This window comes from Prevotella sp. RM4, from assembly GCF_000701965.1.
GTDB classification, from domain to species: Bacteria; Bacteroidota; Bacteroidia; order Bacteroidales; family Bacteroidaceae; genus Prevotella; species Prevotella ruminicola.
This window is the reverse complement of record NZ_JNKG01000008.1, coordinates 288,356-346,026: the sequence shown is the minus strand read 5'-3', so window position 1 is coordinate 346,026 and position 57,671 is coordinate 288,356. Positions and strand designations below refer to the sequence as shown.

Here is a 57,671-nt window from a genome sequence, read left to right as displayed (position 1 = left end):
ATAAGAATAGTCATATTACAGGAGAGCCTTCAGGAAATTCACCATTTTCTGAAGGTTTTCTTCTACATACATGGCTGGACCACCATGACTACCTTCGGGAACGAAGGTGGCTTCGGTCTTTACACCAGCAGCCTTCAACGTCTCGAAGAAAGCCTTTCCCTGGCAGCAGGGCACAACGTTATCCTTCTCACCGTGGAAGATGATGATAGGAGGATCGTTCTTATCCACATAGGTATTGGCACTCAGACTGAGATACTTATCTGGTTCCTTGGCCAACTTAGAATTCAACAGCACGTCCTCAGGACTATTCTCGCCCATCTTCATCGACTCACCACAGTCCATAGCAGTCAGGTCGATAGGTCCCGACCAGTCGCAAGCAGCATTAACAGCACTGCTCTCGTTCAGATAGTTACCTACGTTACCCTCCAGGTCGATATCAACTGTACCCACCTTTGTCTGCTTGGTACCGCTGGTGGTCGCAGCTGTAGAAGCCAGATGACCACCTGATGAGAAGCCGCTGGTAGCGATAAACTTGGTATCAAACTTATACTTCTTAGCCTCACCACGTACAAAACGGATGACGGCACGAATATCGTGAATCTGAGCAGGCCACTTGGCATCCATGCTCGAACGGTGGTTGGGACAAACCACTGCAAAACCGGCATCCAACAGACTCTTCACGATGGTACCCAAATCAGCCATACCCTTACTGCTGTTACTGAACCAGGCACTGCCATAGATATGAATCACCACAGGATAGGATGCCTGCTCCTTCTTAGGGAGATAGATATCACAGGTGTGATAAGCCTGGTCGTCGCCAGCATAGTTCACATCCTTCCATTCCTGCGAGGTTTCCAGCTTCACCTGAGGTGCCTGAAAACCTCCGAATCCGCCTGCTGGCTGAGCTATGGCCACAGCCGAGAGGCAACACATACATACTGATAATATAGTCTTCTTCATTTGATTAATGTTTTAGAATAAACGCGAATATCACTCGTTTTAGTATCTTTGCCTAACAAAAATTTATCTATAAAGGCCAGCACCTCGGGCCATTGGCACTCAGGCAACTGACAGTGGCCGTGACCACCTACGATGCTCCAACCCATACGATCGGCAATACCGAAACGCTCCCATACCTTCTTGGCTGCCTTGGCTGATACCAACATGGCATCATCGGCCAACCACTTGTAATCGGGATTGCCCAACAGCAACAGGGCGCGTGGGCACACCAATGCACACAGCTCGTGCTGGTCGTAAGGCAGCTGATACACACTGTCGCCATGGAAGTTAGTGAGCTGACTCTCCAAGAACCAGTGATAGTCGGTCTTATCCAGATTCTCTACGCTGTCCTGCAGATGCGAGTAGCGCCAGGCAGCAGCACCGCCACCACCAGGCTCCTGAGCGATGGTGAGTGCCACACGCTCATCAAAGGCACCGCAATAGAGTGCCATCTTACCAGCATACGAGCAGCCCGTAACGCCGATATGCTTGGTGTCAATCTTGGTAATCTCAGGACCTAACAGTTCCAGTCCATCTATCAAACGACTGAAGCCCCAAGCCCATTCGCTGTAGGCTCCGTTGTCCTTCAAGTCGGGATAGAGACGGTCGAAGTTGTGCTCACCACGCTCATGGTGCTTGCCCCACTGTCCGTAGTCGTTCACCTGCTTCTCGTGGAAGTTCATGGTGGCAATGGGACGGTCCTCGAACAACTGGCGTGGCAGCGCAATCATGCTCGAGCCAATCATCAGGGGATAAGGCGCCTTGCCCGTTTTGGGATATCTGATTTCAGAGGTCAGAGTGAGTGTCTGTCCATTCACGGTCACATCCACAATGAGGGTGTCGCCACTCATGCGGGCCTTGATATTCTCTTTCTTCACAGCCGGCTTCTCGCCAATGCCGTAATGCTGTATCAGGGCAGCTATCTCACTGCGGCGACGCGCCCAGTCGCTGAAACCATTCATGCCTTTCAGTGGGTCGGGCAGGTCCTTGATGACCGGCAACTGACTGGCCTCGGGCATGGCAGGCTTAGCAAAAGCAGCACCTGTGTTTTCTACTTGATAACGCAAAGGAAGTTGGCCACCCTGCTGCGCCTGAGCGCAGAGGGCAGCACAACACAGTACAATAGTTGATATAAGTCTCATAGTTCTTTTCTCTTGATTTACATACCGAAGCCGCCGCCAAAGCCACCGCCTCCATTAAAGCCGCCACCGCCAAAGCCGCCCATAGCGGGGAACTCAGGATCGGGCTGCTTCTTAATTTCGAGCAACAGTTTTACTAAGGCTCTGCGACGCAAGCTCCATGTAGGATAATCGTTGGCGTCCAGCTTATTCATCTTAAAGCCAGGCATCTGCATACCACCCTGCTGCTGACTTAGATCCTGAGCGCTCACGGTGATCATACAGGGCTTGGCATTGCCATCGGCAATCAAACGGTCGGTAATGGCATCGGCACCACCTACCTTAAACCAGCTTTCTACCGATTCACCCTCAACAGGAATCAACTGAATAAAGGCAGGCATCACGCCCATACGCATATTGCCAGAGATATAGAAAGCGGTATTACGCTCCAAGTCGTAGCTGACACGACCGTGGTCTATCTCACCTTGCGAGGCGAAGTTGAATGGCGACTTAGGATTGTCGGCCACACTGTACTTAAAGCCGGCATCGGGCGAGATATACATGTTGCTGGGGTCAGTAACCTGCATGCTGTCAACCACAAAGCAATACTTAAAGGTCTCAAACAGATACTCGTTCAGCCTCACGCTCCACACGCCGTCGCTGTCGCGCTCCATAGCCACATTCTCGGGCAGCATCTCGCACTCCAACTCTACCTTCTTAGCTTCAGGAGCCTTGAAACGGAAGATGATACCATCCTCTGTGTACTCTGGCGAAATGATAGGACGTGGGAAGAGTCGTGCCATCACACCAGCGGTAAACTGCTGTTCCTTACCGGTCTTAGCAGGAGCTGGCTCACCGTTAGCCATGGCTGCTTCGGCAGCTTTCTTATTGAAGAGCAGTGGCAAGGTCTTGGTCAGGAAATACTTGGCGTTCATCCAGGTATGACCGAACTTATCGTTGGTAAACTCCTTCACACTGCGGATACCCTTGGTGTCGAGGAACTCCATATAGTCGCGGGCATTGCCATACAGGAAGTCGTCGGTACCAACGCCCAACCAGAACAGGCGAATCTTCTTATTTGTATCCTCAGCATTATCGTAAACACCAGCAATATCGGTTGATGTAAACGAACTGTAGCTGCACAGATACGAGAACTTATCCAGGTTGCTCAAGCCATTGAACAAAGCCTGGTTTCCACCACGCGAGAAACCACCGATGGCACGATGATCCTTATTGTTGATGGTACGGTAGTTTTTCTCGATATAAGGCATCAGGTCGTTGATCAGGTCCTTACTGAACACGTCGCCACCAAAACGGGTTTGTGGAGCACCGTTAGCAGCAGGCGCTGCCAACAGTTTGGTGGGATTACCATAAGGCAGCACGATAATCATCTCCTTGGCAGCCTTCTGTGCCAGCAGATTGTCGAGGATATAGTTCACACGACCCACCTTATAATAAACCTCTTCGGTATCAGTAGTACCACTAATCAGATAGAATACAGGGTATTTCTTATCACGACTCATCATGTAGTTGGGTGGCAGATACACGATGGCGGTATTGGTGCCGCCCAGACTCTTAGAGTAATAATGGATATACTCCATGGTGCCATGGGGCACATTCTTGATGTCGTGGGGCAATCCGTCTTTCGATTTGATCTCCAACAGACTGTTCTTAAAGCCCTCGTTGGGGAAGTACTGTGGGTTGTCGGGGTCCATAATGCTCACACCGTCAACCACGAAGCAATAGGGATACATGTCGGGGGCAGCCGGACCCAGCGTTACGGTCCATAAGCCTGTCTTGGCATCTTTCTGCATGGCTTTACGCCCTGCAAACTGCACATCAACCAGCACCTCTTTGGCCTGGTCGTTCTTATACTGGAATGTTACCGTACCATCAGCATTGGTGATGGTGCCGGCCTTTGCCTGCATAGCGCAGGCCATGAGTAGAGTTAATAATAGTTTTTTGCTCATAAGTTTAAAGTTTATGTAATTATTCTATAGAATATCCAACTCTGACAAACACAGGGATATAGGCCTTAGTTACTGGCGTTTCAACATACTGTCCGCCATCGTAGTATTTTCCTGTATGATAGTCGGTCCAACCGCCAGGATGCTTGGGCAGATAGGTGCGCCATGTGGTCACACCTGGCTCGGTAACCGGACTGATGAGCAGTGCCGGACCAAACATGTATTCATACTTTTGCTTCAGAGCCTCGGCATCATGTGCGAAGTCGAACACCAATGGGCGCATCAGTGTACTACCCTGTTCAGAGACAGCCTTGGCGCAACGCTTGATATAAGGCAGAAGCTGATAGCGCTCTTTCAGACAGTTAGCAATGATTGTCTGCGCCTCCTGACCATAGTTCCAGGGTTCGGTATTACTCATATAACCATGCACACGCATCAGTGGCAGATAAACAGCGGTCTCTATCCAGCGCAGCATACGCTCGATATAGGCACTGTCGGTATATTGATTCTGCGGACGGAAGAAGCCGCCGGCATCGTAGGTCCACCAGGGGATACCAGCAGCCTGCATGCCAAGACCTGCTGTAATCTGGCGGCGGAAAGTCTCCCAATCGTTACCCACATCACCACTCCACATGGCCGAGCCATAGCGCTGGATACCAGCAAAACCGCAACGGGTGAGTATCATCGGTTCCTTACCAGCAGCCACAAGACCTTCATACACCGTCTTGTTCACCAGTAGCGGATAGACATTACGCACCTGTTCACCATTCCATCGACCGTTGTTCACCTTACGGCCCAACAGGTCGTCGTTCTCAGGTTCGGTAGCATCCTGCCACCAGGCATCGATACCCAAAGGCAACAGGCGCTCTTTGAAGTTCTTCCAATAGGCAGCGGCAGCCTCAGGATTAAAAAAGTCAATCCAATCAGTTTCAGGGATATAATAGTTGGCGGCTAGCATCTGCTGACCCACTTCAGAGTTCTTGTCGATCTTCGACCACACACTCAGCATCAGTTTCATGCCCATCTGGTGCAGACTGTCGGTCAGCGCCTTGGGATCGGGATAGAACGCCTCATCGAAACGCATCGAGTTCCAACCGTATTTGCCCCAATACTGCCAGTCCTGAACCAGCATACTCACGGGCAGGTTCTCGCTACGGAAGCGGTTGGCGGTCTGCAGAATCTCATCCGACGAGTGGAAACGCTCGCGACAGTGGATATACCCCAAAGCCCACTCTGGCATCTGAGGGCACTCACCGGTCAGCTCGCGATAGGTCGCAATAATCTCATCAGGCGAACCCACAAACACCGTATAGTCCACACCATCGGCTACTGGCGAACTAAACACGGTCTCGTCTTTCACCTTATTATAATATACGACAGGCTGATCAATCTTGGTCAGTTCAGCCGACAGCTGGTGACGACCTTTGGTCAGATGTACTATCTTAGAGGCCGTAGGTGGCAGCCATACGTTCTGCATCTCTATCACCTGCTCGCCATCTATGGTCAGGTTATGGCGGCGCGCCATCTTCTGCCCTACATCGAGCAGCAGCGCATAATCGCCGGTTTCATCAATATCAATCGTGGCCTCGAAGATGTGGCGCTCGCGAACCTCACGCTTGCCACCTTCGGTAGAGGTGACATCCACCACCTCACGCTCACCGGCTCCTGCACGCTTCGTTAGTTTCACACTGTGGCTGCATGGGTTAAAGTCGGTCAGGCCGTAGTTATTCCACAGCACGCCATAGCCCTTACTCGAAATCAGCATGGGGATGCTGATCTGGGTGTTTACCTGCGTGAGTCGGCGCGACAGTCCACGCACATTGCTGTAGCCATCCTGGAACTGTCCCAGACCGAAGAGATATTCATCCTTAGGCGAGTCGAAAGTCAGCGTAGCCTCGCTACCCGCCAACTGATGGTCAGTAGCTTTAAATACAGCTTTACCTGTTTTATCTTTCACCGTCAAGGTGCGACCATCCACCTCGGCAGTAATATCAGCTTGTTTCAGTTCATCGTGACTCACATACAACCAGTCGGGCAAATCACTCTTCGTAGCCGGATTGGCGTATCTCACTCTCACGGCATTCTTAGCCACATAAGTGACAGAAAGGTTCTGCGCAGTGGCCGACACTGCCACTACACAGAACAGAATAGTTGATATTAGTTTCTTCATTATCGTTATTTATTTTTTTAACTGCCACCAATCCAGACGAACATCACCTGATGCTTTGTCGAAACATATATAAAGATCATGCACACCAGCAGCATTCTTCACTTTGCCACCGAATGAGCGATATTTCTCAACGCCACCGGTCTTACCGATGGTGACGGTACCTACCACAGGACCGTCGGCACTATCTAATCGCAGACAGATGGTGCAACCACCAGTAGCGGCTGCGGTGATATTAAACTGCTTGGCACCCTTACCGAAGTCAACACCACGCAGTTTGATATACTCGCCATCATTAATATCAAAGATATACATATTCTTCTTTCCCGTTGAGGTAGGCATATCTGCTACCACACCGGTATTCTCGATACCCATCTTGGCACTCTTCAGTCCGAAGCCCCAAGCCATGGTCTCAGCCTCTACACGCTGGTAGGGGTTCAGCCAGTGCAACTGCTTCATGGGCTGCTGGTCCAACCAATAAGGAATCTCCTGGATGGTGCCATCGCCATTATAGGTAATCTCCTGAGCCGACACACTGCGACGCTCATGGTGCACAAAAGTCTCCAAGTGCATCAGGTCGTAGTTCTGACCGAACACATACGAATGTCCCTTGAAATCGCAGATACCGGGATGGTTACCACGGTCGCGCTGGGTGGGTTTCATAATATACCCCTTCCACTCCCAAGGTCCGGTGGGACTGTCACTCATGGCATAGCCCAAAGCCTCAGGACAACAAGTAGAAGCAAAGCCCAGATAGTATTTTCCGTTCCGCTTATAGAACCAAGGTCCCTCCTGATAGTTAGGAATATGTGGCAACTTGGTGACACTGCTCGTCACAGATGTCATATCCTCACCCAACTTAGCCCAGAAGGTATGTGGGTTTCCCCAGTACATATAAGCCTGACCATCGTCGTCGGTATAAACTGATGGGTCGATATCATACCAGTTACTCTGATCCCAAACCAATGGCTTGCCGAGTGGGTCTTTAAATGGTCCGTAAGGCGAATCGGCCACCAGTACACCGATACCATGACCATGCAGAGGGGCATACAGGTAATACTTACCATTACGCTCTACGGTCTGGATAGCCCAGCCACCGTTCTCGCGACTGCGCCAAGCGAAGTCTTTCAACGAAGCCACTGCACCATGCTCGGTCCAGTTCACCATATCGGTAGTGCTCCACAACAGCCAGTCGTACATAAAGAAACCAGCAGAGCTCTTCTCGTTTACATCGGGGATATCCTCTGGCGATGCATCATGCGAGGTATAGAGGAACAGGGTATCACCTACTACCAGTGGCGATGGGTCGGCAGTATATTTGGTTTGGAACAAAGGCATGTTCACCTGCTCCAGTCCACGCATCTCCCACCAGTCGAAGTTAAACAATTTTGGTCCCTTACGACCTTTGAACACCAGATAAACGTCGGCTGTAGCAGGCAGGTTCAAACCCGAAATGGTTCGGGTTGGTGCATCGATATCGGTGATGGTAGAGTAATCCAGATCAACGGTAATGGTCTGCCACTTCTCCCAGCCACCTGTACCAGGCACGTTCAGGGTGCCCAAACATCTGCCACCGATACTGTCGAGATGAATCTCAATTCTGCCACCACGCAAACCACTGGCCACACGGGCTGTGAACGTACGTGGATACTTGTGGGCAAAGGCCACATTCTGAAGTTTGATATAGTCGCCATTGTGGATGTCACTGACATAAACCCCTACCTCATCATTTTGCTCGGTCTTCACGCCTTTCGAGAAAGCCATCGTCTCGGCCTCAACCTTACGATAAGGGTTAAACGTGCCAACAGGCTTCACACCGGCATCAGTAGGCAGAATCTTGGGAAAACTGCCATCCGCATTGTACTTAAACTCCTCAACAGCTACACTACGACCGAAACCGCCACCATTTGGCAGTTTACCTGTATGGTAGAAGAAATAGCTATGACCTTTATAATCGGCCACACCACAGTGGTTGGTAAACGAGTTGGTATCGCACAGCGGCATAATCTCGCCAGCATATTTCCAAGGACCCAGAGGCGATGGAGCCGTACTATAGGAGATATGCTCAGGCACGCCGCCAGCAGCATACAACAACTGATATGTACCATTGCGCTTGGTTAACCAAGGACCTTCAACATACGAATCTTTATAGGTCTTGCCCTTCTCGCGCTCCTTCATCATCGGACCGCCAAAAGCCTCTTCGGTCATAGGCAGCTTTCCCAGTTCACCTTCGTACGAAATCATATCACGGTTCAGCTTCAGGTAGTAGCACTGTGGATTACCCCACATCAGCCAAGCCTGCCCATCGTCATCAATCATCACGGTTGGATCGATATGATCCCAGCTGCCATTCTCAAACAAAGGTTTTCCAAGTGCATCCTTAAACGGACCTGTAGGACTATCGCTCACAGCCACACCAATGGCCATACCATTCGAAATCTTTGAATGAGCACAGATATACCAGTAGAATTTTCCGTCACGTTCGATAGTCTGTCCGGCCCAAGCACGGTCATCGGCCCACGAGAAAGTCTCCAAGGCCAATGGCGAACCATGGTCCTGCCAGTTCACCATATCCTGAGTTGAATATACACGCCACTCCTGCATCCAAAAGAAGTCGGCGCCATCTTCGTCATGACCAGTATAAACATACATTGTTCCGTTATGTACCATCGGTGCAGGGTCGCTGGTACACCAAGTCTGTACGAAGGGGTTCTGTGCCTTCGCACCTGTAGCTAGCAACATGAGTGCTGCTATGGCTGCTGATTTATTAATCATTCTTTCTCGCTTATTAGTTTACTGCTGCAAAGGTAGCACAAAATAACGATATTAGATTTCCTATATGTATCATTTACTTTGTGAAACGTAACAGATAACTTAAAGCAAGATAGATATCATCAGAAGCGCTCTATTTTCCTACCCATTTCGCGAGCATTCGTTTTAACTGGTACAGATGTAAAATCGGGGGTGTTATACGAATACATTAAGCGCTGATAATACTCCTTAGGATTTTGTTGTGGAAGCAGGAACGGCTTGGTGGCCTTCCCGTGTTCATCAACAGACGAGAAATAAAGACGTGTGTACAAACCATCCTCACGACGACTGGTAAACAGGAACCAACGACTATTACGCGTCCAGTTATGCAAACTCTCCGAACGTATGCTATTCACCTCGTTCAATGGTCTGTTTACTCCCGTCTCAAGATCAAGCATATATAAATCTGCTTCCGGATGCCAAACCGAGAAGTAACCATAATCCAACTGCGTGTACATCAAGTACTTTCCATCATACGAAGGGCGAGGCCAAGTCACGCTTTTACCCGTTACACCAGCATTTACCAACGTATCCACCTCGGTACCAATCTTGCCCGATTTCTCATCAAATGCCACTCTACAAAGACTATACTTTACCTGATCATAGCCTTTGGGATAGTTGCCACATCTGGCAGTTGTAAAATACAACCACTTACCATCAGGCGAGAAAGCAGGTGTATTCTCTGCCCAACCAGTCGTCATAATCAGGGTATCCTTGATAACCTCATGCTTCTCCATATCGTAAACAAACACACCCGATGAGGTATCAAACACCTCAATACGTTTGTTGTTGCCAGTATGAAACATCTGTGCTGTTTTATTAGTTGAAAAGGCACAATAGCGACCACTCGGATGCCAGTAGGGATAGACCATTGTACCTCCCAGACTGTCGTTACGCGCTTTGAGGAGTACATCCTTTCCGTGTTGATGTACCACTGTAGCACCATGCTCACCTCTCACATGGAACACATACTGCTCAGGATTCGTACGATTCTGGGTATGACAGTTCATGCATTGTCCATGCACTTGCGAATTCTCCAGCATCGACGTTTCTGTAAAGTCAGAGAGACAACGCTGATACAGCCCCATATGACCATAGAGCGCATAACTGGGCGCAATACGGCGATAGGTAATGCCCCATTCGTCAAGCGGATTCGGACTAACCTCGATAGAAAAGTCGCGATACTGATACCAGTTCCCCTCTCTGCATGCCATCACCGACACCAACAAACGACTTCCCTTGTTAGCCTTCAATAACTGATGCCACTCATCTACGTCAAAATCAGCATAGGTCCCCTCCGCATGTATAGAACCACCCTTCTCGCCTTTCACATCTACATAGACATCTGTAAAGTCATCATCAGTCATTGAGAAATTCAGCGGTGCGATATCCACAGGTATCGTTACACCGATATAATCCGGATATATATCAGGCTGCTGGTTCACCATCTGCACATGATCAGGGTGCAGACTACATGCCGACACGAGAAATGACAGCAGTGTTATCAAAGCCCATTTGTTTATCTTCTTCATATCACCTTCATCTAAAAGAAATTCACATCAACTGTCTGACCATAGATATCCTGTAACGGGCCATAGAATGGCACCCTTTTAATTGTTTCAGGATGCGCAGCCAACTCTCTCATCTGTTTTGCCCAGTTACGATAGAACAAGGTAGATTCCAACAAAGAGATGTATTTCAACGCTACCTCATATTGCCCCGTAATCAGAGCTGTTTCCACCAGTCGCGACAGTTCACGACCACTCATATTATAATTCGAAGTACTCTCCAGCACCTCGAAGGCAGCACGTTGCGATATGTTCGGGAAACCCATGTGAAGATATACATCGCTCATCATCATGGCCGCCATACCACTGGTCAGCACCTCGTAAGTATGCAACAGATTCTCCTTCAACTCATCACCGGAAATCTGCTTCAGGTAATACTTGGCCAAACGTACCACGTTTTTACAAGCTAACGACTGCGGTTCCTGCTCGTTCGACCTCCTGACAATCTCGTTCCAGTCTTTCATACGCAAAAGACGATCATACACCATCTCCTCATCGGTGCCATACTTGCCACGCTGAATCATCTGGTAATCCAAGCCCTTGAATATATTCTCCAAAGAATACGGCACGAAATACGAACTGAAGATGATACAGGCCAGCAACAGCAGGCCCATACCCGAAGTCTGTGCTACAACAGCTATTCTTTCGCGAGGGATAGAAAGCATTCTGAGATGATATAAAGGCAATAACACGATGATAGGACCTGCCAGCCAATAGCCTATTGGCACGAGCAGACATGAAACGATGAAAGCAGGCATCTTCCGATGGGGCAATAGCAATATCAGCACCAATGTAAACAGAAGACCTACAGGCAGAGTCATTGAGAAGTCCAGGTCGCATAACAGGTAACACAGCACGACCGAAGGCAAGAAAGATACGGGGAAAAGAATCTTTTCACTGACAGCAGGCAGAACTCGTTTCAGCAGCACACCGAAAAGCTGTTGAATAGCAACCAGCAAGATAGCAGACAGCAAGGCTCCCAGCGTCACGAATCGAAAGAACTGTACCAGGAACTCTCCAACATAGCGCGCCATGCCACCAGGAAAAGCCAACCGCTCCATCAGATAATCATCCTGATAGAGGAACAGCTGAAACGACTCACGCGCCAATACCACTTCAGGCCGCACATACCCCCAGAAACAGAACACAGCTATACCAAATAGGGCTGTCAGATATAGTTTCCAATTCTTTTTCATCATTTCGTTTGGTTATCTTATTGTTACCTGTTGTCGCTTGCCATCAAACACCTGTCTGTGAACCTCATGTACATCCAGACTTACTGGTGACTTGGTGAAATCGGGCACATTATACGAGTCGAACAATTCACCGTAGTATTTCTTGGGATTACGCTGTGGCAACAAGAACGGCTTGGTAACACGGCCTTTATCATCTATAGATGCCAGGTAAAGTTGGGCATACTCGCCATTCTCGCGTTTCGACGAGAACACAAACCATCCACTGTTTGAGCTCCAGTTATGAAAGCTCTCCGTCTTACGACTGTTTACCTCCTTCAACTCACGCATCTCACCAGTTTTCAAGTCCATCAGCCATAAGTCGGCATCATTCTGGAACACCGGGAAATTGCTATGATCAGTCACACAGAACATCAGCCAGCGTCCATCGTAAGAAGGACGAACCAACGTATAACTCTTACCGGTAGCCGCTGTATTTACCAGTGTATCAACCTCGTTACCGAAAGTGCCCGTCTTCTCATCAAAGGCAATTCGGCAGATACTACACTTCACCTTCTCGTACTCTGCAGGCAGATTGCATGGTTTCGAAGTGCTGTAATACAGATACTTACCATCGGGCGAGAATGCGGGGAATATCTCCTGATCCTCCGTCTGTAACAATGGCGAGAGTATCAGTTGATTGGTCTGAGTATCTAAGAGAATCAGATCGCTAAAGCGGTGATAAGCCTCGATACGTTTCTCGGTACCCACATGGAAATTCTGATGCACCGAATTCACGGCGTAAGCACAATAACGCCCCGACGGATGCCAGTAGGCATAGCTGCCAGCAGCCTTGGTAGAATCGGTACGGGTGTTCAGCCATTGCTGGTTGCCATTCTTCTGCACCAGGGTGCCACCACCTTCGCCACGGAACTGCATGGTAAGCGCAGAAGGATCGGTCTGGTTAGCTGTATGACAGTTTATGCAGTGGCCGTAAACTGCACTCACCTTCAGAATGGCAGTCTCGTCGAAACTGTGCAAATCACGCTGATAGATACCGATGTTAGCGCCACCCACCTCATAACCAGGTGGAATTCTACGATAAGTCAGGCCATAATCCTCTAAGGGCAGTTTGCTCACATACACCTTGAAATCATCATACTGTGTCCACTGGTCATCATGCTCCACACAAACAGTAAATAGCAACTCACCACCTGCATTCTGTTGGGTCAGCTGTTGCCAAGCTTCAATATCAAAATCAGCCCATTCACCTTGTACATGCAGTTCGCCTCCCTTGGAGCCACGCACCGTTACATCCAACAGGTCAACATCTCCACCCACGAAATTAAAATCCAAGGGAGCAATACCCGCTGGGATAGTCACCCCTACATAATCGGGATAGACAGCAGGCACCTGATGCACACGAGTTGCATGCTCCACCTGATGGCGACAGCCCTCCAGCATGACCAGACAGAAGATCGCTGTCAAGACAATAGAAATATGATTAATGAGCTGTTTCATACACTTGATTGTTTTGTTGTTGCTGTGCTTTCGCTAACATTCTACTGATAAAGGCGGCATACGGCGAACCTGGCACATTACCCTGGCGCTGGATACAGTTCAAGGCATCTTGATAACCACGAGGCATCTGCATATAGCCTCCACACTGCTCTACCCATGGCAATGCCTGCTGGAAGGTGGGCGCATCGCCGTTCAACAGGACCTGCGCCACGAAATAATCCAACGCCATGGTGTTCGATCTGTTTCCATTAAACAAGCTACCCAGCATCGAAGCCATCTCCGGGTAGTAGAACAGGAAATCCTGCTTCTGTCGATACTGTCGCAACTTTCCCCAAACAGGATGGGCATTAATCCCAGCCTCATCGCCCAGATATTGCTCTGCCTCTTCTGCCCAGTTCTTATAAAACAGACTGTTCTTCAGGAGCGCCAGATGTTTCCTGGCCAAATCGTATTTCCCGTTGATAATATAGCACTCAGCGATACGCTGGGTAAAACGTCCGCTCTTTCTGCCATTATTAATCGACTCCTGCATATCAAACATATACCGTTGTGCAGAATTAACCATACCCAAACGATAGAAAGCCTCGGCAGCTGGTATATTCGAGAATGGATCGCGTACCATATTCATTAACAAGGCATCGATACCGCTCTGGTAAAAGTCGAACATTCTATCAGCCAACTGGCGACGTTCTGCCAATGCCAGATTCACGCTGTTAGACCAGAATGCCGTTTCCACCGTTTTCTGTTCGGCCCGTTTGATGATGTCGTCCCAATGTTCGTTTCTGATTTGATAGTCTTGCCATACCAACTCGTAGCGCTCATCGGCATAACCACGTGTCACAGCCAGCCAACCTAACACCACAACGGCAATCGCCTGAACAGGCCACTTTAATACCTTATTTATATATAGTCGGTCAGCCAACACACATAACAGCACGGATAGTGGCACTATCCATAGCAGGGGAACCACCGATGGACTACGATAATAGCCCATAGAACACATCACCGAGTGTAAGGGTAACTGCTCCAGCAACGTATGCCACAACACCAGTTGTATGGCCAACAACCATAATGGCAGCCAGATAAAGCGCTTGTAATCCACCACAATGCGTAATGCTACATACAGCCAAGCCATCGGACCAATCAGCCAATATACCAATGGTGTCAGAACCATTTCCTTGCAGATATCCAACCAACGATTAGCAACACCAATCTTAGCCATCGCCAGAGAAGCCATAATAGCGATAGGAAACGAAAGAAGCACATCCAGATCGCCCATCGCCCAAAAGAGCAAAATAGCAGGAATCAAACTCAGCAGAAAAGACTCTGCTTTTAACCAGCTTGCCACCATCCGCTGATAGCCGATAAAAAGCAAAGCCAGAATCATTGCCCCCAACCACAGCAGGTAATAAAACTGCACCAGACATGTTTCGAGCCATTCAGCAGCCCCTCCTGGATGCCCCAAACATCCTAACAGATAGTCAGGCGTCCACAAAAACAGTTGGTATTGCTCTGCGTAAGAAAGTGCATGCGGCAGATATCCTCCCCAAAACAAAAAGATCAAAGCGCCAAGAAAAACTGACAAAATCCAATTCTTTTTGGCAGCCGTCTGGAGATATCTATTGATGTATTCAGGCTTCATAAATCTGATCTTTCAAAAAACCCTGCAAAATTACACATTTTTATTGAATCTACCAAGAAAAAAGCCTGGACTTTCACAAGCCCAGGCTCCAAAAACAATGTAAAGTTCTAAAATTGTCTGCTCATAGACAAACAATATCATTTACCGTTCAAACCATCAGCAAATCCGCCGTAGGTATGTTTACGGTTATAATCGAGATCCCAGAGACCTACAGGCTCACCCTTGCGCCAACCTGAGTTAGTTGGAGCATCGGTAATGCACCACTGGCAGATACCATACTGCTGGTCAGCAGGGATAATCTCAAAGTACTTCTCGATGATGAACTTATAGTAAGCAGACATAGCCTTATGCTGCTCCTCGGTCATATTCTCTGTCTTAATAACATTGCCGGCTTCATCCTCGCAACCCATATCAAGCTCAGAGATCTTAACCAGCTTCTTGCTACCAGCCAGAATGTTCAGCATGTTCACAACAGCCTCTTCATTAGCCTTCTGCTTGTCGGCATTCATGCTGCAGGTTACGTGCATCTGACTACCGATACCATCAATCTTGGTCTCGCCGTCAGCCTCCCAACGCTTAATCCAAGCAACCAGACTCTTGGCCTTGTTGTTCTGATCCCAAGCAGCCTCAAGGTTATAGTCGTTGATGAAGAGCTTCATATCCTGTGGACCATACTTGCGAGCCAGCTTAACGGCAGTACGAACATAGTCGATATCGCCCAGATAATCCTGCCAGAAGAAGCTCTCGGTTGCAGCCTTTTCTGGATCTTCCTGATCCTTCAGGTGCTGCAAAGCATATACGCCCTCAGCATCGGCATGTCCGCTTGAGAGAGCCTCGTTTACTACGTCCCAAGCCTTTACCTTACCATCACAAGCAGTCATGATACCACCGATCCACTTATCCAGAGCATAAGTCAGTGTATCCTTCTTCTCTTTCTCTGTCAGAGGCAGTGTGTTCATCTTTACGATGTGGTCAACCTTCACCGATGCGATGTCAATAACACCATCGAAGCTACCAGGCTGGAGTACCAGGTTACATGACTTGGCAGGGATATTATCATAGGTAACCTTCACATCCTTCCATTCTGTATCAACCTTCAAAGTTCCAGATGCAGATTCGCCAGAGCCCCAGCCCCAGCCCATATTAAGAGCCATGCTGCCAGCCTTTGAAGCTTTTACACGTACGGTTGCAACATAAGTACCCTCGATAGGATGCGGAATGTTATCAGCAATGAAGTACTGATACCATGAACCTGGGTTCTCTGAATGCAGACAGCCATTAACAATTGTTGGCTCGTAACCCATCACATAATATGGGAACTTACTAACATCCTTGAACGAGTAATCATAATCGTTAACTGCAACCTCGATAGCAGGTGATTCGTAATGAACCAGACGAACGGTCTGAATATCAAGAGTACCGTCATAGCTACCAGGCTGAAGTACAAGGTTACACTTCTTTCCACCAGGAATTCCGGTAAAGTCGACCTTCTGCTCAGTCCAGTCTGTTGTAATCTTCAGTTTACCCGAAGCTGACTCGCCAGAGCCCCAGCCCCAGCCACAGTTCAGGGTAAGACCATCATTTGCAACAGAACCTTTGACCTTTACAATAGCAGTATAATTGCCATCGGCTGGGATAGAAATACCATCAGCAATAAAATACTGATACCATGAACCAGGGTTCTCTGAATGCAGACAGCCATTAACAATAGATGGTTCATAACCCATCACAAAATAAGGGAACTTTGACATGCCCACAAAGTCACCAGAATAGTCTTCCTTCTCAAGCTTCGCATTAGGATCGATGTCGAGCTCCTTATCTTTGAGCAGCTTCTCCAACCACTTCAGGGGCTGCTGAGCATGCCAAGCCAGTGTGTGACCATAAACCGACACACCATTGGCCTCAGCATTATCAACAAATGCCTGAACATTCTCGAAGTTCAGATTACCATTCTCATCCACACACGAAGCCATTTTCATTGCATTTCCTGCTGTCAGCTCCATGAAGTTGGCATTAGCCAGACGTGTAACAAGACCGTTGGCATTATAGTCATCTGCCTCCAAGGCCACTCCCAACTTGAAATTGGGAGAAGCCTTAGGGTTAGAAAATGTTTTAAGCGCATCGTAATCATTCAGGTACTCATAGTCCTTCAGATTCTTAGTCTTATCCTTAAAGATGTTGATCATGTCTGTGTCGGCACATGAAGCGAGGCCACAGACGGCGACAACACCACAGATGATATTTGAAATATTACGTTTCATAATCTTTCAGAATTATTTTTTATTTTACTACGAAAGTTTCGAGCTTGGTCTGACGATCACGCATAACCAGCGTATCAGCGCTCTTCACAATCTTATGACGCTGAACAGCAGCCCAATTGTTATTGGGATCATAGTCAGTGTACTCATAATCGATGGTATAGTTGAGCACGATCTCGTCGCGATCCTTACCACCCCATGCATTCTTAGCGCCCTTCAAAGTCCACTTACCTGAACCAGAACCGGTGCAGCCAGCAGTAGTAGGAACTACTGTGCAGCTCTCGTCCTGACCAAAGGTCAGCTTGAGGTTACATGGCAGTGATACGATGGTCTTCTTATACGCTTTCGCAGCATCATCATATCTGTAAGCCTCTACTGTTGTAGGAACAGAGTAGTTGCTTACTGCCAGACCTTCGGTAGTAAGGTAGCGGATCTCGTTCTTCTCCAGGTACTCAGCCTCACGTGTCTCGGTCGACTTCACACCATTCAGATCAATCTCATCAGTACCATGACTAATCCATGCGCCTGTATATTTGTTGATATACTTCAAACCGTAAAGGATATAGTCCTTACCAGTCAGTACCGAGTCCTTAGCGTCTACAATACGCAAAGGCAGTACATAATTCAGACTTGTAGCCTTGGCATCTTCAAAGAACTTATCAGTGAGCTGAACCTTCACTGCACCCATAACCTTTCCATAAGGAATGGTCAGTGTATTGCTCAACAACTCATAATAATCCTCGGGCAAAGCCTGGACAGGTGAACCATTCTCGAAGGTCTTGCCGGTAACCAATGAGTTATCCACTGCCACCTGAATGGTACGATCCTGACGGTTCTTCCATACACCACCTACAGTGGCATATACCTCGAACTGATGCTGGTTGTCAAGTTCTGTAGGATAAACATTGTCACCCAGTACAATCGTTCTGATAGGAGTCTGCTTGGCAAAGTAGACGGTCTGATAGTCAAAGTCGTCAAACTCCACCTCCTTGTTTTCACAAGATGTGAAAGCACTCAGCGCGCAGATTCCACAAATGAATGCATATATTCGTTTCATTTTCTTTTTTCTTTTTAGTTTTACATTGTTTTATTACCAGCCCTGGTTCTGCTTCAACTCATCGAACTTCAGCATCTCAGAGTAAGGTACAGGACCATAGATCATGTAGTCCTTATAGTCGCGCTTATCAACCTCGATGGTGGTATAGGTCTTCTTACCATCAACGGTCTTAATGCTGATACCCTTAGCGGGCTCTGTCAGGTTAGCCTTCCAACGACGAAGATCCCAGAAACGGAAGCCCTCGAAGCTCAGCTCAATACGACGCTCGTTACGGATCAGCTCGCGCATCTTATCCTTGTCGTTCTTAATGCTCTCCAGATAGTCGTTACCCACACCAGCACGCTCGTGCAAAGCCTTGATGATGTCGTAAGCACTATAGCTGTGGTTACCCTTACCTGTTGGGCCCCAAGCCTCGTTGGCAGCTTCAGCATAGTTCAGGAAGATCTCGGTAAAGCGGATACGAGCATTGTAGTGCTTCTGTGTGGTTTTTGCCGAGGGATCAAGGTTAATCTCCTGACGCAACAGCTTACGCATATAGTAACCTGTACGGGTAGAAGAACCAACCTCGTTGTTCAAACCATCACGGTTCTGTGAATCATCCACTGTAGTGTTGATAGCTGTGTTATCCTTACCTGCACCGTTGCCATCATAAACAACGTACGCAGTCAGACGAGGATCACGACCTGCATAAGGATTAGCAGCATTGAATCCACTCTTTTCGTTGTCGATAGGATAACCGTTGGCCATTGGGAAGGCATTGACGAAGTTCTGAGTAGGATTGATACGACCCTTACCATAGAGTGATGGAGGGAACATATCAGCCTCGCGGTCGTTGCTACCGCTCTTCTCTACCTCACCTCTCCAAAGGATTTCCTTTGGCAGCTGACCAGCTGAGAGGGCATCAATCTCATTGTTGCAGTACCAGGTCCAACCATTAGGATCCATACCAGCTACACCACCAATGCGGTCCAGAACTACTGCAGCATAATCGGCAGCCTGAGCCATGGTAGCGCCCGACTTTTCGAAAGCAGGGCTGGCAGCCAGCAGAGCAGCCTTAGAACGGAAAGCCTCAACGATGGCACCCGACATACGGAGCTGGAAGTTAGCACCGAACACGCGGTTGTACTGACCAACGTTTGCACCCTGATACTTTGAAGGTATCTCACTGGCATTCTTAATATCCTTATAATTAGTAGGCAACAATTCCAAAGCACGGTCGCAGTCATCATAGATGGCCTGCAGGCACTCTGCAAAAGTGTTACGTGGCAGATTGAACTCGCTACTTGCATCCTCGGGCTCAGTTACGATGGGCACACCCAGCAACTGACCATCGGCAGTCATACCACCATGAGCCTGCAACAGATAGTACATATACATGGCACGCATACCATAGGCCTCACCCTTCTCACGGTCGTTAAACATACGCGAAGCCATCTCGTCATTAGCCCAGTTCACCTTGTCGGCATTAGCCAGGAACAGGTTGAGATACATGATGGCAGCACGGCAGTTACGCCAACGCTCTGATGGGTTCTCGTTCGAAGTCCATGTACCTGAAGCAATCTTACGCCAGTCGTTTGTAGCGTCATTGCTCACAGCATCGTCGGTAGCCACCTCGCTGAATGGGAAGTCAGCGCAGGGGATACGTGTATAAGCATTACCCAATACGCCTTCAGCGTACTGAGGGTTTTCATACATATAGTCCAGACCGAGGTTGTTTTCAATAGCAGGCTCAAACAGGTCATCACATGATGTGAATGCTACCGATACTGCGGCCAGAGTCAATATATTAATAATCTTTTTCATATTTATCTTATCTTTAGAGATTTACCTTCACACCAAGATTATACATACGTGTCTGAGGAGCAGTACCTACGTTCAGTTCCATATACTTGCGCTCTTTGGCAATAGTCAGCAGATTGCTGCCACTTACATATACAGAAACACCCTTCACGAATGAATCGCCAGCGAAGATTGACTGAGGCAGATCATAAGTGAGCTGAACCTTGTTCAGACGGAATGCAGAAGTAGAGTACTTCCAGAAGTCAGAAGCGACGAAGTTCAGGTCGCCACTCTCTGTGGTCAGACGAGGATAAGTAGCCGTAGAGGCTGTCTCTGGAGTCCAACGGTTCAGCACTACATCCGAGTATTTGCCGTCGCCATATACCCACGTATCCTTGCCATTCTTCAGGCCATTGCCACCAAAGGTGCCAGAACCCTGAGCAAAGAGGGTAAAGTCCTTATACTTTACAGTGAAGTGTACACCCATCTGGAATGGAGCAGTCCACTTACCGATTACCACCTGGTCCTTAGAGTCGATGATACCATCACCATTCTGGTCCTTATACTTCAGGTCGCCAGGCTTGGTGTTGTTATTAATCTTTGCAGAGTTAGCTACATCGTCGGCATCCTTGAAGAAGCCAAGGCACTCGTAACCACGCATAGCCTCGATGCTCTGTCCCTCAGCCTTCAACCAGTCGTACTCTACGTTCTCGTCCCACTTAGTGTTCTTCGAAGTATAGTACATAGCCGAAACACCGAAGTTAGTATCAAACTCACCAAACTTCTGATGTACGTTCAAGGTCAGGTCAACACCAGTACGACGCTGATTGTTGTAGTTGGTGTTAGCCAGGAAAGTAGATACAGGCCAGTAAGTCTGGAAGTAGCTTGGATAGATAGTCGAAGCTGTTGTCAGCAGACCGTTTGTTGAAGTGGTGAAGAAGTTGGCATCGAACTTCAATGCGCCTTCCCACAACGAACCAGTCAGACCAGCACGGAACTCCTTACGCTTAATGAAGCCGAGGTTATAGTTAGAACCCTGCTGCGAATCGCTGGTCTGCATAGAGTTAGCAACCTCGTTCCATCCCCACCATGTACCGGTAGCAGTGAAAACGTAGTCGTACATATAGTACTTCTCGATATCAAGGTCCTGATTGATGATACCATACGAAGCGGTCAGCTTCAGATCATCTACAGCCTTCACATTACGCAGGAAGCTCTCGTTCTTCAAGCGCCAGCCCAGTGATACTACTGGAGAGATGGCCTCACGATGACCCTCTGCCAGTTTAGCTGAGTGAATGGCAGCCATTGAGAGGTCTGCATAATAAGTATGAGCATAGTTATAAGCCAACTGCAAGCCAAGGTTAGCATTGCTGGTACGGTGATACTTACCATCCTCACTAATCTGATAGCCGTGAGCCAACAATGTAGCGTTGAGGTTGTGGTCACCAAACGAGCGGTCGTAGTCGAGCTGAGCCTGCATCAGGATGAGCTGCTTGTCATGACTGTCGCTGAGGTTCTGAGTACCAGTGCGCTTATCTGTACCATACTTGGTAATCGATGTGATCAGATCCTCACTAGAGTAATTATTCCATTTAGCCTCGTAAACAGCATACTCGTTGTTGATAGAGGTGTTATACTGTGTGTGGTAGTCAACAGCGAACTTGGTCTTCAACTTCAGGCCCTTTACCAGACTGTTCAAGTCGAAGTTCATGCCCATATCAAACTGCATCTGACGAGAGGTGTACTTGTTGTAACCTGCTGCATACATAGCTGCGAATGGGTTAGTCTGCTGCGACTGAGTACCACCAAGGAAGTACTTACCATCGATGATATAGTTAGAGTTCTGAATGGTCTTCAGCGTTACAGCATCAGCTTCCTCCACATACGAGATGGGGATGAATGGCACCAAAGGATACTGACTGGTAGGACGCATAGTAGCCGACTCACTCCAGAAGTTACTATTATCGTTACGGGCATCGTAGAATGTGGCATTGGCGTTTACATAACCGTCAATCCAGTCATTCAGACGCAGGTCGATGTTACCACGAACATTCAAACGAGTGGTATGATTGTTCTTACCCTCGCCGAAGTTCATCAGGCTACCAACATTCGACAAACCGATATTGGCATAGAAGTGAGCCAGACGACCACCACCAGAGAACTCAGCTGTACCATCGTAACGCTGATAGGTCTTTTTAATATACTGGCTATCAAAAAAGTTGATGTTTGGATAACGGTAGGGATTCTCATTAGAGGCATAGTGATAGATATCATCCTCAGAGTAAACGGCAGCCTTACCATCGTTCTGCAGAGCCTCGTTATAAAGCTCCATATAAGCAGCCGATCCCAGATACTTAGGATAGCTCTTTGGAACATAGAGCGAAGCATTACCACGAACACTTACATTCAGACCGTCGTTACGACCATGCTTGGTAGTAATCAGAATCACACCTTTTGCAGCACGGCTACCATAGAGCACTACTGCCGAAGCGGCCTTCAGGAAGGTAATCTGCTCAATCTCGGTGGGCAGTACATTGTTGGCATCACGGGGCACACCATCAACAAGCACCAAGGCCTCACCCTGATTCCAAAGCTGTCCGTTATAACCGCCAACCAAAGCATCCATACCATCCAGACTATAGGTTGTATAGTCCTTCTTGGCCTGCTCTATCATATTGACAGTTGAAACACCTCCCATCAGATCAGCCTCGTTGACTGTGCGGAAGGCCACATTCACCTGACTTGCCACAGAGTCGGTATATTCCTTCTCTGTCTGTGCCACTGCTGCTACAGGCAGCAGAGCGGCGCCAAGTGCAATATTCTTAATTATATGTTTCATAAATCAATGTTCTTATAAATAATAGTATTGATGATCTTACCATCCTGGATTCTGACCAAACTCAGGATAAAGTGTTGTATCCGATTTCTTAAGTGGCAGCCAGTAGTGCTTCTTAGAGAAATTACGCTTCAGAATCACCTTCTCGCTCCATTCTGCAACAGTGTTCTTTGTAGGATCATCCACATTCATATCGCCTACACGCAAGAATTCCTGTGATGTCTTGATGTTATAAGGATACTTATCCAGGAGGAGCCAACGGCGCAAGTCGTTGAAACGGTGTCCCTCGAACGAGAGCTCTACAGCACGCTCACGACGAACCTCGCTCATGAAATTGTCGAGTGAAGCAGTGTTCTTATCGGCAACAGCAGCTACGCCAGCACGCTCGCGCACCTTGTTTACTGCGTCAACAGCAGTCAGCTTGCAACCTACAGAACCTGTAGCACTACCAGTAGCCTCGGCAGCAGCCTCAGCATACATCAGGTATACATCCGACAAACGCATCCAGGGGATATGCATGTGAATCTGTGGCGACCATCCATAACCATCGTCCACCTTGTTACACTTGGTAGAAACGAACTTATAGTTAAAGTAACCTGTACGGGTTCCACGGAACTCATCACGATATTTACCATTGGTCTGCATGTCAGCATAACGCCAATCCTTGAAACCGTCGTCTTCCTTTACAATCATCTGACAGCCATCATACTTGATGTCATGATAGAAACGTGGGTCGCGGTCCTTCCAAGGATGAGTCTTATCAAACTGAGAATCGCTATCATCCAAAGGCAGACCGTTAGCCATACCATAGTAGTTTACATAGTTGGCAGTTGGCATAAAGGTTACACCACTGTCGTTGATATCCATACCACCATAGCACTTTACCTGTCCCCAGGCCGAGCAACCCCAACCAGAACCATAGGTAGGACCACGGAAGATAGCCTCGGTGATGGTATTATCCTTATTCTGTCCAGGCATCTTACCTGAACCATCCATTGTCACGAAGTTCTCAGAGTACTCGTCGAATGGAATCAGACCGAACTGTGTGTTACCACCATCAACAATGTTCAGCAGCTCACCAAATGCCTCAGCAGCACGCTTAGCAAAGTCCTTATTATAGGTAGTAGCACCTGTCGACTCCTCGTTCATCAAAGGACTGGCAGCCCACAACAGATCCTTACCCAGATAACCGAGGGCAGCAATCTTAGTAACACGCAACTGGTTCTTACCTGCAGTTACACGTCCTACAGTAGTCTTATCCCAGTCAACAGGCAGCAGGTCGGCAGCCTTACGGAAGTCGGCAGCAGCCTTCTCAGCGCACTCGGCATAAGAGAGACGAGGCAAAGTAAGCTTCTCACCAGCTGGAAGAACAGAATCGATATAAGGCAGACCACCAAAGTACTGCATCAACATGAAGTGGAACCAACCACGGAAGAAGTAAAGCTGACCGGCAATCAGATCTTTCTCCTCCTTAGTAGCGGTGATCTTATCCAGATTCTCGATACCCATGTTAGCCTTGCGGATACCATACCACGCCAAAGGCCACAAAGAGTGCTTGAAACGGTCGGGACCATTAGCACTGGTTGTCTCATTGCTAGCACGATCCATCCAACCAGACTGCCATCCGTCGAATTCACTCTGCCATCCCCAGAAGTCACCCTGGTCAACCTTATAACACATGTGATAGTTCACATTGATGTTCATAATCTCGTCCTCGCCCCAGTTCCAAGAGTTAGTCCAGTAACCGTTGGTAGGATCAGGCTGACAATAGTATAATTCCTCTACAAAGCCCTGGAAGTTATGGAAATCCTTATAGGCATCAGTATCAGAGATATCTGATTCTGGGGCTTTGTCCAAATAGTCGGTGCACGAAGTCATACCCAGACTCAGGGTCAGGGCAGCAGCACCTATCATTATATACTTATTTAGAAATTTCATTGTTTTCTTTTTTTATAGGTTGATCTTAAGACCTAAGTTAAAACGCTTAACAGTAGGATAGGCTCCCTGTGAAGCGAGACCAGTTCCAGCGAAGTTCGACTCACGGTCGTCTGGCATACGGCTCCATACCCAGAGGTTGTTACCGTTCAGGAATACCTTCAGACTCTGTGCACCCATCTTCTTAACCCAAGGCTGAGTGAATGTATAGGCAATCTCAGCATTCTTCAGACGGATGAATGAACCATCATAGTGGAAACGTGTGCCCTCGTAATAGTCGGGCTTAGAACCCCAACGTGGCATAGGTGCGTCGGCATCCATGTTATCCACGGTCCAGTAGCTACCCTCATCATATACGGTATCGAGTTTTCCACCAGGCAGAGAGTTGAAGGCTACATAACGAACCACATTACGTACGCCATAGAACTGCATATAAACGCTGAAGCCCTTCCACTCCCAACCGATAGAAGCACTATAGGTGTTCTGTGGTGTGCCAGTCAGACTATATGGAGCTGAATCGTTTGAATCAATCACACCATCACCATTGTAGTCGTGGATGATGTACGATCCAGGCAGTTTCTGATCATCATTGGTATTGAAATCGGTCATACCGATAACCTGGTCCCAAGTGTTAGCATAGCCAGATGTCAGGTTTGCATGATCCTGACCAATGGCAAAGCCGGTCTGCTTCTGATAATCGGGCAGTCCAGGAGCATCATCATACTCCAGAATCTTATTCTCAGCATGAGTCATGTTGAAGTTACCCCAGAAACGCATGCCATTATGAAGCACCTTGTTTACACGGAGTTCCAACTCATAACCCTTGGTACGAACACGACCCAGGTTAGCAGTGGCAGGTGTTGCACCATAATAAGAAGGAATAGAACGGTTAGCACCAGCAATCAGAATGTCGGAACGCTTCTCGTGGAAGATTTCAATCGATCCGGCGAACAAACCATCCAACAGAGAGTAGTCGATACCTAAGTTCTGCTTGATAGCCTTCTCCCAGTGTACATCGGGGTTACCTACAGAAGACTCTTTATACCATGTGTAAGGACTGGTCTCAGTCTGCAGGCCCTGCTGAATGTTACCACCATATGCCCACTGTGTAGCATAGAGCCAACGACTGTTGATATAGTCATCACCAACCTCACCATAAGAGTAACGGAACTTCAGCATGCCGATATACTTCTTCAAAGGCTGGAAGAACTTCTCCTCACTAATCAGATAACCTACGGCACCTGAGTTGAAGAAAGCAAAGCGGTTGGCACTTGAGAACTTCTCTGATCCGTTGTAAGCACCATTGTACTCAAAGAAATATCTGCCACCATAATTATAAGTGGTACGGAAGGCCCAGTCCTCACGATAGTTAGTGAAGTTACCACCCGATGTGCGCTCTGTACGGTTGAATACACCCATGGCAGTTACATCGTGCTGACCGAACTGACGGCCCCAGAACAACTGTCCCTGATAGAACAGGTTACGCTGTGTGTTCCAGTTCTGAATAGAACCACCATTAGTACTCCAGAGGATACCCTCGTGGTAGTCGAAGTTGGTCTTACTGTCCTGAGGCTGAGAATACTTCTCCAGACCTGTCTCAGGATCAATCCACTTGGTCTGTGTAGAGTGGTTCATATCGTTGATACCACGGTTCACCTCAACAAACACGTTATCCCAAGATACCGTAGCCGAAGCACGGAGTCCTGGTGTGATGAACGACAGATCCTGCTCCAGGATAAAGTCGGTATTTACGCGCGTAGTAGTATTGGTGGCCGAACCATGACCAGTTGCAATATCCTGCATAGAGTTATGTGCACCCTGAGTGTCGTCGGGATAGTAACCCCATGTACCGTCACTGTAACGAGGCATGAAAGCATCTGTTGGTGTGCTGTAGGCAGCCTGCCACAACTGGCTCTCATACCATGAACCGGTATCGATACCATACAGACCCTTCTTCTGACCATGACTACCGAACAGGTTCGACTTCAAGACTGTTGTCTTAGTAATCTGGAAGTCCAGGTTTGAACGTACGTTGATACGGTTGAAACCATAACCGGCATTATAACCACGGTTATTATCAAACTCCCTATACAAGTCACCCTCGTGCAGGAAGTCAACCGAAGCAAAGTACTTTACGGCCTTGGTACCACCCGAGATGTTTACATTAGGATTGTAAGAGAAAGCCATCTTCTTGAAGAGCTCGTCCTGCCAATCCACATCAGGATAGCGCTCGCGCTCTGCCTGATCGATAGGGTTACGATACTTATTCAGGATTCCCTCTGGTGTAATCTTACCCCATGAAGAAGGAGTGAGACCTAACTCATGTTCGATAGCCTGGTTACGAACGGCCAGTGCATCGGCTGAGTGCAGCTTTCCAGGCAGCTGTGAAACCACCTTGGCAGTAGCCTGCATACCGATTTCGATCTTGGCCTTACCATCATTACCACGTTTGGTAGTAACCAGAATAACACCATTGGCACCCTTCACACCATACACGGCTGTAGCAGAGGCATCCTTCAGTACAGAAATGCTCTGTACAGAGGCGATGTCGATACTTCCGAGTGAACGCTCAATACCATCCACCAATACAAGAGGATCGCTTGAGTTCCAAGAAGAAATACCACGGATCACAATCTTTGGATCCTCATCACCTGGCATACCAGTAGACTGCATGGTTACTACACCAGGCAGATTACCTGTCAGGGCAGCACCAATGTTGCTCACACCGCCGGCACGCTCCAGCACCTCACCTGTGGTCTGGGTAATAGCACCTACCACCGAGGCTTTCTTCTGCTGGCCGTAACCAACTACTACCACTTCCGTCAACTTGGTGTTGTCGGTCAGTGTCACCTTGAAAGTGCGCTGCTTGCCCACCTTCAGTTCCTGAGTGTTCATTCCCACATAAGAGATCACAATAACAGAACTCTCAGAAGGAACCTTCAACTGGAAATTACCGTCAAAGTCCGTTACCGTACCCTGACCAGTGTTTCCCTTCAAAACAACCGATGCGCCAATCAGAGGCTCACCCGCATTGTCAACGACCGATCCCTTAATGCTAACACTGCCTACCTGCGCCTGCGAGAAAGCAGAGCAGAAAAGCAGAAGCAAAGAAGGAACAGCACGTTTCAAAAGACTTGTTAGCTGTTTCATTTTGATTGATTTTGATACATAATTTGACTATAGTTAATTGAGATAAAAAAAACTTGTTTTGATTCTACATACTTTTCCGACTTACAGACTAAAACGGCCGCAAAAGTACATATTTTAAGTAAAAAAAGGTTTAAAAAGAAGAAACACAAACTTTATATTCAGTAACAATTAAAGAAAAATGTTACAAAATATAAAGTCCGTGTTACAGAAAACAAAGAAAACTAATAATATAGAGTTAGTTTTTATTGTAAATTGTACGCTTTTTGTGACTCTTTACCGAACAGATACTGCGACTGATAACCACCCAGATCAATCACAATCTTCTCGAAAACGATGCCCGGATCCTGAGGATGAAGGGTCAGTGTGTGTACCTTCTCATTGGCATCAACTGGCAACTCCACTACCATCTCAACCACACGCTTGGCAATCGTTGGGTAGTAAACCGTGTAAATATTCTCAGGCTTCTCGTTCAGGTCTTTATTAAAGTTCACAGCCACGGGCTGCTTGCCATCGATAGCCACGTCGTAAATCAAGCCACCCTTATCCAGGAAGTCGAGAGTTGATTTTGTCACCACATGCACCTTTACCGTCTTTACATCAGCAGCCTTGAACTGATAAGTCAGTTTGGCCTGATCGGTAGAAGCAGTATAAGGCATCAGCGAGATGCCACTCAACGTACGACCCATATAAGGAATCACAGTCCAAGTAGCATTTTTAGCATCCTCACGACTATAGGTATGCTCAGCCTCTATGCTGATATAACCATCGCTGGACGAGAATACCGGTCCGCTGACAGGGGTGGGCACCTCAACCAGACGTGGGCAAACATCGGCACGGAAGTTATCGTTCCATGTGCGATAGCTGATATGTTTCTGGATCATCATGCCATCCCACTTACCGCGGGCCATCACCTTATTATAATAGTTACACAGCAACGAATCGCGTTTAAAAGCCTGACGACAGCGGTCGGCCCACTCGTTGGCTTCAGGATCATGATTCTTAGCCAACTGTAGGTTCATGGCCTGTGCATAATACATCTCATAGATATTACCCATGGCCTGTACAGGGAAGAGCACAAGCTGGCGATAAGCATCCTGGCACTCAGGTTTCAACTCTAAAAACAAACGCAACGCACGGGTTTCCAAGGCCTTGTACTCGTTTACCACACGTTCAAACTCGTCACAGGTATAGGTACGTGCATCCAACATCTCCGAGGTGATACGTCCGTTGTACTTGCAAACCAGGTTCAGGATTGATGCAGCCTCATCTGCATGCGCCTCACCAAAACTCTCGGCACAGAAATCACGGGTGTGATCCAATAGATTGTCAACCTGATACTTAGCAGGATCCCAAGCCATATCCATAAACAGCTGGATAGGATACTCCATTGGCTTCAGATCACCTACATTCAGTATCCACAGTTTCTGGATGCCACCATTGTAGGCCAGCTGCAACTGCTCCCACATATTCTGAATGGGCGTTACATTAATCCACTTCGAGTTACGGGGCGCACCCACATAATCTACATGGTAGTACAATCCCCATCCGCCTTTACGTTTCTTTTCTTCAGCAGTAGGAATACGACGCACGTTACCCCAGTTATCGTCACAAAGCAGAATGGTTACATCATCGGGCACACGCAAACCGGCATCATAATAATCCTGTACCTCTTTATATAAGGCCCAGATCTGAGGTGTTTCCTTAGCCGGACGCTTGGTCACCTCTTTAATAATACGACGCTGGTTATTGATAATCTCCTCGAGCAAACGCGTATCAGTACCGTTTCCCATAGCCTCATCACCATCGCCACGCATACCAATGGTCACAATGTCGTCGGTATTCTTCATACGCTCGATACCCTCACGGAAGAAGCGATCCAGATTATCTTTATTCGTAGAATAGTTCCAAGCACCCCACTCTTTACGATGGCGAGCATACTCCTGGTGGTTACGTGCCATAGGCTCGTGATGCGACGTACCCATCATCACACCCATCCTATCGGCTGTCTTCAGGTTCTCAGGATCATCGGCATAGAAAGCCCATCCCCACATGGCTGGCCACAGGTAGTTACCTTTCAGACGCAGAATCAGCTCAAACACCTTTTCGTAGAACTGATGACCACCATAATTGGTATCAAAAGTATTCTTTACCCATGTAGTCAAGCAAGGCGCCTCATCATTCAGGAATAAGCCACGATAGCGAACAGCAGGCTCGCCGTCGGTATACTCACCTTTCTTAATATATATAGCAGCATGCTTCTCTACTGGTACGTCGGCCCAATAATACCATGGCGACACACCTATCTGCTTCGACAGCTCATAGATTCCATATACCGTACCACGCTTATCACTACCGGCAATCACCAGCTGACTGCCGATGGTCTTAATGATATACTTCTCGGTCTTACCCTTCAAACCAGACAGCACACCCTGCTTCACCCATTGGTCAATCTGCGGGTTACACCCCACCGTACCAACCAGCACCTCGGCGGCACCCTCCGAGAGCGATGCTTTCTGCCCCGTTACTTTCTCAAAATCCACCAAGAGATTTTTGGCTGCCAGCTGCACACAACTATGCTCTTTCTGACTCAAGCCAACAGTCAGGTTCTTCAACTGCCAGGCATCAGCCTCTGGCAGGAACGACACAAATTGGCTGGCCGCCTTCAACTGAGAGACAGCTGTTACGCACACCAAAAATGCCAATGTCTTCAACAAAATCAGTCTTTTATTCATCACTACGAATGTTACAAATTATATAATTTTGCGCAAAGATAGGGCATTTTTGGGAGTAAAACCACATTAAATGTATCAAAAACTTTAATAATTGTAACATTTGTTTGTTACATCACGAAAAATGCACTATCTTTGCAACATATAAACAATAAAACGACTAACGCAGCCATTTAATTACTAACAAAACAATGAAAGTTAAGTATATACTGACTCTAGCTACTTCACTTCTCTCGTTGAGTGCTTTCGCCCAAAGGGGAAAGTTCTTCACTACCGATCATCAATTATCAAGCAGCTTTGTAACACAAGTATATCTTGATAACGAGGGATTCATCTGGACAACCACCCGTAACGGTATCAATCGCTACGATGGTTATCAGTTCCGCGTATTCAAGAAAGAGAACGAGCACGACAGTTCACTGGCAAGCAACTACGTGAACAGCATGATGCAAGATCGCAAAGGCTTATTTTATTTTGGTATGTATGGCGCCCTGCAAACGTGGGACGGCACCAAATTCCATAATGTCACCATGTACGACAAGAACGGCAACGCCGGTCACAGCTACCCCAACTGCTTCCTGGAGCGTGCCAATGGCGACGTACTGGTGGGAACCTCTGGCTTAGGTATCCTGAAGTTCAAGGATCAGAAGACAGCCTATCAGGAGAAGGGACCTTTGGCTACCATACACACCGTTAACAGTATGATTGAGGACCGTACAGGTACCCTGTGGATTGTTACAGAGCACATGGGCCTCATCTCATACAACGGCAAGACCGTCAAGCGCCATATGCAGAACCTGCCCAGCGTGGTGTTCTCATGCCTCTGCGAAGGTGCCGATGGCATCATCTATGCCGGTAGTACCAACTGCGGTGTATTCAGAATGCAGGGTGACACGTTCGTTCACATTGCCGAAACAGGTACAAAAGCCGTATCATCGCTCTACCGTGCCCACGATGGTAACATTGTGATTGGTTATGATGGTCAAGGTATAGCCCTCTATAATCCCCGCAAACCCGAACTGATTGATAACCCATTCTTCTCGCTCGAAGTTAATCTCCCCATGAGTAAGGTTTACTCTATTACCGAGGACAAGAGCGGCAACCTGTGGTTCGGATTACTGCAGAAGGGTATCTTTATGCAGCCCATCAGCTTTAAGGGCTTCCACTACATGGGACATAAACTTGGCGCCCATAATATATTAGGTACGGCCTGCGTCATCAGCGTTATCCTGGATAGCAAGAAACGTGTATGGGTGGGTACCGATAAGGACGGTCTGTACTGCTACGATTTCTACACCCAGGCCTCTAAGCACCTCAAGGACCAGTATCCATCAGTCATCGTATCGCTGGCCGAAGACCAGAAGGGACGTATCTGGTTAGGTACTTATCGCGAAGGTATCGGCTGGGTTGATCCTGTTACCTTCCAGTATCACCGCGTACCATTCCCCATGGATCCCAACCTGATTGTAATGGACATAGCCGTGGGCAACGATGGCTACCTATGGTTGGGTACCATGAAACATGGCATTGTGAAGATGGACCCCAACGACGGACGTGTGTTGGCCATTTACAAAATGAAGGCAGGCGCTGATAAGAACAGGAAGATGAACTGCATTACCAACGATTATGTATCGCAGGTTCAACTGTCGCCCGATGGCAAACGTTTGTATGTATCCACCAGTATGGGCTTATGCTGTCTCGACATCCCAGCCAACAGCTGGACAAGCACCTTTGGCATGAACTGTCTGAACTACAGCACCCCAGTAAGAATTACCCGCGAATACGACGATAACCTGTGGTATGGTACCAACGAGGGCTTGTTCCGCTACGATCTGCGTACCCACAAAACCCAGCAATATACCCGTGCTGATGGTTTGGCCGATAACGGTATTGCCACCATCGAGCGCGACCTGCAAGGCCGTCTTTGGATAGGCACCGACCACGGACTGAGCTGTTTCACACCTAAATCCGATATCTGGCAGAACTATTTTGTGGATGATGGTCTGCAGAGTAACGAGTTCAGCGATGGTGCCTCATTCATGTTGCCCGATGGTATCCTCACCATGGGTGGCACAGCAGGAATCTCGTGGTTCGACTCTCACCATATTGCTCCTAGCAAATGGGAGGCTGAGGTTGAGCTCACCTCCTTCTCTATCAATGGTCAGCAGGTAAGTCGTGCCACCCATTCAGGCAGCTATCTGGTTACCGATACTACCATCATTGCCAGCAACCGTTTCGAACTCAGCTATAGCGATAACACGTTCTCAATCCAGTTCTCGACCCTTACCTACGAGAACCCTGAACACATATCTTATTTATATAGTATTAATGGCGAGCCATTCAACCGCTTGCAGCCAGGCGAGAACGTGCTTACCCTGTCGCACCTGCCACAAGGCACCTACCGATTCAGGGTTAAGGCCGAGCGCAATAACGTAGAAACACCCGTAAGAGAGTTCACGGTGGTTATCCACAGTCCGTGGTACCGCTCGGCTTGGGCTTATTTCTTCTACGCTATGGTTATCGGTATGTTTGTATGGCAGTATTTGGTTTACCGTCGCCATAAGGAGCAGGATAAGCTGCGCCTCCAGGCCCATATCCATGCCGAAGAGATGGGCGAGGCCAAGTTGCGTTTCTTCATGAACATGAGTCACGAGATCCGCACCCCAATGACGCTGATTCTCACACCGTTGCTCTCGCTTATCAAGAACGACAACGATCCCAGCCGCAAAGCAGTTTACGAAACCATCCGTCGTAATGCCGAGCGTATTCTCAGTCTGATTAACCAGATGATGGACCTGCGAAAGATCGACAAGGGTCAGATGCAGATGCGAATGCGTGAGACCAACCTGGTAAGCTTTGCCAAGGATATCTACGACCTGTTTGATAATCAGGCCAAGACCAAGCAGATTAAGTTTATCTACGAACACGATAGCGATAAGATTCCTGTATGGATAGATCGCCAGAACTTCGATAAGGTACTTATGAATGTACTCTCGAATGCTTTCAAGTACACCCCAACCGGTGGCGAGATAGGTATCCGCATCAGTCATACTGACGAATCGGCCACTATCGCCATCTACGACAATGGCGAAGGCATCCCCGAGGATAAGATGAACAAGATCTTCGACCGCTTCTATCAGACGCCCACCACGCTCAACGACCGTTATGTGGGCACTGGCATCGGTCTCGACCTTACCCGTTCGCTGGTTGAGCTGCACCATGGTACCATTACCGTTCACAACCTGGAGAAGGGCTGTGAGTTTGTGATTACCATCCCTATGGGCAACAGCCATCTGAATGCTGACGAGATGATTACCGAAGCCGAAGCAGCCGAGGCCGCCGAGACCATCACCCCCGAACTGCTGTTGGAAGAGGAGCCCGAGACAGAGCTGATTAACCCGATGAGCGAGATGACACCTGGCAACCGCAAGCTCACTCTGGTGATTGCCGAAGATGATGAGGAGATTCGCAACTACCTTGAGAGCGAGCTCTCGAAGGATTACGATATACATGCCTGCACCAATGGTCGCGAGGCACTTGGCGAGGTAATCCGCACCAAGCCCGACCTGGTACTGAGTGATATCATGATGCCCGAGATGGATGGTAACACCCTGTGTACCCGCATCAAAACCAATCCTAACACCAATTCTATCCCAGTAGTACTGCTCACCGCCAAGAACCGCGACGAGGACAAACTGGAGAGTCTGGAGACTGGTGCCGATGCCTACATCGTTAAACCATTCAACATGGAGATTCTGCGCCGCACCATCATGAACCTCATTAACAAGCACCGTCTGCTGCGCCTGAAGTACGAGCGCAACGACAGCCTGGAGGAACAGATTGACGAGATTGAACTCAAGTCGCCCGACGAGAAGCTGCTGGAGCGCATCATGGAGTGCATCAACAAGAATCTGAACAACTCCGACCTGAGTGTAGATATGATTGCCGATACTGTTGGTATCAGCCGTGTACACCTGCATCGCAAGATGAAGGACCTTACCGGCCAGACACCTCACGACTTTATCCGCAATATCCGCCTGAAGAAGGCCGCCCAGCTGCTGGCCAACCAAGGCATGAACGTTACCGAGGTGATGTATGCATGTGGATTTGCTAACTCAGCCTCGTTCTCTACCGTATTCAAGAAATTCTACGGTATGTCGCCACGCGACTATATGAAGGAGCACGAAGAGCGCTAAACAAAAAAGGAACGATATGAAACGGGTAGCAACCGCTATTCTTGCCTTGTGTTGCAGTCTGGCCATACAGGCACAGGACCGTCAACAGATACTGAAGGTATATAACTGGGGCGACTACATTGGTGTAGGCGTTATAGAGAAGTTTGAGAAATGGTACCAGCAGGTTACAGGCCAGCCTATCAAGGTAAGCTACGTAACCTACGACTATCCTGAAGAGTGTTTCGACATGATAAAGGACCAGCAGACAGAGGTGGATGTGTTCTGTCCACCCGAATATCTGGCCGAACGCATGATGAAACACAAGATGCTCACCCCGATCGACACCAGTTTCGTGGCTCAAGGCATTCCTAACTACCTGCATGGCACCTCACCCTTCATCGACAACATGCTACAGCACATCGGCGAGGCACAGGGCATCACCGCCAAGGATTACACCGTAGGCTATCTATGGGGTAACACAGGCGTACTCATCAACACCAAATTTGTTAAACCCGAAGAGGTAAACAGCTGGGCATTCCTGTTCGACTCGAAATATCGCGGCAAGGTGATTATGAAAGACTCGTTCAGCGATATCTATAACGTGTTTATCAACTACGCATTCTACGATGACATCAAGTCGGGCGTAGCCAACCGCAACCTGTTGGCCGCCTACCTCACCAACCGCAACATCGCTATTGTCGAGGACTTGCTGGAGTCGGCCCGTCCACAGATGAAGAGTTTTGATGTAGAGGACGACAAGCGCCTGATGTCAGCCGGCAAGGACTGGATGAGTATAACCTGGAACGGCGACGCCAGATGGGCTATCGACGAGGCAGGCGACAACACCAACCTGCAGTATGTTGTACCCATCGAGGGTAGCGACTGCTGGGCCGACTGCTGGGTGATTCCCACCACCTGTAAGAATATCAAGGCCGCCAGCCTCTGGATAAACTTCCTGTGCCGACCTGATATAGCCCTGTTGTGTATGGAAGAAACAGGCTACAGTTCGGCCATCGGCACACCCGAGATACTGCAAGCTGTTACCAACGACAGTCTTCCTGCCATCGATCTGAGTTATTTCTTTGGCCCTGAAGCCACCGCCGTTCATGTAGATAGCGTGATGTATCCCACCAAGGACGTCATCAGCCGTTGCAGCTATCTACGCGACAGTGGCGACCGCCAGGAAGTGCTTCGTGAGATTTGGGAGAAAATCAAGGAGAAACCTGTTGTTGATTACTGGTTCTATGTGATTGCAGGCTGTGTCGCCCTGTTTATGATTATCACCACCACACTTTTGTTACGTCAAAAAAAGACCACCACTATAAAGTGATGGTCAGTTTTTTCAGATCTTTGTCCAACGAACTGATTCCGTAGAGTATCTCGTACTTTCCGGGTTTGGTTCGCATGGTGTTTGTCTCAGCATCCCAGAACTCCAACGACTCCTTGGTCAGCTTCAGGTTGGCTGTTGCCGTCTTACCAGCCTTGATATCCAAACGCTCAAAGCCACGCAGACTCTTCAGTGGACCGTCGGGATCCTGCAGGTTACGGATATACAGCTGGATGGTTTCGCTACCGTTCTTGGTGCCGGTATTGGTCACAGATATCTGTACATTGTAAAGCGCACCATCGGTAGCAGCCTCAACCTTGGCCTCACCTACCTCGAAGGTAGTATAGCTCAAGCCATAGCCGAAGGGGAACAGCGCATCATCAAAATAGCGATAGGTACGACCCTTCATCGAGTAGTCCTCATAATCGGGCAACTGCTGATCGTTCTTATAGAAGGTTACCGACAGTTTTCCGCCTGGGTTATAGTCGCCAAAGAGCACGTCGGCCACTGCTGTACCACCCTCCTGACCAGGATACCAGGCCTGTACGATAGCATCGCAGCTCTCTGTCTCTGGCTGCAGGGCAATAGCCGAACCCGAACAGTTCACATAGATCACCTGCTTTCCTGCAGCCTTCAGTGCCTTCAGGAACTCGCGCTGCACCTTAGGCAGTTCGATGCTGGTACGGTCGCCACCTTTAAAGCCCTCGATGTTTACAGGCATCTCCTCGCCCTCCAGACTGGGAGCGATACCACCACAGAAAATCACCTTATTGATACCCTTCAGCTGGGCGATGGTCTCCTGATAATCGATATTCAACTCGCGAGCCACGTCGATCTTCATCGAGGCACCCCATGTCTTCACGGTCTGGAAACGTACCTCAATATCAAACTTCTGACCCTTTTCAGCTTTCAGCATCGTGCGTGTTGGTGTAGCACGCCAAATATGGTTCACAAACTGCTGCTTGCCATTGACATAGAGTTCGAAATGACCAGTACTCTCCACATTTACCACATACTCGCCAGCCTCTTTGGCTGTGAAGGTTGTCTCGTACTTAGCCGAGAAATCCTCGATAGGCAGGTTGGGCGCAAACACGTGCATACCTGCAGTGGTTACATTTACCGGTTTGGTGTAGTATTCGGTAGTAAAGGGCTTTCCAGCCATCTCTGTGTTGTTCCAGAATGTGCCCTTCAAGCCTTTCTTGCCATCGGGAGTCACACAGTCGGTAGCCAGATGGCACTCCATCACCTTATCATTTGTCAGGTCGCAGCCAGGTATATAAACCAGTTTCTTCTGCTTAGCCTTCACACCATCCAGGATGGTAACGGTATGGTTTGGGGTACCATTATAGTTTCCCCACATCATAGGCTCGTTATGAGCATTAGGACCGATAATGGCAATCTTCTCGGCATTCTTCTTCAGAGGCAGGATATTGTTCTTGTTCTGAAGCAGTACGATGGTCTGACGGGCCATGTCCAGTGCTACGTTAGCCGAAGCCTTGGTCGACATAGCCGAATAAGGAATCTTCGACCACTCCACCAGCGACGGATCATCCATCTCACCCAGGTCGAAACGACCTTCGAGCAAACGGATCACGTGCTTATCAACCTCCTTCTCAGAGAGCAGACCTTTTCTGACTGCTTCGGGCAGACTCTTATAAGCATAGTTAAAGCCACACTCTACATCGGTACCAGCCAAGACAGCTTTCGATGTACCATGTACGGCATCCGACGACGACTTATGGTTCTCGTAGAAGTCGCTAACAGCACCACAGTCGCTCACAACGAGGTATTCAAAGCCCCACTCATCGCGCAATATCTGCTGGAGCAGACGGGTTGAACCACAGCAGGGATCATCGTCCAGGCGCTGATAGGCACACATCACCTCGCGCACTTTCGCATCCTTTACCAATGTCTTGAAGGCAGGCATATAAGTCTCCCAGAAGTCACGGGCCGACACATCAGTCAGGTTGGCAGTATGACGTGTATACTCAGGACCGCTGTGCACGGCATAGTGCTTGGCACAGGCCCAGAGCTTACGGTATCTGGCATCCTCAGGCCCCTGCAAGCCTTTCACCACCTGCACGCCCATCACACTGGTAAGATAGGGATCCTCGCCATAGGTTTCCTGTCCACGGCCCCAACGAGGGTCGCGGAAAATGTTCACGTTTGGTGTCCAAACAGAGAGGCTACGCATCTTCATATCCTCGCCATTCAGGTCGTACATACGATGATTGTACTGAGCGCGGAACTCGGTAGATGCGATGTCGAACACCTTAAACAGTAGATGAGGGTTAAACGACGCAGCCATACCTACAGGCTCAGGGAAATTGGTTACATTACCCATGTTAGCCGCACCATGCAGCGCCTCGCTCCACCAGAAGAATTTCTTGATGCCCAAGCGGGGGATGGCTGGACTCTCATCCAGCATCAGCATAGCTTTCTCTTCCAATGTCAGTCTACTACAAAGGTCAACGGCTCTCTCTTTAGCCGAGAGGTTCGGGTTCTGGTAAGGCAATGTTTGTGCCGAGGCTCCCAGCCCCACACACAATGCCAATGATAAGAATAGTTGATATTTCATCTTTAATGTTTAATGTTTAATCTTTAATCTTTAATGTTTAATGTTTAATGTAATACGTTTTCCCCGGTGCGGTCATGATATCATACTCGTACACCTTGCGGATGGGCAGTGTCTTAAAGTCCTTCAGCTCTTCCGACACCAATGGCTCGCGGATGGCAGCAGGTGCCAACAGCTCGTTACTGCACTCACCCTGAGCCGGCTTTAAACCAGCACCCTGCAATGGCACATACGAACGCAGACGCAGCTGTCCGCCAATCTTCGAGTATATCGTAGCCTCGGTCAGTTCACCCTGGTGCCACTTCATACTTACCGTAAAGGCACCTCTTGCCACCAGTCCACTCACCTCGCCATCTTTCCAACTATCAGGCAGGGCGGGCAACAGGTGCACAGCGCCATCATGACTCTGCAGCAGCATCTCGCATACACCAGCCGAGCAACCGAAGTTACCATCAATCTGGAATGGTGGATGGGCATCAAACAGGTTAGGATAGGTACCGCCACTGCGCCCCCACTCTGTGGTGCTGGGTATCACGTTCAGCATGTTCTTGATAATCTTAAAGGCATGGTTACCATCCTGCATACGTGCCCAGAAGTTGATCTTCCAACCCAGACTCCAGCCAGTAGCCATATCGCCGCGCTGGTTCAGGGTGTTAGCCGCAGCGGTAAACAGATCGGGATGACTATAGGGAGATATCTGGTTCGAAGGATACAAGCCGTACAGATGCGATATGTGGCGATGCTCATCTTTTGGATCGTCGCCATCAATCAGCCACTCCTGCAACTGTCCGTATCTACCTATCTGCATAGGTGGCAGCTTGGCAATGGCATTGCTCAGCATGGTAGTATAAACCACATTGTTATAGCCCAGTATCTGGTGTGCCCTCAGGGTACTGCTCAGCACATCAAACACTATCTGGTTGTCCATTGTCGATCCAGCTGTTACGGTGGTATTCTTGCCTACTGGTCCATGTTCAGGCGATACTGTTGGCACCGTTACCAGCCAGCCGGCAGCCTGCTTCACTTCGCCGTTCTTTGGATATTCCTGCATATACGACAGCAGGAAATCGGCAGCTCCTTTCAGGATGGGATAGCAAGCATCAAGGAATCGCTTGTCGCCAGTATACAGGTAGTACTGCCACAGGTGCGTGGTAAGCCAGGCACCACCTGTTGGGAACATTCCCCAGCTGGTACCATCCACAGGACCGGCAATACGCCACAGGTCGGTATTATGATGCGCCACCCAACCCGGACAGTTGTACATGGTACGAGCCGTTTTAGCGCCTGTGACACTCAGGTCGCGAATCATCGAGAACAGTGGTTCCTGTGTCTCAGCCAGATTAGCCACATTGGCAGGCCAGTAGTTCATCTCGGCATTGATGTTGATGGTATATTTCGAGTCCCAAGCGGGATCCATCTTATGGTTCCATACACCTTGCAGGTTGGCAGGCTGACCACCAGGCTGCGATGATGATATCAGCAGGTATCGTCCGTACTGCATCATCAGCGACACCATATCCAGATCGGTACCATCGAAAGCAGCCAATCGCTCATCAGTAGGCAGATCCGACTGCGCCGATTTGGCTAACGACAGCGACACACGATCGTACTGATCCTGATACTTATCCAGATGGCGTTTCAACAGCTGCTTGTAGTTCTTGCCTTTCAGCAACTGCATGGTCAGGTTGTTTTTCGCAACCGGATCGCCGTTAATAGTCTGATAATTCACGTAGTTAGTGGCCGCCGTAATAAAGATAGTGGCATTGGTGGCATTTCGCACCTGCACATCGCTGCCCATATCGGTCACAGTTCCATCTGCCACCACTTTTACACGCACCTCGGCCTGCAGCTTGCCAGCGATACCCTCGTGCTCTACATTATTAATAATATAGGCATGCTCGTTCTTGGCCACAGCACCGCCCTCAACAGCCTGCTGGTTGCGCTGATAGCTCACGCCGAAGTTCAAGGCTTTCTTCTTGCTGGCTGTCAGCTGTATGATAATGGCGTTATCAGCCTGCGAGGCAAAGGCTGTACGAATATATTTCACATCAGCCACATCAAAACTGGTGGTACACAAAGCATCACCCAGGTTCAGTTCGCGACGATAATTGCTTGGTTCAGCCCCATTTGGGTAGTCGAAAGAAAGCATCAGGTCGCCCAGGGGCAGATACTTTTGTCCATGGGGTCCTTTAAAGAAAGTCTTGTCAATCAGCGCCTCGGCTTCCTTTTCTTTGCCTTCAAAAATCAGGCGTCGCACATCCTTCATAGCCACCTTGGCATCAGGATTGTTGTTATTGTGCGGCGAGCCGCTCCAGAAGGTTTCTTCGTTCAGCTGTATCTGCTCTGTACCGATACCGCCATACACCATGGCACCTAAGTGCGAATTGCCTATAGGCAGGGCTTCTAGCCACTGAGCGGCAGGCTTACTGTACCACAGCTTGTGCTGCTGGGCATTAACCACAAGTGCTACACACACACTGGCAAGGATAGTCAATAATCGTTTCATATATATACTATTGGTTTTAAATTTCGCTGCAAAGATACAAATAATTTATGAATTTAAAAAATAACCCTGGGACAAGAAACGCCTTTCTTTAGTCCCAGGGAAGGAAAAACTACTAACTACTAATATAACTAAAACAATTTTAACCGATTCTTTATTTTATCTGGGTGCAAAGTTAGTGTATTTTTTCGAAAGTGGCTTATCCTCATGTTACATTTACTTTTTATTTTGTTTCAACCACTAAAAAATCACACTTTTTTCGCACTTTTCCTTACTTAAAGAGGCTCTGAGCCATCTTTTCAAGGCAACGACGCCATGTCAGGAACTCGTGTGCTGTGCCCTCAGAAACCAGACCTTCGGCCTTAAATCCAGCAGCCTTCAGTGCCTCAACGCTCTTGTTGATGCCCTCTGGGTTCTCCTTGTCGCCACAACCTACGAAGATGTACTTCACAGCCTTAGGATCCTTAATCTCCTCGGGCATATAGGTGCCGCCACTCAGCAATCCCCAGTAACCGAACATTTCAGGACGGCGCAGGGTGATGAGCTTGGTTTCCATACCACCCATCGACAATCCGGCCATCGCACGGTTCCACTTGTCGGCCTTGGTCAGGAAATTCTTGTCGATAGTAGGAATCAGCTCGTCGATGAGCACTTTCTCAAACTCCTCGGCAGTAAACTTACCGATTGAACCGAACTTAAAGTCGTTAGTCAGTCCGTAGGCCATTACCACGATAAATGGCTTAATCTTACCATCGGCAATCAGGTTGTCCATAATGAGTCCAGCCTTACCCTGTACAGGCCAGCTGGTTTCGTTCTCACCCCAACCGTGCTGCAGGTACAGTACAGGATAGCGCTCCTGCTTACCCTTTACCAGCTTGCCGTAACCGTAAGGCAGATAAACATTGGCAGTCTGCATCTTACCGGTGCTCTCGCTCCAGAAGGTTACCTGCTGGATGTTACCATGGTTGATATCCTTGCGATAAGCGTAGAAGTCCTGATCCTTGGCAGGAATCTCGATACCACTTTCCCAACGGCAAGAACCGAAGTAGTTATGTGTACCAGGATCGTTAAACACGCCACCATCGATAGTCAGGTGATAGTAGTGGAAACCAGGATCCATTGGGCCCTCGGTAGTACCAGTCCAAACACCATTCTTATCCTTGCGCAGTACGGTACCGCCACGGCCACCAAGACCCAGGCTTACAATTACCGACTTAGCATCGGGAGCCTCAACACGGAAACGGGCATAACCCTCAGAGTTAACCATAGGATACTCCTGTCCGGGCTGGTTCATGGGGTTGGGCACAAAGTCCTCTTTTGGCTTGCGATTGTCCATAGCGGCATCAAAGTCGCGGATAATCTGCAGCGAACGCTTAGCCTTGAAGTTCTCGTCGAAAGGCAGTGGGTGGTTGTTTACACCCAGCCAAGAGTCCTTATCGCTCAGGTTCCAGAATGTAACGTTCTTAATCACATCCTTGTGCTTACGGAATATCTTGAACAAACGGGCATACTGGTCCTCCTGCAGTGTCTGCATATAACCAGGCTGTGGTTTTGCCTCGCCACGCGAGAACATCAGCTGACCACCGCTCTCGGTATTGGTACGCAGATCCAGCTCTGTAATATGGATAGTGTTTACAATCTCGCTGAAACGGTTGATAGCCTTCTCCAGCTTCTCCTCATCAGGGAAGTAGATGTTATAGTGGCCCTGCATGCCGATACCATCGATGGGCACACCAGCCTCTTTCATCTTCTTCACCATATTATATATACGCTCACGTTTGCCCTCGTCAACACAGCTGTAGTCGTTGTAAATCAGCACACCTGTTGGGTCGGCCTCGCGTGCAAACTCAAAAGCCTTAGCAATAAACTCATCGCCACAAAGCTTGAAATGACGACTCTGACGATAAGGGCTGGCAGGAACCATCTTACCATCAACAAACTCGAATGGACGACCGTCGTCGGCCATAGCCTCGTTTACTACGTCCCAGGCATAAACCACGTCCTTATAGCGGTTAACCACGGTGTGGATATGCTCGCGCAAACGCTGGTAGAATACCTCTTTCTTTACAGGCTTGCCCTTCTTATCGGTAAACATCCAGTCGGCAAACTGTGAGTGCCAGCACAGACAGTGACCACGCATCTTGATACCGTTTTCGCGGCAGAAGTTGGCAATGCTGTCGGCTAAGCCAAAGTTCCACACACCCTCTTTTGGGTGAATCTCACCTGGTTTCCAAGCATTCTCGGCAGTAACGCTGTTAAACTGCTTCTTTACGATTGCAGTCTGAGCAGGATCAGAGATGTTGAACTTGTTTACAGCCACACCTACAGTAAAATAATCCTTGTAAGCATCCTTAAGTCCAGGACCTGCAGCATAATCTACAGGACGTCCCCACTGTGCCGATGCAGTCAAGCTACCGGCGATAAGCGATAACGCTACTAATAGTTTCTTCATATTTGCTAATTTGATTTCTGTTTATTAATCTATTCGGCTGCAAAGTTACAACAAATCCCCCAAACCCTCTATTCCGTGAGTATCATAAACTTTATTATTTGTACCATCAATGGCTACTTTAGGGGGATTACCTACCACTATATAGGGATTTTCTTGAGTATATTCCAACTAATTGTTGTACCTTTGCACGTGAATTTACAAACCAATAAAATAAAGATGAAGAAATTACAACTTGTATTATGTATGGCCCTGATGGCCGTTATGCCATGCCGAGCCCAGCAGAATGTTGCTCCGTTTGAGTTTGAAGTAAAAGCAGGAACCAATTTGCCGTTGGATAGCGAATCGGGAATCAGTAACAAGTTAGGCGTTAACTTGGGAGTTGAATCGCGATGGAATCTGAAACGATTGCCGATGGATGTTGGTGCAGAACTATATATAGGAAGTGCTCTCAGACACGTAGAAGATGACAAGTCGCTCAGCAACCGAACGATATCGCTTGCTGTACTATCCGACTATCAGATAAATCGTGGATCGAAGGTATCACCATTCATCGGTCTTGGCCTTGGAGTTGCGAATTGCCAACAAATCAAGGGCAGCTTAGGTGATGAGGGCACAACTCTCTGCATCATTCCAAGAGTAGGTGTAGAATTTGCCCGCCACCTGCGCCTCACCCTTGATGCCCACATCAGTAAGAAATACTACTCGCATGTAGGCCTTACTATTGGTTACTCTTTCCATAGCAAGAAATAGTGCATGCCACGGAATAAAGTGCCCCCTGGCATATTTGCGATAGCCTATATTCGTCAGTAGGCTATCGCTATTTTTACTAGTTTTCGTCCAAATGTGGGGTAAACTATTAAAAAATATCCATAATATTTGGAGATATGAAGTTTTTTTTGTTACTTTGCAGCAGAAATATAAACGACAATTTATATAAATCCAGATTTATATTATGAAGTTTTATGATCGCAAAGCTGAGATGGAGATTCTGAAGCAGAATGAGAAGCAGGCCGAACAGCATGCTGTGTTTACAGTGCTGATGGGTAGACGCCGAGTTGGTAAAACGTCGCTTGTGATAAAAGCCTTGGAGGGGTGCCAGTTTGCTTATCTTTTTGTGGCGAAAGATAGCGAAGCCATGCTTTGCCATAAGTTTCAGCAAACACTCCAGGAACAGTTAGGTATACAGGTATATGGTCGATTGTCGCACTTCCGTGATGTGTTCGAGGTTATTATGAGAGAATCGGTACATCGCCATTTTTCTATTGTTTTTGATGAGTTTCAGAACTTCTATAAAGTAAATCCAGCCATCTTTAGTGAGATGCAAGACATTTGGGACAGGTATCATCGTGACTCACATATTAACCTGATAACGATGGGTAGTATCCGTTCGTTGATGAAACGTATCTTCGAAGATAGAAACGAACCGCTCTATGGACGCCCCACCTCAAAATTCACACTGTTACCTTTCTCTATTAATGTACTGAAGCAGATATTCGGCGACCATCACCCGCATTATAACAATGAGGACTTGCTTTGCCTCTATATGATTACTGGTGGAGTGGCAAAATACGTAGAGCTTTTGATGGATGCAGGATGTTATACAAAGGAGAAAATGCTAAACTTTGTATGCAGGCAGGATTCTTATTTTCTCTCAGAGGGTCGCGATCTGATGATTCAGGAGTTTGGCGATGAGAGTAGCACATACTTTTCTATTCTCCAGCTAATAGCGGGAGGTATGACCAGGCGTTCGGATATAGACGGCGCAATGCAAAAGGATATGGGTACTTTCATCCAGAATCTTGAAAACAACTATAACATCATCGCGCGTCTAAAACCCCTACTGGCCAAACCTAACAGCAAAACCAGTGCTTACGAGATTTCCGACCAGTTCCTACGTTTCTGGTTCCGCTTTGTATGGCCATATCAGGCACTTGTGGAACGCCAGCAACTTTCCTTGTTGCGACAGAATATGGGGAAAGGTTATGAACAGTTTACAGGGCGTACACTTGAACAGTTCTTTCAACAACAAGCTATGGAATCGGGGCAATATACAATAGTGGGGAATTGGTGGAATCGTAAAGGTGAGAATGAGATAGATATGATTGCCCTCAATGAATTTGAGCACACTGGTATTGCTGCCGAAATTAAAAGGAACCCTAAAAAACTTAGTCTTTCAGAGTTAGAAACAAAAGTGGCATCTTTGCCAGCATCTGATTTTGGATCATACCATCTCAATTTAATAACGTTATCTCTCGAAGATATTTAGCGATAGCCTATCTATGCCACGGGACTGGTCCCTGACATATAGCACTCTACCACCATCTCAACCGTAGGCTGGCCCAAGGGTGTTTATATCATCAAAGCCAAGATAGGTAAAGAAGAGGTAACGGAGATAATTTTTGCAAATAATTTCTCTGTAAAAACAGCCATCTCTCCCTCAATCTTCCGAAAAGCCTTTGTACACAGGCATTTCGAGAGGGTGGAGATTTTTTTAATCTCTCCCTTTTCCCTCCCTAATCTCTCCCTACATCTCTCATGCTATAGGGAGAGATACATGAGAGATAAGGGAGGGATGCGAAAAATCTCTCATCGCTCAAACCACCTGTGTTTATGCAGGTTTTGAGAGATTGAGGGAGAGATGAGAGATTTTTTTGCAAAAGTTTCAAAAGAAACACCAACTAATACTACAACCCTCGCCACCAAAAGCGCTTCATTTTTTCCCAACTTGGGAACGTTTCATTCCCAACCTGGGAATGTTTTGTTCCCAACCTGGGAACACTGCGTTCCACTAATGGGAATTTGTCATTCGTCTTAATATATTCGTACTCCAATCTTCTTATAATCAGAACATGTTGAGCCATACCATCAACTTAAAGGGCGGTATCTAAATACTGGTAGAAATCGGCGGTTTCGCCTAGGTAGGCATTGAGCACAATGCCTTCGGGCGAGATCAGCACCTTATAAGGATAGCCCTTTATTCTGAATCTATCCTCTGTAATGCCATCCTCGCTTCTTACCTGCAGCCAAGGCAGATTGTGTTTCTTAACAGCAGCAGTCCACTTTTCGACAGTATCGTTACAGTCGATGCCCACAATCTCAAGGCGATCCTTATATTTGGCGTAGTACTCCTTTAGTTTGGGGAACCCTTTGATACACCAGGTACACCACGAGCCCCAGAAATCGAGCACTACATATTTACCACGAAGCGATTTCAATTCCAACACATTTCCCTGCAGATCTTTCAACCCAAGTTCTGGCACTTGAGTGCCTATTGTAACAGTATCGTTCTTTACGGCTTTACGTGCAGCCGCCTCTTTCAGCACTTGCTTAAACATTCTCTCCAAGCTATCCAAATCGCTTTTCATTCTGCCATTGCGAACTTCCGGAGTCAACTTGGCCATAGCAGGCAGCACCTGCTCGTAACCTACATAAACAATCAAAGTTGCCGTGGCATCCTCGTCGGGATGTTCCTCTATGTATTTCATATATACAGAATGTGCGCGCCTATTGATATCACGGTTTTTCTCCCCCCTTATGCTATCAGGATCATTTCGAGCAGCCACAAACTCAATATTAAAAGGACGTTGGAGTTCAGTTATTCGTTCGTACTGCTGATAGAATGTACTACCACTCCAATGCTCGTCTACCGAATTAAGACTGCCACTAAAGACAGCCTCCTCATCAGGAACCAAATAGAAATAAAGACTCTCTTTGGGATTCGTCTTTAAATACATTTTAGCCGAATAAGCCTCTTTCAGATTGGCGTTGAACAAAAACTCACCAGCCTTTACAGCCACCTTATGCACCATGTGCTGTTTCTGAGGCTGCAAAATGGTATACTCGATGCAGAGCGTATCATTGCTTGCACCATCAATTTTACCTGTCAACTTAAAGTTGTCATTAGCAGATGCGGTTACTGATGCCAACAACACTGCCATCATCACAAAAACTTTTTTCATACTCATTACTTTTATTGGTTAAGTTATTCTTGTTTCATAATTATCTTCTGGTCTGCCATATCGCTCTTTACCTGTATGGAGACTGTGGCCACGCCTATATTCAGAAAATCCACCACTGCGCCTTTGGGTACTTTGAGCGAGAATTTTCCATCAAAATCAGTAATCGTACCTGTTGCACCGTCATGTTCCTTTACAGCTGTACCCAGCAAGGGATTACCTTCTTCGTCAACTACCGTTCCTGAAATCGTCAGCATTGCGGTTTCTGGCTGAGGTTCCGTCTTTTGAGTGCTTTGCTGTTTATGAGGCTCAACCACAGGGGCTGGTGACACCTCCTGTGGCACCTGAGTCAGAATGGTATCAGCAACAGGATGGATGGGAGCAGGTTCTGGTGCCTGATAGTGAATAATCGTCTGAGCATTCAGGGCTAAGGTGATGGCTACAACGGGGAGCAGATACAGCACCTTGAGCAGACGAGAGGGCTTGGAGCGATGACGGGCCATCATCTGAAAACGGTTCTTCAGCGTTTGCTGACTGATGGCATTAGCCAACTTGCACTCCAACTTGGCATTGGCCCTATCCATCAGCAGGTTCAGATAGTGGTGTGCATCTACGCCACCCGAAAGCACACTGGCATCGGCCTCGTACTCATGAACGGCACGCAACTCTCTACCTGTGAGCCAGATGGCAGGGTTAAACCACTGCAGGGCAATCGCCAGTTCCATCAGCAACAGATCGAATGAGTGATAGCTATTGATATGTGCCCGCTCATGAACCAAGAGGGCCGAATCCTGTAATTGATAGTCGCGACGCGAAAACACGATGGTGTTCCACCAGCTGAACGGTGCAATATTCTGAGCGCAAACGGCAATGATGGTTCCATCTGCTTGCGGGTGCTGCTCGCATTGGTTAATCAACTTGTTCAAACGATAGATGCTGATGGCGGTATGGAGCAGTTTTAATACTACGCCTGCAAGATAGATAACGAATAGCCATAGAAGGGGATTATCGTAAGTTGCTAAGGGGCTATCCGATGCAACACCAGATACAACATTAGACCTGGATGCAGACGTAGATGCAGCCACAACCGTTTTGTGCAGGGTGATTTCGCACAGCGGAAGGATAAAGGCTATCAAGACCGACAGGAGCAGGATGGCACGATTAAAGCGATGAAAAGTCTCACGTTCCATCAACAGGCGATAAAACAGATAGAACACTGCCAACAGCATCGCCACCTTACCTATATATAACAGAAATGCCGTTATCATCGTTTCGACTCGATTTTTGTCATCAATTCCTTCAGTTCTGCCAACTCCTCGTCGGTATATTGCTCCTTTTTGGCAAAGAAGCTGACAAGCGATGTGAATGAGCCATCAAAAAAAGTATCCTTTACATCACTGATAAACGAGTAGGTGTAATCGTCCTTGCTTACCAACGGCGAAAAACGATTGGCCTTGCCTACCTTTTCTGGCTTTACAAATCCCTTATCTGTAAGAATCTTCATAAACGTCAGGATAGTAGTGTAGGCAGGTTTTGGTTCAGGATAGCGATCGATGATGTCCTGAATAAAGCCCTGCTGTTCTGGCAAACTCCACAGGATGTTCATCACCTGTGTCTCGGCCTTGGTTAGTTGCTTCTTTTTCTCCTTCATAATGCTTAGGTTTATCATTCCGCCGGCAAATATATACTAGATATTTAGTAGTTCCAAATTTTATCAACTAAATTTTTAGTATTTAACATCTTTTTGTCATTAAAAAGGGATAAAGAACAGTCTTTACAAATAATTTTTGTATTTTTGCGCACGAAAAGGAAAAATTAAAAACATGAAGATTAAATTACTACTTGCTTTCGTGGCTTTCGTGCTGCAAGTACAGGCTTATAACATCCGACATATATCCAGTAGTGACGGGCTGTCGGCCAGCTCGATACTCAGTATTGAGCAGCAACCCGACGGCACTATGCTGTTTGGCACCATCGACGGACTGAACTGCTACGATGGCAGTAAGGTGCGACCTGCCACCCTGCATGCCGGGCAGCGACTGTACGGCAACCTGATAGAGCATGTGCTGAACGTAGGTGATAACAATACCTGGGTGCTGACTAACTACGGACTGAACATTGTAACACCCAAAGGCCAGGAGGTGCGCTACTACCCACAGTTCCAAGGACTAAGGCGCATACGAAAGAATCCGCAAGGCGACGGATTCCTGCTTACCGACGGCAAACTGAACTATATCGACAAGCGCGACGGGAGCATACATGCCCTACCCCTGAAAGGCGTAACACTGGCCAACGTGTGCGACTTTGCCGTATCGAGTAAGGCTCTTTACCTGTTTAACCGCGATGGCATTGTGAGCTATCAGCTAAGCGCCAACAACAACCAATACTCCATTGGCAAGCCCAAGATGGTGCAACGCATGCACCTGGTATCGGCCATGCCCGATGGCGATACAGAATACCTGGTTACCAACGACGGACAGCTATACAGCTACCAGATGGAGGCACTCACCCTGCAACACGAGATGTCGCTGGCCCATGAAATCAGTCGACGTGGTTTTGTTAACGAGGTGCTGCAATACAAGGAGTCGCTGATGATTGGCTTTGGCGAAGGTGGTGTGATTAAGGTGAACCGCCCCAAAGGCAAGCCAGCCGAGGTGATTGACTTAGGGGTAGAAACAGGCGTATTCTGCATGCACAAGGACCGCTTAGGCGATATCGTATGGATAGGATCGGACGGTGCCGGCGTGCTGATGTATAGCGACGAGCCACTGACATTACGATCGTTTGCAAGCACCTCGCTACGTGCCGGCAAATCGTTCCCCATCCGTGCACTGCTAAAAGATGGCGAGGGCAACCTATGGGTGGGCACCAAGGGCGACGGACTAATACAGGTACCCAACTTCAGCATCTACCAGAACCCACACCAGCTGGGCGAAACGGTGTACAGAGAGCAGAACAGCGGCCTGAGCAGCAATGTGGTTTACAAACTGGCCGAGAGCAAACATCCCTGGTTCTGGATTAGTGGCGGCGATGGCATCTGCTATTACTCGCAAGCCACCAAGAGCATACGACCCGTACCAGCCGAAATGCACCTGCAGCAGGTGATTGATATCCGCGAAAAAGGCAACGAACTATGGATGGCCACCTTGGGATCGGGTATAGTAAAAGCCGATATCAGCGTAGAAAACGGACAGCCACGACTAACCAACATGAAGCGTTACGTGCTGGATGGCGGTAAAGGCTCGTCGAACTACTTCTTCTGTTTGACCTGCGACGAACAGGGCCGCTGGTGGTTCGGAAACCGCGGAAAAGGACTTTATACCTTTGAGAAAGGACAGCTGAAGTATATGGCACCCAGCCAGACAACCAACGACCCCAGCATTAACGATGTGTTTGCGCTGCAGGCCGTGGGCGATAACCTGTGGATAGGTACGGGCATGGGCATTTTTATACGTAACAAGCAAGGCAAGAGTCACCATCTGACTACAGCCAACGGACTGCCTAACAACACCATACATGCCTTTACAAAAGGTACAGCAGACGAAGTATGGGCTACCACCAACGGCGGACTGGTAGAACTGTCGCCCAACGGCACGGTGCTGAAGGTGTATGGCATGAACAGCGGACTGGATGTAACCGAATACTGCGATGGTGCCGCCTTTGCCAATGGCAGGGAGCTGTTTTTTGGCGGTATCAACGGCTTTACGGCTATTGTGAACGACACCACCGTACAGCAGCAGGTGCACGAACTGCGCATTAGTTTTACCACACTCAACATTTTGGGTAAGCTGCAGAACATCAACGACTTTATGCAGGGCGAGCGAGATAACCTGACGTTGGCATTAGACCACACGCAGAACTCCTTTGCCGTGAGCTTAGCCACCTTTAACTATCTGGAGGAGCCGTTCTACCATTACCTGTACCGACTGACTGACGACGGCGAATGGATTGACAACGGATCGAGCAACGTGATATCGTTTACCCAGATGGCCGAGGGCAGTCACACGCTGTATGTAAAGGCCAAGAACATGATGAACGGTAAGGAAACGGCCGTATCGCAACTGCACATCGACATCAAGCCACCTTATTACCGCACCATCTGGGCCTACCTTATTTATATATTACTGGCCATTGCCCTGATAGCCATCTATGTACGTCACTGGTACGAGGACCAGAAGCTGCACCAGCAGATGCAGCTAACCCGACTACAACAGCAGCACCAGGACGAGCTGTACGAGGAGAAACTGAAGTTCCTGACCAATGTGGTACACGAACTGAACACACCTCTGACCCTGATTTACGGACCATGCGAACGCATTATGGCATACACCAAGGCCGATGAGTTTGTGAGAAAATACGTGGGCAAGGTGATGCAGAACCTGGGTCGACTGAACAGTTTGATTCAGGAGGTTATCGACCTGCGCCGTGTAACCACAGGACACCACGAGATTAGTTGGCGACGCGTGGATGTATCGGCAGTGGTGGGCGACTACGCCAACGCCTTTACCGAGATGGCCGAGCGCAGTGGCATCAGCTACGAACAGGACATTGAGCCGGGATTGGTGTGGACATCTGACGATAAGGCACTGAGAAGCATCGTAGGCAACCTGATATCAAACGCCTTTAAATACACCAAAAGCGAGGGCACCATCAAAGTAAAACTTACCCGACAGAAGGGAGGATTGCTGTTCTCGGTTTATAACTCAGGACGTGGTATCGCACCTGAGGACAGAGAGCGCATTTTCGACTACTATACCGTGTTCGACAGCGTAGAAGAGAGTCCGAATGCCGGACAGACCTCGCGTAATGGCATTGGTATGGCCATCTGTCATAACATGACCAAACTGTTAGGCGGACGGATAGAGATTGACAGCGAAGTGGGCCAGTATGCACAGTTTAATGTGTATCTGCCCGAAAAGCCGCTACCCGAAGGTGTGAGCGACGAGGTGGTGACATCGGCTAAGCAGACCGACAACATGCCCCTGGCTGTGCCACAGGCAGTGAGCAATGCCAAACCTGCACGCCCACTGCCCAAGATGGCAGGCGACAGAACACCTACCATTCTGACGATTGACGACAACCAGGAGATGCTTGACCTGCTGGCCGACTGCCTATCGGACTACCGTGTGCTGGCAGCCTTGAATGCCGAACAGGGCATGGCCTACCTGAAAGAGGAAACTCCCGACCTGATTATTACCGATATTATGATGCCTGGTACCGACGGACTGGACTTTACACAACAGGTAAAGCGCAACAAGCACACCATGCACATACCACTGATTATCCTATCGGCCAAGACATCGGAAGAGGAGCGTATAGAGGGATTAGACAGCGGCGCCGACGTGTATATCAGCAAGCCCTTCAGCATCAACCTGCTGCAGGCCACCGTGGTACGACTGTTAGAGAACCGCAACGTGCTGCGCGAATACTATAATTCGGCAGCATCGGCCTATGTGTATGCTGGCGGCGACCTGATTAGCAAGGAGCACCAGAGCTTTGCCGACGAGGTGACAAAGGTGATTGACGAGCATCTGACCGATACTGAGCTGACCCCAGAGACATTGGCGGAACTGATGAGTATCAGTCCGCGCAATCTCTATAGGAAGTTCAGTGATGCCAATATGCCGACACCTAAGGATTATATCAAGACCTACCGTATTAATGTGGCAGCAAGATGGCTTACCACTACTAATACCACTATTCAGGAAATCATTTATAAAACGGGCTTCAACACGCGCTCACAGTTCTATACTGAGTTCCGAAAGCATTTTGGTATGACGCCTAAAGAGTATCGAGAGCAACAGCTTCGAGCAGTACACAACCACTAACGTGGGTACCCAAGTCGATGGCCGATGTGTTACGAGCCCAGTTGCTGCCAATCAGGTACTGGGCCTGAAGGCCTTTTTCCTTCAGTACCTCGGCATTGTGCTTCAGATAAGCCACAAAGCGGGTTTTATCGCTCGCATCAACCTGGGGCTCCTGAATAAGCAAAGTGAAGTAGCGCACAAAAATGCCCTTGAACAAGCCGCCATCGCCAGTACCCTCGTCCTTGAGCACACTCTCGGTGAGGTCGCTCAGGCTCGACAGGGTGTAAGACGAAGCACGTACGGCATCGCGCAGATAAAGGGTCTCGCCTGTAATCTTGAACAACTCGTAGCACATACCCACAAACGTGCCCTGATTATAGGTAAACACCCAAGTGGTAACATTGTTGCCATCCTGCCCGTTCATGCTATCATACACAGCACCCGTGCCAGCGGCATACAGGTTGTCGCGCTCCCAGTTGTAGATGCGCTTGGCCAGATCTAAATCAGATGCCTTGTGAAGGATATTGTACATGCGGGCAGCGATGATGCCGGCAGGACCATTGCTGCAGGCATTCTTGCTCCAAGGCTGACTTTTACGCCATGCCATGCCGCCACCGCAGTACTTGGTGTTCCAGGCATTCTGGATGTCGTCCCACAGCAACTGGGCGGTATCCAGATACTTCTGTTCCTTGGTACAGTCGTACAAGCGGAGCATCGTCAAGCAGATCCACTCCTCGTCGTCGTAGAAATCGTTGAAATAGCTGTTGCCAGCCTTTTTCTTGATGCCCTCGTGCCACTTATCAAACAAGTCGCGATAGCCGGCACTGCCTGTACGCAGATAGGCATCAATCACCACATCCATGGCATGAGCCTGGGGCCAATACTGATTCTGATGGATATCGGCCACATCGGGCATCGAGTTGAAATAGCCCTCGCGACCGTTCCAGAAGTGAGTTACTAAAGCCTGTGTAGCCTGCTCGGCCACCTGTTTCCAATTCGTCTGCTCAGGCTGTGGCGCAGGCGTTGGTTCATCCTCGGATGAAGAAGAACCGCAACCCTGCAGCACAAGGCTGCAGAGAAGCGGTACGAAGAAAACTTTTAATATGTTATGCATAAGTTAGAACTTACAGTTTAATCAGCCAGCTCAACATGGTGGGTATAGTTAGCACCATGGAAGAGCACGGTGATGCGGGTCTTGACACCTGGGTGAGGACCATCCGAACCACCATCGAAGTCGCCATCGAACTTCCACTTGTCGTCCCACTGGTTGTTACCAGTTTCCATGATGTAATAGTAAGGATCGTCCATAGCCAAACCACCAGGGCGTGAGTCGGTGCCATTCTTGGTGCCCCAGAACTGCTTGGTGCCATCGGCATACTCCATCAGGAACTTATAACGCTCGTCGCGGCCCCAGCCCTCCTGCTTGAAGGCTACCACACCTACACCAGAGAACTCGCCGTTGCCAGCGTAAGGAAGATCGAACATGATATTGTTGTTAGGGCAGAAGAACAAACCGAGACTCTTGATTTCGCGGATGGTAGCCGAAGCCACATTGAAATCGAGTACCAGACGATAGATGCCTGTAGCTGGTGCTACGGTTGAGCCACCCTCGCGCAGCTTCAGGCCATCGAGCGAGTAGATGGTACCATCGCCCTTGTTGTTGCTGCAGAACTGGTAGCTCTTGCCACCCTCGAGCTTGGTGAAGATCTCATATACGCCCTGCTCGGGTGATGAGAAAGCAGCACCGTTCTCGGCACCCTCGCCCATGATGAAGAGCGAAGAAGGAATCTCGTCGAAGCCCTCGAGCGAAGTGATGTTCAACTGATGCTTAACGGTTGCCTCGGCCTGATTCAAACCACGAGAAGCGATGATCGACCAGCTGACCGTGCCACTGGCGCCACTCTTGAAACCGGCAGCAGCGGCAAGCTTGTTCAGGGTTTTGTGGGTGATGGTGGCGCTGTTCATCATACCATTCTTATCAGAGAGCACCTTATAGATAGGTGTGCTCTCACCGTCCTTGTAGAACACCACCTCGTAGAGGGGCGAGCCACTATCCTCGGCCTTGGCTGCCTCCCACTCGAAGAAGGTAGAGGCAGTGGCTGAAGCCTGAAGGGTTACACTCTTGCCATCGGCAGGCTCGTAGAGCTGGGTGATGGCTGATACCTGACTGTCCTTGAACTCCATGTCGGAGGTGCAGGCTGACATGCTGAACACGGCGCCAAACAGCGCGAATGCCTTAATAATATTCTTATTCATAGTTAATTGTTTCTTTTTTGGTTTTTACTAATAATACTTATTGATGATATGGATTAATTGCCGTAGCCAGGATTCTGGCCTAAGTTAGGATTGAGGTCGATCTGACTCTGAGGAACAGCCCAGAGGTAGTCGCGGTTCTCATCGAACGTAAACTTCCAGGGGATGTCGTGGGTAAAGCTGGCACCACGTACTGGCTGAGTGAGATACTCTGAACCGGCCTTCCAACGCTTGATGTCGTACCAGCGCAGTCCTTCGAGAGCCAGTTCGCAGCGGCGCTCGTTACGCAGGATCTGACGAAGTTCGGTCTGCGACTTATCGGCAGGGAAGTTCAAAGCCTTAGCTGTCTTGAAGCCAGCACGCTGACGGATGGCACGTACGGTGCTGTTCCATACATCGGCTGTCATCTGGTTCTGCTCGAACTTAGCCTCGGCCCACATGAGCAGGATATCGGCATAGCGGAACATGATGATGTTGAGACCCGAACTCATGTCGCCAGTAGCCTGTGGGGCAAACCACTTACGGGTATAGTAACCTGTAGCAGTGGTATTGCTGCCTGTTCCGATATAGGTATCAACGGTGTTATCGCCAGCAGGATCGATATGAATCACCTCGCCCTTTGAGCCATCGCCCACATTAGCGCTCCAGTCGTAGTTATCATAGATAACGGTAGCAGCCAGACGTGGGTCGCGGTTGTCGTAAGGATGGTTAGGATCGTAATCGGTACCAGCCTCATCGATGGTATAACCATTCAGGGTGAGATAGCTATCAACCAACGACTGCTGAGGTACACGGTCGGCCACACGACCACCCTTACTCAGGGGAACCATGTCGAGAATCTCGCCCCAAGTGAGCAGGTTGCGAACATAGGCACGATCCAGGATTACCTCCTGGTTATACTCATTGTCCTCTTCAAACAGTCCGCGGTAGCTGGGGAACAGGGCATACGAGCCGTAAGTCTCGGGCTGATTGATAAGCATCTCGCAGTATTTCTGCACGTTACTCCAGTCGCTGTCCATCAGATAGGCACGGGCCTGCAGGGCTACCACAGCACCCTTGGTAATCTTGCCGTTCTCGCTCTCGGGCAGGTCGTTGCGCGAGGGCAGATCGCCGATGATATCGTTCAACTCCTGATGGATGAACGCCATCACCTCGGCGTGCGAGGTACGACCGATGGTGTTCGACTCATCCACAGTGATATCCTTAGTAAAGAAAGGAATATCGCCATAGAAGTTGGTGAGACGGAAGTAGATATAGGCGCGTACAAAGCGTATCTCGGCAATCATACGAGCCTTCTTGGCTGCATCGAGCTTAGTGATGGCATCGATATTCTCGAGGAACACATGACAGGTTTTGATGCCGCCATACAAATCGGACCACTCACTGGCAAAAATACCAGTGGTAGGCGTGGCCTGGCCCATACGCATCAGGCGCTGGTCGGTCGTAGAGCGACCGTCGATCATGTTATCGCTAAGCGACTCGTCGCGCCACATTTTGCCGGCATTATACATCTGTGCATAGGCCATGTTTACCACGTACTGCGCTCTGTCGGGAGAGTCCCAGAAGTTTGCATCGGTAAACTGATTGCCAGGGGCATTCTCCATGCCGTTGCAGGCAGTAAGCGTAAGTCCGCCCACAGCAGCAAACAGATAGATATATTTCTTGATTTTCATTTTCATAAGATACTTAATCATTAAAATTCTACATCGAAACCAAAGCCATAGTACTGAAGCATAGGATAGTTACGACCACTGTTACCACCACCAGAGTTCATGTTTGAACCGAACTCTGACGACTCAGGATCGATGAACGAGTTCTTGGTGAGTGTAAGCAGATCCTGACCGGTAACATATACACGGAGTTTCTGCAGGCCCAGAGGCTCAATCACCTTCTTAGGCAGTGAATAACCGATGG

Annotated in this window: 31 protein-coding genes and 1 pseudogene (1 of these 32 cut by a window edge); 5 read left to right on the top strand and 27 right to left on the bottom strand. The window is 48.5% G+C overall.

Translation table 11 applies throughout. From position 1 onward, the window contains the following. Positions 1-15: 15 nt before the first annotated feature. The 17 genes and pseudogenes from T499_RS0107300 to T499_RS0107215 all read right to left on the bottom strand — a co-directional run bounded on the left by T499_RS0107300 (position 16) and on the right by T499_RS0107215 (position 30,712). Entirely contained in the window at positions 16-960 is a 945-nt protein-coding gene (locus T499_RS0107300; RefSeq protein ID WP_033150408.1) for an alpha/beta hydrolase, read from the bottom strand. Continuing rightward, the gene (locus tag T499_RS0107295) at positions 957-2,141 is read right to left on the bottom strand and encodes a glucuronyl esterase domain-containing protein (RefSeq protein WP_033150407.1); all 1,185 of its coding nucleotides are present in this window, start codon (positions 2,139-2,141) and stop codon (positions 957-959) included. The genes T499_RS0107300 and T499_RS0107295 overlap by 4 nt, the downstream gene beginning before the upstream one ends. 17 nt (positions 2,142-2,158) lie before the next feature. After that, a complete protein-coding gene (locus T499_RS14155) occupies positions 2,159-4,087 on the bottom strand; it encodes an alpha/beta hydrolase-fold protein (protein WP_084162963.1) in 1,929 nt (642 codons plus the stop codon). A 19-nt stretch (positions 4,088-4,106) separates the two neighbouring features. Further along, positions 4,107-6,254 (bottom strand): glycoside hydrolase family 31 protein, encoded by a 2,148-nt coding sequence (locus T499_RS0107285; RefSeq protein ID WP_033150406.1) that lies wholly within the window; start codon positions 6,252-6,254, stop codon positions 4,107-4,109. A 9-nt stretch (positions 6,255-6,263) separates the two neighbouring features. Beyond that, entirely contained in the window at positions 6,264-7,589 is a 1,326-nt protein-coding gene (locus tag T499_RS14460) for a family 43 glycosylhydrolase (protein ID WP_084163012.1), read from the bottom strand. An 81-nt stretch (positions 7,590-7,670) separates the two neighbouring features. Then, positions 7,671-8,921: pseudogene (locus T499_RS0107275) on the bottom strand (glycoside hydrolase family 43 protein); the annotation flags it as partial. Positions 8,922-9,145: 224 nt separating this feature from the next. Beyond that, a complete protein-coding gene (locus tag T499_RS0107270) occupies positions 9,146-10,594 on the bottom strand; it encodes a TolB family protein (protein ID WP_033150405.1) in 1,449 nt (482 codons plus the stop codon). A gap of 11 nt (positions 10,595-10,605) precedes the next feature. Further along, the gene (locus T499_RS0107265) at positions 10,606-11,829 is read right to left on the bottom strand and encodes a DUF6057 family protein (protein WP_157054551.1); all 1,224 of its coding nucleotides are present in this window, start codon (positions 11,827-11,829) and stop codon (positions 10,606-10,608) included. 9 nt (positions 11,830-11,838) lie between these two features. Then, positions 11,839-13,323: a TolB family protein gene (locus T499_RS0107260; protein WP_033150403.1), complete on the bottom strand. Its 1,485-nt coding sequence runs from the start codon at positions 13,321-13,323 to the stop codon at positions 11,839-11,841. Beyond that, complete coding sequence (locus T499_RS0107255) at positions 13,307-14,965, bottom strand: DUF6057 family protein (RefSeq protein ID WP_232221074.1); 1,659 nt, start codon at positions 14,963-14,965, stop codon at positions 13,307-13,309. Before T499_RS0107255 ends, T499_RS0107260 begins: the two co-directional genes overlap by 17 nt. Positions 14,966-15,102: 137 nt before the next feature. Further along, on the bottom strand, positions 15,103-17,226 hold the full coding sequence (locus T499_RS0107245; protein WP_033150400.1) for an endo-1,4-beta-xylanase: 2,124 nt from the start codon (positions 17,224-17,226) through the stop codon (positions 15,103-15,105). A 19-nt stretch (positions 17,227-17,245) separates the two neighbouring features. Beyond that, positions 17,246-18,280, bottom strand: coding sequence for a DUF5627 domain-containing protein (locus T499_RS0107240; protein ID WP_033150399.1), 1,035 nt, complete (start codon positions 18,278-18,280; stop codon positions 17,246-17,248). A 33-nt stretch (positions 18,281-18,313) separates the two neighbouring features. Next, positions 18,314-20,083, bottom strand: coding sequence for a RagB/SusD family nutrient uptake outer membrane protein (locus tag T499_RS0107235; protein WP_033150398.1), 1,770 nt, complete (start codon positions 20,081-20,083; stop codon positions 18,314-18,316). 13 nt (positions 20,084-20,096) lie between these two features. Next, positions 20,097-22,898 (bottom strand): SusC/RagA family TonB-linked outer membrane protein, encoded by a 2,802-nt coding sequence (locus T499_RS0107230; RefSeq protein WP_033150397.1) that lies wholly within the window; start codon positions 22,896-22,898, stop codon positions 20,097-20,099. A 36-nt stretch (positions 22,899-22,934) separates the two neighbouring features. Beyond that, positions 22,935-24,833, bottom strand: a complete 1,899-nt coding sequence (locus T499_RS0107225; RefSeq protein WP_033150396.1) for a RagB/SusD family nutrient uptake outer membrane protein — start codon at positions 24,831-24,833, stop codon at positions 22,935-22,937. 12 nt (positions 24,834-24,845) lie between these two features. Further along, positions 24,846-27,980: a SusC/RagA family TonB-linked outer membrane protein gene (locus T499_RS0107220; protein WP_033150395.1), complete on the bottom strand. Its 3,135-nt coding sequence runs from the start codon at positions 27,978-27,980 to the stop codon at positions 24,846-24,848. 242 nt (positions 27,981-28,222) lie between these two features. Beyond that, positions 28,223-30,712 carry a glycosyl hydrolase 115 family protein gene (locus T499_RS0107215; protein WP_033150394.1) on the bottom strand — a complete coding sequence of 830 codons (2,490 nt, stop codon included), beginning with the start codon at positions 30,710-30,712 and terminating at the stop codon, positions 28,223-28,225. 188 nt (positions 30,713-30,900) lie between these two features. Between T499_RS0107215 and T499_RS0107210 the strand changes: the two genes are divergently transcribed. Both T499_RS0107210 and T499_RS0107205 read left to right on the top strand, forming a co-directional pair. Then, the gene (locus T499_RS0107210) at positions 30,901-34,905 is read left to right on the top strand and encodes a hybrid sensor histidine kinase/response regulator transcription factor (RefSeq protein ID WP_033150393.1); all 4,005 of its coding nucleotides are present in this window, start codon (positions 30,901-30,903) and stop codon (positions 34,903-34,905) included. A 16-nt stretch (positions 34,906-34,921) separates the two neighbouring features. Further along, the gene (locus tag T499_RS0107205; RefSeq protein ID WP_084162961.1) at positions 34,922-36,214 is read left to right on the top strand and encodes an ABC transporter substrate-binding protein; all 1,293 of its coding nucleotides are present in this window, start codon (positions 34,922-34,924) and stop codon (positions 36,212-36,214) included. Here the strand turns inward: T499_RS0107205 and xyl3A are convergent. The 3 genes from xyl3A to xyn10D/fae1 all read right to left on the bottom strand — a co-directional run bounded on the left by xyl3A (position 36,204) and on the right by xyn10D/fae1 (position 43,741). Continuing rightward, positions 36,204-38,789 (bottom strand): xylan 1,4-beta-xylosidase, encoded by a 2,586-nt coding sequence (xyl3A, locus tag T499_RS0107200; protein ID WP_033150392.1) that lies wholly within the window; start codon positions 38,787-38,789, stop codon positions 36,204-36,206. The genes T499_RS0107205 and xyl3A overlap by 11 nt on opposite strands. Before the next feature lie 37 nt (positions 38,790-38,826). Then, positions 38,827-41,292 carry a glycosyl hydrolase family 95 catalytic domain-containing protein gene (locus T499_RS0107195; RefSeq protein WP_033150391.1) on the bottom strand — a complete coding sequence of 822 codons (2,466 nt, stop codon included), beginning with the start codon at positions 41,290-41,292 and terminating at the stop codon, positions 38,827-38,829. A gap of 268 nt (positions 41,293-41,560) precedes the next feature. After that, the gene (gene xyn10D/fae1, locus T499_RS0107190) at positions 41,561-43,741 is read right to left on the bottom strand and encodes a bifunctional endo-1,4-beta-xylanase/feruloyl esterase (protein WP_033150390.1); all 2,181 of its coding nucleotides are present in this window, start codon (positions 43,739-43,741) and stop codon (positions 41,561-41,563) included. A 216-nt stretch (positions 43,742-43,957) separates the two neighbouring features. Here xyn10D/fae1 and T499_RS0107185 point away from each other — a divergent pair, with 216 nt between their 5' ends. Continuing rightward, positions 43,958-44,491 carry an outer membrane beta-barrel protein gene (locus tag T499_RS0107185; protein WP_033150389.1) on the top strand — a complete coding sequence of 178 codons (534 nt, stop codon included), beginning with the start codon at positions 43,958-43,960 and terminating at the stop codon, positions 44,489-44,491. A gap of 202 nt (positions 44,492-44,693) precedes the next feature. After that, positions 44,694-46,007, top strand: a complete 1,314-nt coding sequence (locus T499_RS0107180; RefSeq protein WP_033150388.1) for an ATP-binding protein — start codon at positions 44,694-44,696, stop codon at positions 46,005-46,007. A gap of 604 nt (positions 46,008-46,611) precedes the next feature. Here the strand turns inward: T499_RS0107180 and T499_RS0107175 are convergent. Genes T499_RS0107175 through T499_RS0107165 form a run of 3 tightly spaced genes read right to left on the bottom strand, consistent with a single transcriptional unit; the run spans position 46,612 to position 49,348 of the window. Next, positions 46,612-47,700 (bottom strand): TlpA family protein disulfide reductase, encoded by a 1,089-nt coding sequence (locus tag T499_RS0107175; RefSeq protein ID WP_198021261.1) that lies wholly within the window; start codon positions 47,698-47,700, stop codon positions 46,612-46,614. Between the two features lie 23 nt (positions 47,701-47,723). Beyond that, positions 47,724-48,965: a M56 family metallopeptidase gene (locus T499_RS0107170; RefSeq protein WP_052173535.1), complete on the bottom strand. Its 1,242-nt coding sequence runs from the start codon at positions 48,963-48,965 to the stop codon at positions 47,724-47,726. Beyond that, positions 48,962-49,348: a BlaI/MecI/CopY family transcriptional regulator gene (locus T499_RS0107165; RefSeq protein ID WP_033150387.1), complete on the bottom strand. Its 387-nt coding sequence runs from the start codon at positions 49,346-49,348 to the stop codon at positions 48,962-48,964. Before T499_RS0107165 ends, T499_RS0107170 begins: the two co-directional genes overlap by 4 nt. A 172-nt stretch (positions 49,349-49,520) precedes the next feature. Between T499_RS0107165 and T499_RS0107160 the strand changes: the two genes are divergently transcribed. Continuing rightward, complete coding sequence (locus tag T499_RS0107160) at positions 49,521-53,525, top strand: hybrid sensor histidine kinase/response regulator transcription factor (RefSeq protein ID WP_033150386.1); 4,005 nt, start codon at positions 49,521-49,523, stop codon at positions 53,523-53,525. On the opposite strand, the gene T499_RS0107155 is transcribed toward T499_RS0107160, so the two are convergent. The 4 genes in view from T499_RS0107155 to T499_RS0107140 are tightly spaced (at most 53 nt apart) and all read right to left on the bottom strand, a layout consistent with a single transcriptional unit that may run on beyond the window. Continuing rightward, positions 53,479-54,618 carry a glycoside hydrolase family 76 protein gene (locus tag T499_RS0107155; RefSeq protein ID WP_033150385.1) on the bottom strand — a complete coding sequence of 380 codons (1,140 nt, stop codon included), beginning with the start codon at positions 54,616-54,618 and terminating at the stop codon, positions 53,479-53,481. The two genes, T499_RS0107160 and T499_RS0107155, sit on opposite strands and share 47 nt — an antisense overlap. Positions 54,619-54,635: 17 nt before the next feature. Continuing rightward, entirely contained in the window at positions 54,636-55,760 is a 1,125-nt protein-coding gene (locus T499_RS0107150; RefSeq protein WP_033150384.1) for a SusE domain-containing protein, read from the bottom strand. A gap of 53 nt (positions 55,761-55,813) precedes the next feature. After that, positions 55,814-57,430: a RagB/SusD family nutrient uptake outer membrane protein gene (locus tag T499_RS0107145; RefSeq protein WP_033150547.1), complete on the bottom strand. Its 1,617-nt coding sequence runs from the start codon at positions 57,428-57,430 to the stop codon at positions 55,814-55,816. Between the two features lie 20 nt (positions 57,431-57,450). After that, a protein-coding gene (locus T499_RS0107140) for a SusC/RagA family TonB-linked outer membrane protein (RefSeq protein WP_052173534.1) crosses the window boundary here: on the bottom strand, positions 57,451-57,671 show its end. 2,917 nt of this gene lie beyond the right edge of the window; 221 of the gene's 3,138 nt are visible here — the last part of the coding sequence; its start codon lies off the right edge, out of view; it ends in the stop codon at positions 57,451-57,453.

What these genes read in the sequence shown, in the direction of transcription:
- T499_RS0107260 (WP_033150403.1), bottom strand. Translation starts at nt 13,323, where the DNA reads ATGAAACAGCTCATTAATCATATTTCTATTGTCTTGACAGCGATCTTC.
- T499_RS0107215 (WP_033150394.1), bottom strand. Translation starts at nt 30,712, where the DNA reads ATGAATAAAAGACTGATTTTGTTGAAGACATTGGCATTTTTGGTGTGC.
- T499_RS0107255 (WP_232221074.1), bottom strand. Translation starts at nt 14,965, where the DNA reads ATGAAGCCTGAATACATCAATAGATATCTCCAGACGGCTGCCAAAAAG.
- T499_RS0107185 (WP_033150389.1), top strand. Translation starts at nt 43,958, where the DNA reads ATGAAGAAATTACAACTTGTATTATGTATGGCCCTGATGGCCGTTATG.
- T499_RS0107175 (WP_198021261.1), bottom strand. Translation starts at nt 47,700, where the DNA reads ATGAAAAAAGTTTTTGTGATGATGGCAGTGTTGTTGGCATCAGTAACC.
- xyn10D/fae1 (WP_033150390.1), bottom strand. Translation starts at nt 43,741, where the DNA reads ATGAAGAAACTATTAGTAGCGTTATCGCTTATCGCCGGTAGCTTGACT.
- T499_RS0107195 (WP_033150391.1), bottom strand. Translation starts at nt 41,292, where the DNA reads ATGAAACGATTATTGACTATCCTTGCCAGTGTGTGTGTAGCACTTGTG.
- T499_RS0107240 (WP_033150399.1), bottom strand. Translation starts at nt 18,280, where the DNA reads ATGAAACGAATATATGCATTCATTTGTGGAATCTGCGCGCTGAGTGCT.
- T499_RS0107210 (WP_033150393.1), top strand. Translation starts at nt 30,901, where the DNA reads ATGAAAGTTAAGTATATACTGACTCTAGCTACTTCACTTCTCTCGTTG.
- T499_RS14155 (WP_084162963.1), bottom strand. Translation starts at nt 4,087, where the DNA reads ATGAGCAAAAAACTATTATTAACTCTACTCATGGCCTGCGCTATGCAG.
- T499_RS0107205 (WP_084162961.1), top strand. Translation starts at nt 34,922, where the DNA reads ATGAAACGGGTAGCAACCGCTATTCTTGCCTTGTGTTGCAGTCTGGCC.
- T499_RS0107265 (WP_157054551.1), bottom strand. Translation starts at nt 11,829, where the DNA reads ATGATGAAAAAGAATTGGAAACTATATCTGACAGCCCTATTTGGTATA.
- T499_RS0107170 (WP_052173535.1), bottom strand. Translation starts at nt 48,965, where the DNA reads ATGATAACGGCATTTCTGTTATATATAGGTAAGGTGGCGATGCTGTTG.
- T499_RS0107220 (WP_033150395.1), bottom strand. Translation starts at nt 27,980, where the DNA reads ATGAAACAGCTAACAAGTCTTTTGAAACGTGCTGTTCCTTCTTTGCTT.
- T499_RS0107270 (WP_033150405.1), bottom strand. Translation starts at nt 10,594, where the DNA reads ATGAAGAAGATAAACAAATGGGCTTTGATAACACTGCTGTCATTTCTC.
- T499_RS0107155 (WP_033150385.1), bottom strand. Translation starts at nt 54,618, where the DNA reads ATGCATAACATATTAAAAGTTTTCTTCGTACCGCTTCTCTGCAGCCTT.
- T499_RS0107225 (WP_033150396.1), bottom strand. Translation starts at nt 24,833, where the DNA reads ATGAAATTTCTAAATAAGTATATAATGATAGGTGCTGCTGCCCTGACC.
- T499_RS0107245 (WP_033150400.1), bottom strand. Translation starts at nt 17,226, where the DNA reads ATGAAACGTAATATTTCAAATATCATCTGTGGTGTTGTCGCCGTCTGT.
- T499_RS14460 (WP_084163012.1), bottom strand. Translation starts at nt 7,589, where the DNA reads ATGCCTTTGTTCCAAACCAAATATACTGCCGACCCATCGCCACTGGTA.
- T499_RS0107180 (WP_033150388.1), top strand. Translation starts at nt 44,694, where the DNA reads ATGAAGTTTTATGATCGCAAAGCTGAGATGGAGATTCTGAAGCAGAAT.
- T499_RS0107160 (WP_033150386.1), top strand. Translation starts at nt 49,521, where the DNA reads ATGAAGATTAAATTACTACTTGCTTTCGTGGCTTTCGTGCTGCAAGTA.
- T499_RS0107300 (WP_033150408.1), bottom strand. Translation starts at nt 960, where the DNA reads ATGAAGAAGACTATATTATCAGTATGTATGTGTTGCCTCTCGGCTGTG.
- T499_RS0107230 (WP_033150397.1), bottom strand. Translation starts at nt 22,898, where the DNA reads ATGAAACATATAATTAAGAATATTGCACTTGGCGCCGCTCTGCTGCCT.
- T499_RS0107285 (WP_033150406.1), bottom strand. Translation starts at nt 6,254, where the DNA reads ATGAAGAAACTAATATCAACTATTCTGTTCTGTGTAGTGGCAGTGTCG.
- T499_RS0107295 (WP_033150407.1), bottom strand. Translation starts at nt 2,141, where the DNA reads ATGAGACTTATATCAACTATTGTACTGTGTTGTGCTGCCCTCTGCGCT.
- T499_RS0107235 (WP_033150398.1), bottom strand. Translation starts at nt 20,083, where the DNA reads ATGAAAAAGATTATTAATATATTGACTCTGGCCGCAGTATCGGTAGCA.
- T499_RS0107165 (WP_033150387.1), bottom strand. Translation starts at nt 49,348, where the DNA reads ATGAAGGAGAAAAAGAAGCAACTAACCAAGGCCGAGACACAGGTGATG.
- T499_RS0107150 (WP_033150384.1), bottom strand. Translation starts at nt 55,760, where the DNA reads ATGAATAAGAATATTATTAAGGCATTCGCGCTGTTTGGCGCCGTGTTC.
- xyl3A (WP_033150392.1), bottom strand. Translation starts at nt 38,789, where the DNA reads ATGAAATATCAACTATTCTTATCATTGGCATTGTGTGTGGGGCTGGGA.
- T499_RS0107145 (WP_033150547.1), bottom strand. Translation starts at nt 57,430, where the DNA reads ATGAAAATCAAGAAATATATCTATCTGTTTGCTGCTGTGGGCGGACTT.